Origin of the sequence: Aequorivita xiaoshiensis, assembly GCF_022008395.1 — a bacterium.
GTDB classification, from domain to species: domain Bacteria; phylum Bacteroidota; class Bacteroidia; order Flavobacteriales; family Flavobacteriaceae; genus Aequorivita; species Aequorivita xiaoshiensis.
The window spans coordinates 115,343-173,013 of sequence record NZ_JAIRBB010000004.1; the positions used below are offsets into that span (position 1 = coordinate 115,343).

Consider the following 57,671-nt stretch of genomic DNA (forward strand, 5'->3'; position numbering starts at 1 on the left):
AATTATAGCTCTGGTAATTGTTATCGGACTAAGCTTATTGGCCAATGTTTTTATTGAACATCCAACTATTCGTGGAGGAGTAATTATTTCATTAATTATTTTATTGCTTCTCATCCTGCAATTCTTCAGAAATCCTAAGAGAAACTTCGCTCTAAACGCTAACCAAGTTTTATCCTCAGTAGATGGAAAAGTTGTGGTTATTGAAGAAGTATTCGAAAAAGAATACTTTAAGGACAAACGTATACAGGTTTCGGTATTTATGAGCCCAATAAATGTTCACGTAACGCGCTATCCTGTGGGAGGAACAGTTACATATAGCAAATATCATCCAGGAAAATATTTGGTTGCTTGGCACCCTAAAGCTTCTGAAGAAAATGAACGTACAACTGTTGTTGTAAAAAATGATGTAATCGGTGAAGTTCTATTCCGACAAATTGCAGGAGCATTAGCTAAAAGAATAGTAAATTACGCCGAAGAAGGAAAAGAAGTAGAACAAGCAACAGATAGCGGTTTTATTAAATTTGGTTCAAGAGTAGATATTTTTCTTCCGCTTGATGCCAAAATAAAAGTAGAATTAAACCAAAAAGTAAAAGGTGGAATTTCAATAATTGCTGAAAAATAATGACATCCGAAGAGTTAGATATCGCCTTTACAAATGCAGTAAAAAGCATTAATGAACATAAAGACCCATTTCCTGCCGATGTTTTATTACGATTATACGCATACTACAAACGCGCTACAAATGACGACCACCCACCAAGTGGACGAAAGGCACATATTTCGGCTTTTAAAACAAATGCGCTATTCCAAACTCGTGGCTTAACACCTGATGAAGCTAAAGAGCTATACATTAAAGCTGTAAAGCAGTACTTTCTGTATAGGAAGTAAACTATGACTGCTGAGCTTTATTGAATTTTATTTCATAGGTCTCAATTGCTGAGCGAATTTTATCTACATTATCCGATGCCATTTGATGTGCTAACTCCATAGCCTTTTCTAATTCGTTATCTGGGTGTTGAAACAAATCGGTAATAACATGATTTATTTTATCGAGAATACTTTCTTGACTGTTCTTAATGTCCTCTAATTTTTGAAGCATTGCTTTCATTTCTTCATACTTAGCCTGATCCATAATTACTTATTTTACAACAAGATACAAATTAATTCCGGTCAAATTCAAGAAATTAACCGCGATTTAAAACTAAATATGACAATGCTATAAAACATTAATTCTAAAAGACTCACATATTTTAAGGTATAAATTCTATAAAAAAACGACCCCAAATGGGGTCGCGTAATTTACATATTTATGGTTTTCAGGAATTTAAACCTATAAGTTTCGTGTCTAATTTATTTTAAACCAGCTAGACTGGCTTTCAAGGTTTCAATCTTTGCAAGAGCATCAGCTTCTTTTTGCTTTTCTAAGGCAACTACCTTTTCAGGAGCGCCATTTACAAAGCGTTCATTCTTCAGTTTCCCTTGAACACTTTTTAAGAAACCCTCGGTATATTTTAATTCCTCAGATAGTTTTGCTATCTCTTCTTCAACATTAATAGCGCCTGCTATCGGAATGAAGTACTCATTACTCTTTGCACGGAAAGTTAGTGCTCCGTCAAGCTTTTCTGTAATGTAATTAAGTTCGGAAATATTTCCTAGTTTAGAAATTACAGCGTCAAAATCTTTTGAAGCGTTATCGTTATTTAAAACTGACAGCTCAATTGTATCTTTAAAAGAAATATTCTTTTCTTTACGAATTGTTCTTATACCTGAAATTACCTCCGAAGCAAAATCGAAATCTTTAATAGTCTTTTCGTCAAAAGGCTGAGCTTTTGGCCATTCTGAAACTATCAAAGCTTCAGAAGTATCACGCTTCGTTATATGTTGCCAAATTTCCTCTGAAATAAAAGGAACAAATGGGTGTAGAATTTTTAAATTATCTTCTAGTACTGAAATTACTTCCTCATAAGTTTTCTTAGCAATTTTCTCACCGTAAGGTGGTTTTACCATTTCTAAGAACCAAGAACAGAAATCATCCCAAACCAACTTATATGTAGCCATTAAAGCATCACTTATACGATATTTCCCGTAGTGATCCTCAATCTCCGCAAGTGTTTTTTGAAATTTACTCTTATACCAGTTTAATGCTATAGCATCACTTTGCGACTGTTCCTTTTCTGGGCAAACCTCCCAACCGTCGATTAATCTATAGGCATTCCATATTTTATTAACGAAACCACTCCCCTGTTTACACAAGTCTTCATCAAACATCAAGTCATTTCCTGCAGGAGAACTTAAGAGCATTCCCACACGTACGCCATCTGCACCATAAGTCTCCATTAAAGCTATAGGGTCTGGGGAATTACCTAAAGATTTACTCATCTTTCTACGCTGTTTATCCCGAACGATTCCAGTTAGGTATACGTTTGTAAAAGGCTTTTCATTTCTATATTCGTAACCAGCAATAATCATTCTTGCCACCCAGAAAAATAAAATTTCAGGAGCAGTTACTAAATCGTTTGTTGGATAATAATAGTTGATTTCTTTATTGTCCGGCTCTAAAATTCCGTTAAAAACACTTATTGGCCACAACCAAGAAGAGAACCAAGTATCTAATGCATCTGGATCTTGAGTTAAATCGGAAATCTTTAATGCGCTATTATTTGTTTTGTCTTGAGCAAGTTTTAAAGCTTCCTCAATATTTTCAGCAACTACAAAGTCTTCTTTTCCATCGCCGTAGAAATACGCTGGAATTTGTTGTCCCCACCACAATTGTCTTGAGATATTCCAATCGCGTACGTTTTCCATCCAATGACGGTAGGTATTTATAAACTTCTCAGGAACTAGGTTTACATCTTTTTCAAGAACTGCATCTAAAGCAGGTTGAGCAAGCTCCTTCATTTTTAAAAACCATTGATCACTCAATTTTGGTTCTATAACTGCACCGGTGCGTTCGCTTGTACCAACTTTATGCATATGGGATTCAATTTTTGAAACCACTCCCATCTCTTCAAGCTCTTTTACAATTTCTTTGCGAACTACAAAACGATCTTTGCCTTCATAATGCAATCCAAAACTATTTAGAGTTCCATCGTCATTAAGAATATCTACAATCTCAAGATTGTGTTTATCGCCAAGGGCTTTATCGTTTTCATCGTGAGCAGGTGTTACTTTTAAACATCCAGTACCAAACTCTACATCTACATATTCATCTTCAATAATAGGAATTACACGGTTGCAAACGGGAACAATAGCTTTTTTACCTCGTAAGTGGGCAAAGCGTTCATCGTTTGGGTTAATACAAATAGCGGTATCTCCTAAAATTGTTTCAGGACGCGTGGTGGCAATAGTTAAAGTATCATCACTGCCTTCAACCTTATAGTTTAAGTAATAGAGATTCCCTTGTTTTTCCTCATAAATAACCTCTTCATCAGAAAGTGTAGTTTTGGCTTCTGGATCCCAATTTACCATTCGATAACCGCGATAGATATTTCCTTTTCTATACAAGTCTACAAATACTTTTATAACAGAAGCAGACATTTCTGGATCCATCGTGAATTTGGTACGTTCCCAATCGCAAGATGCACCAAGTTTTTTAAGTTGTTCAAGGATAATACCTCCGTGTTTGTGAGTCCACTCCCAAGCGTGCTCTAAAAACTCTTCTCTCGAAAGGTTTGCTTTATCTATTCCTTCTGCTTTAAGTTTAGCCACCACCTTTGCTTCAGTTGCAATGGAAGCGTGGTCTGTTCCTGGCACCCAACATGCGTTAAAACCTTGTAATCTTGCACGACGAATTAATACATCTTGCAAGGTATTATTAAGCATATGCCCCATATGTAGAACTCCAGTAACGTTTGGAGGTGGAATAACAATAGTATATGGCGTTCTTTCATCTACCTCAGAATGGAAGTAATTATTCTCCATCCAGTAGTTATACCACTTATTTTCAATCTGTTTCGCGTTATATTTTGCTTCTAATGCCATACTTTGGTCTAGTATTTGTACTATGAATTGCAAAAGTAAATATATCTGTAGGATAATAAAAGGATTAAGTTATTTTGCAGAATCTTTAAAAGTTCGATACTTTTACCAATATTAAAAACCAAAAATCATGAAAAAATTAGCTCTAATGGCACTTGTTGCCTTTATCGGTTTTACCGCGCAAGCACAACAAGCAAAAATTACTTTCAATGAAGACACTGTAGATTACGGAACTATTGAAAAAGGTAGTGACGGTTTACGTGTATTTGAATTCACGAACACTGGTGATGCCCCACTTATTATTAGTGATGTAAAATCTAGTTGTGGTTGTACTGTACCAAAAAAACCTGAAGGACCAATTGCTCCAGGTGCAAGCAGCAGTATTCAAGTGAAGTACGACACTAATCGTGTTGGACCTATTAGAAAAACTATTACTGTATATTCTAACGCAAGCGAGCCTATGGTAGCCTTAAAAATAAAAGGTACTGTAAAACCAGAAGCGGCAAGTGTACTTGAAAAAAGTTAAATAAAATAGACTTGAAAAAAACATTATCCGGCTGAAGACAACTTCTTCAGCCGGATTTTTTTTAGAACAAACTTTTGAGTTTAAAAGCTACTTTTTGAATTTCACCATCTCTTTTTATTTGCAAAGAAATTCGCTTGTCTTCTTCACTAGAAAACAAAGAAATTAATTGGTATAGTTTATATCTATACGCTGGCTTGCCGTTAACGTTAACTATCTCATCATTTTCGACTATTCCGGCTAAGGCTGCAGGCGAACCTTCTCTTACATTTACAACCATATAAATTGGTACAAGTGTAAAATCAAACTCTGTGGTTATAGAAATACTATTTCTAGTTAAGGCCTCACTCCTACTATCACTATTTGTGTTTATAGCAGCTTGGCGTTCCTCTTTCACTAACTCCATTCCTCCGTGCTCTAAAGTCAATCCACTCATATTATAATGAAAAGGTTTATTGAAGTTTCGGTTTTTCTTAAAACGAACAATGCTACCTCCATAATCGAAAGTTATCGTAAATCTACTTAAAAATCCACCTCCTATAGTTCCGTCTCGATCTTCGTAGAAACGAGCTTTTAAAACAGCAACTTCTTCAGGAAACGAGGTATTTACATCATTTAATAAGTAATCACCCAATATTAATTCTGGTACTCGCGCACGCTTACCAAAAATATTTCCACTTAGGCCCAGCCCTAAAAAATCATTGAAATAGTTTTTAGGATTTTCATTTATAAATCCCAACTCATCAAACAACCACAAAACATCGCTAGAACCAGAGTCTATCAATAAGGTTACTTCTTCTTGTACAGTTTCTGAGGCTACTTGTAGGTTGATATATGGCTTGCCATTTACAAAATTGAGGGCAAGATCTTCACACTTTTTGCACTTTTTTAAAGTATGTTTTTGAGGATCGTAGATGGTTATTACCTCGGATGCATAATTAATTTTTACTACGAAATTTTTAAAAAATTCATTTCCCAATATACCGTGAATTGGCACTCCCATTCTGGGAGAGAAATTTAGAGAACTATCGAATATCACGTAAAGCGCGTGACTTTTATCAACAGCTTCCCCTACTTTTATATTATTGTTTAAGCTCTTTAATGCTTCAACCATTCCCCCTGCTCCTAGACCTTGTAATTGAACTGGCGATGTATTTTTTAACTGAACACTATCTGCAGCTTCTAAACTAAAAAGTATGGTTGACTTTACCCCAGTATCGAGAATGAAAGACAATGGCGTACCATTAATTTCGATTTCGATTACCGCTAGGTTATTTACTATTTTAAATGGAATTCGGTCTTTTTTAGCCTTGTTTTCCAAAATAAATCCCGCCTGCGCCATCATTGAAGAAAAGCATAGCAACAAGATTATAAACAATGGCTTATACAAATTGATAAGGGTATTAATGAATATCTCTTGAAGATATAAAAAAAAAGGCGAATGTTAATCGTCTCAGATTAGTTTTATAAAATATATTTTGCAACTTTGCTACTAAAATTTTTATTATGCCATCAGTATCAACAAAAGGGAAAAACATGCCGGAATCTCCAATCCGCAAACTAGTTCCTTTCGCCGAAAAAGCTTATAAAGCTAATAAAACGGTTTACCACTTAAACATTGGTCAACCTGACATTAAGTCGCCGGAAATAGCAATGAAAGCAGTTTCCGAACACAATCTAGAAATTCTTGCTTACACTCGTTCTGAAGGATCGGAAGAGTATCGCAAAAAGATTTCTGCATACTATCACAGAAACAATATTCCAGCTGAAGCTAATGATATAATTGTAACTACGGGAGGTAGTGAAGCTTTGCTTTTCGCTATGGGTAGCATTGCAGACGTTGGAGACGAAATAATTATTCCTGAACCATTTTATGCAAATTACAATGGTTTTGCTACGGCATCTGGTATTTCAATTGTTCCTGTAATTTCAAAAATTGAGGACAACTTTGCTTTGCCTCCAATTTCAGAATTTGAGAAGCTTATAACTCCAAAAACTAAAGCTATTCTTATCTGTAACCCAGGAAATCCAACAGGTTATCTTTATTCTAAAGAAGAAATCCAAACGTTAGCAGAAATCGTAAAAAAACACGATTTATTTTTAGTCGCAGATGAAGTTTATAGGGAATTTACATACGATGGATCTAAGCACTATTCAATACTAGAGGAAGAAAGCTTAGCACAAAACGGAATTATTATTGATTCGGTTTCAAAAAGATACAGCATGTGCGGTGCTCGTATTGGCTGTATGGTTTCAAGAAACAAAGAAGTTATTACTACAGCATTAAAGTTTGCTCAAGCTAGATTGAGTCCTCCTACCTTTGCTCAAATTGCTAGTGAAGCTGCCTTAGAAACTCCACAGCGCTATTTTGACAATGTTATTACGGAATATCAAGATAGACGTAATACTCTTGTTAATGCTTTAAAAGCTATTCCTGGGGTGACTGTAGGTGAACCAAAAGGTGCTTTTTATTGCATCGCGCAATTACCTGTAAAAAACAGTGATGCTTTTGCACAATGGTTGCTCGAAGAATTTGACGATAATGGTGAAACCATCATGGTTGCTCCTGCCGCTGGTTTTTACTCTACTCAGGGCGTAGGATTAAATCAAGTGCGTATCGCATATGTGCTAAATAAAGAAAGCTTAATTAGAGCAGTTGAAATTCTGAAAATTGCTTTAGAGAAATACAAGGATTAATGCGAATTGAAGAGAACAAATCGCTTAAACATTACAACACCTTTGGTATCGATTGTACGGCTCGCTACTTTGTTTCGGTTGAAACAGTAAAAGAGTTAAAAGAAGTACTATCCCAAAAAATATCAGACGAAATATTCATTCTTGGTGGGGGTAGCAATATGCTACTTCCCGCCAAATTGAATTCGTTTGTTATACATTTAAACTTAAAAGGAATTGAGGTTTTAGATCAAACCCAAAGTGAAGTAAGAATAAAAGTAATGGCCGGTGAAAACTGGCATGAATTCGTTCAATACTGCATAGCTAACGATTTTGGCGGGTTAGAGAACTTGTCATTAATTCCCGGAAATGTAGGTACAGCACCTATTCAAAATATTGGCGCTTATGGCGTAGAATTGAAAGATACTTTCGAAAGTTGTACCGTCCTTGATATTGAAAATTTAAATGAAAAAGAGTTCTCAAATGAAGAGTGTAAATTCGGCTATAGAAATTCAATTTTCAAAAATGAGGTTAAAGGAAAATATATTATTACATCTGTAACTTTTAAGCTCACAAAAAAGGACCATAAACTAAGCATTTCATACGGAGATATTCAGAAAGTATTAGCGGAAAAAAATATTCTGAACCCTAGTATTAAAGATGTTTCTGATGCAGTTATTGCTATTCGACAATCAAAACTTCCCGACCCTAAAGTATTAGGTAATAGCGGTTCTTTTTTCAAAAACCCAATAGTAGACAAAGATACTTTTGAAGAATTTCGAAAAAAATATCCTGAAGCACCATTTTATGAAATTTCACCTAAAGAATATAAAATACCTGCAGGCTGGCTAATAGAAAAATCCGGTTTCAAGGGAAAACGTTTTGGGGATGCTGGGGTTCACAAAAAGCAAGCGTTAGTATTGGTTAATTATGGCGAAGCAACAGGAAAAGAAATCTGGCAACTTGCAATGGACATTCAGAAAAAAGTAAAAGACTTATCTGGTATTACAATAGAACCCGAAGTAAATATCTTTTAATCGGCTGTAAGCACTCCATTAATAACGTAGCTTGTACCGTTTGAGCCTTTTTCCCCTCCTTTTAAAACTTTAATGTTCATTCCTTTAGTATCGGAGATAATAATCTTATCATCTACTTTGGTTAATATTAAACTTGTTCCTGCTATAGTTTTTAAATTGAGTTTACCTGATTTACTAATACTTTCTGATAAAGACGCTTTAGAATATTCCCCTTCTACGATGTGGGACCTTAAATGGTCTTTTAACTTATGGTGATTTTCTTGTTTTGAATAAAACTTATTGTTTTTATTGGCCAAGGAATCTATAGCTGTATTGGAAGGCCCAAATACCGTATAAGTCCCACCATCTTTAGTAAGTTGAGTAGCCATTTCTGCGGTAACAATTAAACTAGCAAATCTTTTTAAATCTCTTTCATTCATAATTTGAGACATTACACTTTTTGATATCGCTATATCCTCTGGAGTTAAGGCTTTCTTAGAAGCTCTATTTACTTCAGGCTTCCGAACAACTTCGTTCGTCGTATTAACAGATTCCAAACTATTAATTTCTTGGACCTCATTTTTGCAAGACGTTGCAAGAAAAATGAATAGAAAAACAAATATTAATAAGAGTAATTTTTGCATTGTGAAATGTTTATATGAAACTTAAAAATACTTAAAATCTGAGTGAAACTATTAGAAAGGTTGTATTTTTGCAGTCAAATATATTGTCATGAAACTATTACTTATAACATTAGTATTATTACTATTAGGTGTTGCAGGAATTGCAATAAAAATCTGGGCTAAAAAAGACGGAAAATTTGCAGGAACATGTGCTAGTCAGAATCCGTTTTTGAATAAAGAAGGAGAGTCTTGTGGGTTTTGTGGTAAAACTCCAGATCAATTTGCAAACTGCTCCGAGGACACACACAAATTGGAAGCTTCTAATAAATAAGCAATTTAGAAACAAAACTCTTTAACCAACATTCTTAATCGCTGCAACAGCTTTAGGGGTTTCAATCGGATAAATTTATGGTGCTACTTTACGTTTTCGGCGCTGTTGCGTTGATTAACTGTGCTTATTATCTTCTTTTTTCAAAATTTTCATTCTTAAAACCTACCGAAAAGGTTGTTTCGGTTAAAGATCCCGTCTCTCTTATAGTTTGCGCAAAAAACGAAGCTGAAAATCTTAAAAAGCATATTCCGCTATGGCAACAACAAGATTATCCTGAATATCAAATCATACTTATTAATGATGCTTCTATAGATGATACTTTAGAAGTAATGGAATCGTTTGCTGAAAATGACCCTCGAATTCAAATTGTAAACGTAAGAAACAACGAAGCTTTTTGGGGCAATAAAAAATACGCACTTACCTTAGGGTTAAAGCGCTCTGTAAATACTCGCTTAATCTTTACTGATGCAGATTGCTACCCTGCTTCAAATAAATGGCTAGAGAAAATGGCGACGAAATTTACTGACCAAAAGCAGCTGCTTCTTGGATACGGAGCCTATGAAAAACAACCCGGTTTATTAAATAAATTAATACGGTTTGAAACATTGATGACCGCTGTTCAGTATTTTTCTTATGCCGAAGCCGGAATACCGTATATGGGGGTAGGCCGCAATCTAGCCTACACTAGTACGCTTTATTACGAAAATAATGGGTTTATGAGTCATATTAAAGTTCCTTCAGGAGATGACGACCTTTTTGTTAATGAAGCAGCTACAAAAGACAATGTAGAGTTATGTGTAGAACCAGAAGCGTTTACATATTCTATTCCGAAGAAAAAATTTAGCAGTTGGATAAAACAAAAAAAGAGACACTACTCCACAGCCAAGCTCTATAAGATTAAACATCGATTTCTACTAGGAGCTTATTACATTTTTAATCTCCTTTTCTGGTTATTAGGTGCTGCAACTTTGTTTACTGAGTTTTGGATTCTTGGATTGGTAATTATGTTTATCAGAGTTGCATTTCAATATCTTATTATCGGCTATGCAGCTAAGAAACTTAAGGCAAAGGATTTAATACCGTTCATCCTGTTTTTTGAATTGTTTTTAATCTTCACTCAATTAAGTATCTTTATTTCCAACAGAGGAGAAAAAACCCCCAGATGGAAATAACTTCAGCAGAAATAACACAACAAATACAAAGTGCGAAAAATGGAAAGCAAGGAGCTTTTAAATTCTTGCTAGATTTTTATTGGAATGACGTTTATGGATTTCAACTTAAAAGAGTACGTAATGAATATGAAGCTGAAGACATCACCATCGAAACTTTTGCTAAGGCATTTGATAAAATTGATAGCTTTAATGAGAATTACACTTTTTCAACTTGGTTGATTACTATTTCAAAAAACATTCAAATAGACAAATCAAGAAAAAAGAACGCTTCTATAAGTTCACAAACTACCGATACATTTAACGATCACGCCCATAAAATTGTTGACCACTCTCCTACTCCGGAAGATAATTTAATTCGCGAACAAAATCTTGCGGAATTGTTGCGTTATATTAAACTGCTAAAACCTCATTATCAAGACGTGATTAACCTTAGGTATTTTCAGGAAATGAGTTATAATGAAATTTCTGAAACCCTTGAAGAACCTCTTAATAATGTAAAAGTACGGTTGCTTAGGGCCAGGAAACTCTTAGCAGAAATCATTACCCAAAAACAATAGGCGAATTTCATAGTTTTTTAAGTTTTCTTCTTTATTCTTAACCTCTAATTAGTATTTCATTTTCGTACTTTTGTTAGCTATATGAAAACAAAGACAACTATCGGCATTAATGGTTTTGGGCGTATTGGCCGAAACCTATTTAGATTATTAATTAATCATCCAACTATTGATGTTGTTGCTGTAAACGACTTAGCAGATTCTAAAACGTTAAGTCATCTTTTAAAATACGACAGCATTCACGGTGTATTAAAAGAACCTATTTCATTTACTAAAAATGAAATTATTGTAGCTGGCAAAAAAGTAAAGTTTACTTCAGAAAAAAACATCGAAGCTCTCTCCTGGGCTGGTATTGATGTTGTGATTGAATGTACAGGGAAATTTAAAAAAAAGAATCAACTAGCGAATCATTTAAGGAATGGGGCAAAAAAAGTGATTCTTTCCGTACCTCCACTTGAAGATGATATTAAAACTGTTGTACTTGGCGTAAACGATTCTATATTAAATGATAACGATATCATTATTTCAAATGCTTCTTGCACAACAAATAATGCAGCCCCAATGCTAAAGGTTATTGATGAACTTTGTGGAATTGAGCAGGCATACATCACTACCGTTCATTCATATACTACAGACCAAAGCTTACACGATCAGCCGCATCGTGATTTACGTCGGGCAAGAGCTGCAGGGCAATCTATTGTTCCAACAACAACTGGTGCCGCTAAAGCCTTGACTAAAATTTTTCCAAATCTAGCCGATGTAATTGGTGGTTGTGGAATTAGAGTTCCAGTTCCAAATGGATCTTTAACCGATATCACCCTTAATGTAAAAAAAGAAGTTACAATTGAGGAAATAAATAACGCATTCAAAGCTGCTTCAAAAAACTCCATGAAAGGGATTCTTCAATACACCGACGATCCTATTGTTTCAATCGACATTGTTGGCAATACCCACTCGTGTATTTTTGACGCTGAAATGACTTCGGTTATAGGCAAAATGGTGAAAATTATTGGGTGGTACGATAATGAAATTGGCTACTCTTCAAGAATCATCAATTTGATTGAAAAAATTTCAGCTAAATAGATATACATTTATTCCACACAAAAGTCGAAAAGATTTAGTGAAATTTACGTAAACTCTTATTGATTCTGTTTTTGAAATTTGCATCTTCTCCATTTATAATTACCGTTTGAATTGGTAAATAATAAATCTCTGTAACATCTTTTAAAGACGCTAATCGCATAAAGTCTTTTTCAGTGGTTAAGATTAGTTTGTGAGTTTTAAGACTATTAATTTCTGAAGGTGTAAAATTATGATGATCTGGGAATGATTTTTCCTCAAACGTTAAACCTCGCTGTTTTAAATAAGAAATTAATGGCTTAGGATTGGCAATACCTGTTACCAATAAGAACTTTTTATCGTTCAAATACTCGATGGGCTTGGATTGATTTGCAGCTTTTATTTCTGACCCATATCCAATTTTTGAAAAATAAACCTCTTGATTTGATCTAGGGTTTAACTTGCGTTTTATGTTTTCGATATTCGATGCGGAGATATTATCAGGACATTTAGTAACTACTATAAGCTGCGCTCTTTTAGCACCGCTTCGTGGCTCTCGAAGGTTTCCTGCGGGTAAGACATAATCATCGGCATACAAACTGTCGTACGGCGTAAGTAAAATATTCAAAGACGCTTTTACTTTTCTATGTTGAAACGCATCATCTAATAAAACCAGTTCTGATGTAGATTGCAACTTTTCGATACCTGCCTGCCTGTCTTCACAAACGGCTACCGTAATGTCTGGGAATTTCTTTTTAAACTGGAGGGGTTCATCTCCAACTTCTTCAACTTTGCTATTCACTAAAACCTCACGATATCCTGATGTTTTTCTTTTATATCCTCTACTTAAAACCGCAAGCTTATAATTTTCTTTTAGATATGACACTAACAATTCAATCATCGGTGTTTTTCCAGTGCCTCCAGTAGAAAGGTTTCCAACACAAATAACAGGAAGATTATAAGCTTTACTTTTTAGCCAACCTTTATTGTATAAGAAATTACGACCTGCAGTAATACCACCGTACAAAATTGAAAATGGGAATAATAATTTCCGAATTAATTTCATTCAACGAAAATACTAATTTCGAAGTAAGTGCAAATCTGAAAATTCAATATTTAAGAATTAGGTGTCTTTTTGTATTTTCAATAATCCGTTATCTTTACAGAAAATAATAAAAATGAAGGTAAAAGAAGTTATTGGTTTGCTGGAAGAGCTATCTCCCCTAGCATATTCTGAAGGTTTTGACAATACCGGCTTACTTGTAGGCGATGAAAATGCAGACGTTTCAGGAATTCTAGTAACATTAGATACACTGGAAGCTGTTGTAGATGAAGCAATCGAGAACAATTGTAATCTCATCGTAAGCTTTCACCCAATTATCTTTTCAGGGTTAAAAAAGATTACGGGAAAAACCTATGTTGAGCGTGTAGTTCAGAAAGCAATTAAAAACGATATTGCCATATTTTCAAATCACACAGCGCTAGACAATTCATGGAATGGTGTAAATACCATCATTTGTGAAAAATTAGGTTTAAAAAATCGCAAAGTCTTAATCCCACAAAATGAAACTATAAAAAAACTAATCACTTTTGTACCTAATGAAAGTGCTGAAAAAGTTAGAAATGCGTTATTTGAAGTTGGTGGTGGAAGTATAGGAAATTACGACAATTGCAGTTTTAATATAAATGGAATTGGCACTTTTAAAGGTAATAACGATTCAAATCCTGTACTTGGTTTAAAAGGAGAACTTCGTTTTGAAGAGGAAGTACAAATAGGAATCACTTTTGCTAAGCATTTACAAAATAAAGTTTTAAAGGCCCTTTTTGAAGTGCATCCTTATGAAGAAATTCCCTATGAAATTATCACTCTAGAAAATCATAACCAACAGATAGGGATGGGAATGATTGGAGAGTTTGAAACAAAAATGTCTGAAACCGAATTTTTAAAATTTCTTAAAACAACGATGAAAACTGACTGTGTACGTCATTCAAAATTGTTAAACAAACATATTAAAAAGGTTGCAGTACTTGGAGGCAGTGGAAGTTTTGCTATTGACGCTGCAAAAAAAGTTGGAGCAGATGCATTTGTATCGGCAGATTTTAAATATCACGACTTTTTTAGGGCTGAAAACGCCATAGTTTTGGCGGATATTGGTCATTATGAGAGCGAACAGTACACAAAAGACCTTTTACATTCTTTCCTTAAGAAAAAAATCACTAATTTTGCACCCTCCTTGTCGACAGGCAAGATTCTTATATCGCAAATAAATACCAATCCAATTAGTTATTTATAATTTATGGCAACAAAAACTGAAGTTACGGTTGAAGAGAAGTTGAGAACACTTTATGATCTACAACTTATTGATTCAAGAATTGATGAAATCAGGAATGTTCGTGGAGAGCTTCCTTTAGAAGTGGAAGATCTTGAAGACGAAGTAGCTGGAATGAACACTCGTTTAGAAAAGCTGCAGGCCGATCTTGAAGTAATTGAAGACCAGATTAAAGAAAAGAAGAATAATATTGAAGAGTCTAAAACTCTTATCAAAAAATATTCGACGCAACAAGATAATGTTCGTAATAATAGAGAATACAACTCGTTGAGCAAAGAGATTGAATACCAAGAATTGGAAATTCAGCTTTCTGAAAAGAACATTAAGGAATTCCGTGCTCAAATAGAGCAAAAAAATCAAGTTATCGAGGAGACCCAGAATCGCTATAACGAGCGTTCTGAGCACTTAAAGCACAAACAAGCAGAACTTAATGAAATCTTGAAAGAAACTGAAAAAGAGGAACAAACTCTTATTAAGGAATCTGAAAAGTATGAAGCTAAAATTGAACCTAGACTTTTTAAAGCTTACAAGAGAATTAGAAGTAATGTAAGAAACGGACTAGCAATTGTTGCAGTTGAAAGAGGTGCTTCTGGAGGTTCTTTCTTTACTATCCCGCCACAAGTTCAAGTAGAAATTGCAGGACGTAAAAAAATTATTACAGACGAACACAGTGGTCGTATTTTAGTTGATCCAGATTTAGCTAACGAAGAGCGCGAAAAAATGGAGGCAATGTTTGCCAAACTGAAATAAGCGAATTCATTAAATATAACAAAGCCTTCACATAAAGTGAAGGCTTTTTTTGTACCTTCAATCTAAATTTTTGATAATATATCAAATTCACTTGTGAAAATGTTTACTATGAAAAGATTATCGATTTTAATTATAGGCATCCTTTTTTTCTCATTACAAGGAGCTTGTAAACCTACTAATAAAGAAAACAAAGAAATTGAATCTATAGCTCAAAAAGAACAATCCCCCGTTCAAACTGAATCAATTAACGGCCTTAAAAAAGCTTATTTCGCCAGTGGCTGCTTTTGGTGCGTAGAAGCAATTTACCAAAGTGTGATTGGAGTTAAAGATGCCATTTCAGGTTATAGCGGTGGAACTGTTGATAACCCTACCTATCAAAACCATAAAGACCACGCAGAGGCAGTTGAAGTTATTTACGACCCTGAATTGGTAAGTTATAGCCAACTTGTTGATGTTTATTTTGGCTCGCAGAATATCACCCAAATAAACGGCCAAGGTCCAGACCGCGGTTCGTCATATCGGTCTATTATATTTTATCAAAACGAAGATGAAAAGAAAATCATTGATGATAAGATATCTCAACTCAACAAAGCTTTAGACGGAGAAAAAGTTGCAGCTCAAGTATTACCTTTTCAAAAATTCTGGAAAGCCGAAGAATACCATCAAAATTACGAACGCAATAATCCTGGTAATCCATATATCCAGAATGTTTCTATTCCAAGGTTAAACAAATTCAAGAAACAATACCCTGAATTGCTTAAGGAAGGGCAGGTCCACTAATAGCAAAACTTTATACTGTAATTTTTATTAAGAGTTAAACTTTCTTTACCGCCTTAATCTCAAAAATAAGGGGATACAATTTGTTAGGAAGCTCGAATAATCCGTTTGAATTTTTAATCAATTCCGGAAAAACATTATAAGGAGTTGCATCGTGCTCTTTTAAGTATTCAATATGTAAGCCTGCTTCTGCTAGTGAAGTAATCACTTCACCTAAGCCGTGATTCCAGCCGTATTCCTTACTAAGGATATCAGAATTTGGATTGGCGTAAGTACCTTTGTATTCTTCGTATATAGATTCTTTTTGTTGATAGCCGTACCTCATTGCAGGTGGCGAAACTGTATAATCGAACATCCAGCCAATTGGATGAAATTCTACAATGTAAAAGAACCCTCTTAATTTCAGCCGTTCCGAAATCATTTCGGCCCAAGGTTTTAAATCTGGCAACCACCCGATAGTTCCGTAGCTCGTGAACACTATATCAAACTTTTCTGAAATATAATCTGAAGTTTCTAATACATTACAGCATATAAAATCTGCGTTAAGATCCAATTGTTTATTCAATTTCATTGCTAGCTTAATACCTTCATCTGAGATATCAATACCAGTACAATTTGCTCCCATTCGTGCTAGGCTTAGGGTATCTTGCCCAAAATGGCATTGAAGGTGAAGAATACTCTTACCTGAAACATTACCTAGTGTACTTACTTCATATTTGTTAAGAGAAGATTTTCCGGAAATGAAATCTTTCATATTATAAAAGTCACTGCTTGCGTGAACCTCTACTTTCTTATTCCAAGTTTCCCTATTAATATCAAATTCTTTTTTAAACTTCACAGCATTACTTTTTATAATTACAAAGAAAAACAAAAAATGCAAATTGATAACTTTTTAAGTTATTTTTTAATATTTTCGTTAAAAAGGGGTTAAAAATACTATGAAGCAATATTTTATATTGTAGTTTTATGACACTAACTTAAAAACTAATTGTTATGGGAGACATTATTTGGCTTGTTGTTGTCCTCTTAATCTTAGGATGGCTCGTGGGTTATTTCGGCTTCGGAGAAGCTGTAGGAAGTTTAATTCACATTTTATTGGTTTTAGCAGTTATCGGTATATTATATCGTTTAGCTACAGGCCGAAAACCTTAATATATATCAATTCAAATCTCAATTATTAATTTTTAAACCAACAATCAATTATGAAGAAAGTTTTTTTAATTTTATTTGCCGCAGGTTTAATGAGCACTAGCTTTGTTAGTTGCAGAGAAAATGAAACTGTCGCGGACGACATAGAAGACGTCGCAGATGATGTAGGTGACGCAGTAGATTAATCAACCCTTAAAAATAAAGAAAGCCCTTTTAATGTACATTAAAAGGGCTTTCTTTATTTAAGCGACAATTTCATTCCACTGAGGATGCTTGTCAATATACTTTTTTGTGAAAGGACATAAAGGCTTCACTTTCAACCCACGTTCTTCAACATGTTTTAATACTGCCTCAGTTAATTTACTACCTACACCCTGACCTGCCAAAGCCTTAGGCACTTCAGTATGAGTTATAGATATAACCTCATCTTTTAGGCTGTATTCAACAATTGCCAATTCTCCTTTTACATTTGCCTCAAACCTATTCTTTTCTTTATTGTCAATCACTTCCATATTAAAACTTATTTTAAATAATTCAACGCTCTAAAATAACCATTTAAAATCCAAATCCAAGTCCAAAAGCAACTCGAGCTCCATCTTTACTATTAAAGACACCTATATTTGCCGATATTAATTCTGCTCCATTAACAAAAAATCCTCCACCATACGTATTATGCCATTTTTCAGAATAGTCGAAGTTTGGCATCCAAACTCTTCCGTAATCAAAGCTACCGTAAACCCCTAATTTAATTGGCGCAAGCGGTGTTTTTAATTCTCCAAAAGAATAGCGCAAATCGGTGTTTTGATAGTAAGCAGATTTTCCTGTAAACCGTTGGTTTCTATATCCCCTCAAACCATCTGTTCCCCCTATAGAAGCAGCGTGATAAAATTCGTAATCGTCCCCAATATTCAGGTAACCCTTAAGGGATGTTGCTAATACTAACTTCCCAGATGAAATTAACTTGTGTGTTATTCCCCATTTTGAAGTTACATAACCAAATGTCTTATCTTCATCGAGATTACTCTTAACTCCAGCTTCTAATCTGAATGACATTCCTAATGTCGGATATGCTCTACTATCTGAGTTTGCAAATTCATAAAGAAGACTTGTACCTACAAATTGTACATCATCAAAAATATAATTGGGTAAATTAGGGGTAATTGTAACAAAGCGATTTTGAGTTTTATGAACTTCTATGTTCTCGAAGTACCCCATTAAAGTGATCCTTCTTCCACCATGAGATTTCCACGTTAATCCGGGAGCAAAAGAGAAACCTCTAATCTTTACTCGATTGTAATCCTTCCCAAATTTATCTTGAAGATTGCTGGTTTCGTTACCGTATCCAAAAAAATTCTGGGTGAAATTAGGGCTTTGAAATTGTATGTCTAAGAGAAAGTTTAGCTTTTTTATCACATTGGCAAATTCCCCTCGATAATTTAATTCATAACCGTTTGTTTCAAAGTAATATGCTCCTAAAATTTTATGTTGACTTGTAAATGGGTTACGCTCAAACCCGTAGGTAGTATAGATATTAGACAAGCCTAGTTTTATTCCATCGTCGGGGTTTGCTCCTATGGTAGGTAGAATTTGATTAGTATTGTTTTTTAGTTTTTTATAATCATAAACATTAGTTTTATAATCATCTGTAAGTTTGATTCTAGCCTTACTTGCCTCTGAAATGTCATTAGGCATTGATTTATGATCGTAAATATTTACTTTACCACCATCTTTCACAAGATAATTATCATTGTTTTGCCCTCCAATTAATCTAATTTTAATTTTTTTACTTTTACCTATAACTTCAAATGTATCGTCGTCATCCAATCCGTAAACCCAAATTTCTCTTGTTGTATTTGGTGAAAATGTTCTAGCGTGAAAACGATCTTTAATGGTATCATCTTTTTTACGGAAAATTTCGACCATCACTTCATTATTCTCTGAGGCTTTTATTCTTATATAGTCATCTTTATTTGTACCTGTTAACACTCCATATTTTGATGTCAGCTTATAATACCTATCTGCAATACCCTGAAGATTTTTCCTTCGTTGTTTTAGGTTAAATTTAATTTTATCAAGACTTTCATCTTGAACTTCTTTTGGCATTTTTGAAAAAGCTAACTCGATTACCTCATCAGTGATATTGTTAGTGATGAATTGCACTTCTGAATCCCAATCTTTTTTATCCACATCTACTAGTAGAGCCATATCTAATGGGTAAGGTTCTAAATTCATACCCTTTACATCTTTAATATTGGGACCGTATTTTTGAATCATTCTTGCACCAGGTATAAGAGCTATAGCAGTAGATAATAAAAAACCTTCAGACATTACAGAAAATACTTGATCCCGATCTCTTGGAAGTGGTTTATAGATAGTTTTTCCTTTTTCCTTAAATTCCATCCAACGCCATTGATCCTGATGCCTATCCCAGTCTCCAATTAACATATCGAATAACCTTGCTCTTAAATAACTTTTTTGATCAATCACTACATCTTCGTCAGAGTAGAGATCATCCATCATATCTAAAGTACTTATAATTTCCCCTGTGAATTTCTCACCTGCCAAATGCATATGTCCTTCGGAAGCGTGTTCTTCAAGTAGATATAATTCATTCCCGAATTCTTCATTAAACTCTTTTAGGGAGTTTTGTTTTGGAATATAAAACAATTGCGGGTTTAAATGATAAATACCAGCAGCGTCTGAAAGCGTTCCCACTACTAATGCTGCAAATGGATGAGAACCTGTAAATGCATCTTTTACGAGTTTTTCAGAAAATGTATTTTCAAACTGCCCTCCTACGTAATTATCTTTAAATGCAACGGCTTGTATATATTGAGTAGCACTCTTTTCTACAGCACGCATCACAAATTGCCTACCGTCTTTGGCTTCTAATCGCAAGGATCTAGATTGACTTCCACCACCTTTTCTCACTGGCTTTAATCCTCCGAATAAAGTATCTAAATTCACCACTTGCGCTTTTACTTCTTGGCCAAAATACTTTCGATATCGCTCACCCAACAGAAACCTATGAAACCCTGACTTCTCAGTATCTTCCTTTTTATAAACTGAAGCAGAAATTGAATCTTTAAAAGTATTTTGGTATTCTGGAAATTCAAATTTCGTGGGTATATTGATAGTTTTTCTAAAAATTACTTTATTCGACTTGGCATCAACAAACTGAACGTTTGAAGACATATCAGCTTTAATATTTAAAACTGCATAACCATTTCCTGCAAATCCAAAATCACCCTTTTTTCGCACTCTAACTGCGTTGGTTTTTATTCCAGAACCACTGATTATTTGCGTGAGGTTATTTGAATTTATTAACTGTAAATTATGGTCATGTCCTGAAAGAAATACAACATTATCATTTTGTTGCGCCGCAGCAATCAAATTTTTAGATAATTCGAAGTAGAATTTATTGGAGATATCCGCATTGGAAATACCACTTGTGCTTCTTATTAAATTTTTCAAATTTCCCAAAAGTGGCAGGGGCTTAATAAAGTCGATAAAACTATATTGTCCACCGTGTGATCCATTTGTGAAAGCAGAGTGATGTATGGCTACTAAAGTGGTTTTTCCACGTGCTTTTTTAATCTCATCTCTAAACTCTTCCAAAAAAAGAGATCGTGTTTTAATCTCACAATTGTCGTTAATTTTAGGATGTCTATTCCAATTTGTAATATACCAGTGTGAATCTACTATTAATAATATTGTATCATCATCTAATTTCACTTTCTCAATAGGGCAGCCATTTTCAGGTAAAAAAGTATTTTTCCCTAGAGCCTTTTCAACAAATTTTTCTTGTTTTTTCAACCCTTTAATTCCACTATACCAATCGTGATTTCCTGGAATAAAGATTACCCTCCCTGGAAAAGTTTTAGCTACATCGGTTTGAGATTGAATTATTTCCTTTGCTTTCTGCTCTTTAACTCTGTTTTTAGTTGGAAACCCTTTTGGATAAATATTATCTCCTAGAAATAATAAAACATCTTCTTCACTTGCATGTTTAAAGTTCTCTTGCATTGCTCGTAACGCCAATGAACTAGATCCATCTTTTTCGAAACCCCCAGCGTCTCCAATTAAAAAAACATTTCGAGTTTCAGAATTAATACCTCGTAATTCTGTGTCTAACCCATATTCAGGAGTGAATTTAAAGGTAGCGCAAGAGCTTAAAGTAATAACAAGTAAAATAAGTAGTGTTTTCTTCATATAAACTAGAAAATTTCTAAGATATCAAGATGTTCTTTCGAAATCTTTTGTGGTAAATAAATCTTCGGCTTTCTCCAAATCTTGATTCAAATCTGCTCTAATTGCCTTTATCCCAGAGGCACCTTGAAGCTCTTCAATTTCAACTATTTCTATAGTGTCACTAATATAGTTTTTAGCTTTTAAAAATTCGAAATACTTTAAGTATTCCTTCTCAATAGCAGTACTTGAATATACAACGCATAATTTATGTGGCTGCGTTAAACGTTCATTTGTGTTTTTAATATGAGCTTTATCAATTCGCTTTTTTATAATCTCATATCGCACATTATACGCTCCATCTACATCAAATTGCTTTTCATCCATCCTATAACGAATGTCTAAGGGAACATCGTGAGCAAGAATTAAAGAGGCTACTTGCAATTTTAAAGGAAAGTCCTTTTGAGCTTTATAAAACATAGCTTCCATTTCACACGCTACTTGTAATTGCCAAACACGAATATTGTATAAATCTGTGAGGTGGAATGTTTTATCTTGAGTAATAGACTGCCCTATATAAATATTGTGCTCTACCCCGTCTGTTTTAAATTTCTCAAAGAAATGAGGGAAAATATTTTGAGCCTTCCGTTGCTGCTTATCGATAAAACTAGATAATTCTTTATTAATCTTGTCGATTGTATTATCATAGTTCTTACGTGCTCTGTAAAATGACCTTAAATTTTCATCTAAACAATCGTAGAACCTCTTAATATCATCAACATCCTCATTCGCTTCAAGGAGATGATCAAACAGTGGAAATATTTGTGACGAATAAAAGTTGTTAATCTCCTGTTCGGTACTGGTATGAAGGTTTAACTTAAGTTCGAATAAAAAATTATCGATTTGATATACTAACTGTTCGTAAAAAGGAAGTTTCTTTTCTTCAATACGCTTTTCTAACAGTCGTTTTGTTTGGCTTAACTGTTCTTTGTAATCTTTTTGAACCGCCTCATTTCTTGCATTAGACGAACCTACAATATCAATTTGGCCATATAGCGGAATAACGTTCTCGAAAACTATTTCCTTGAACACAGCATTCTCACCATTGTTTCTATTATGAATGTATTTGTTTGCCTCTTCTTCAAAACGCCACTGAACTGATGGGTGAATAGACGTACACTCTTGTTGTATTACAGCACTAATCTCATTTTTAAACTCAGTTATGGTTCTAGCCGAATAACTTAAAATAAATGGCATTAAAGTCTCTAACTTCACCATATTTATAGCGTTAAGCTGATTGGATTTGTAAGTAGCGAGTTCTAAAATAAACATCATTTCCCCTTCAATCACAATTGGCATTAGCACCGCACTCTTTAGGCCCTGATTGATTAAGGATTTACTTAGGCTATTTCCTCCAGTTGACTCATTGTAACGTTCAACATTAGAAATAACAACAGTTTTATGCTCTTTAAACAAGCGATTATAAACATCATTACAAGCGTATTCCTTACAATTTATAGAATCATTTGACGCTATTGTCAACATTTTAAAGTTTAAATCATAAGGAGGTCGAAGTTGGTTTCTGTCTAGAATATAACTGCCAAGCTGCAAATCGGGAATACCAAAAATCTTTCGAATGTCTTCAACTAAAAATTTATAGCTTTCATTATTCGGACGAATCATGTGAGTTTTAAAACCGTCGATAGCGTTATCTAAAGTAGTATCAATCATATTTATGATACCGAATCCCTCCATAGTCCAAGAACCTTCAGGGAAATATTTCATCCAAACATTTTTGTCTTCCGCATTAGCTAGCAATTCGTCAACTACTTCTTGCGTAATTTCAACAGCACTTTCGTTTGGGTAGATCTCTACGTAATCGGCATTAAAAGTTACTCGGTAGTTTTTCTCTTCGCCATTTTTCAGTTGAATTTTCAAGTTTTTCGGCCTGTCAAAGTCAATATTAAATTGATAATATGAATTTAAGATAATGGCATAAGGAATAAAGTCGTACCCTTCAATATGGTCGCGAAAAACCTCTTTTAAAACATTGTGATTTTGACGATTTGAATTTTCTAGTATTTTTGCTAACCTTTTACTTTTATAAAAACTAAAATTAGATAATGGATCAATTGCCGCTTTAATTTCGTTATTACTTAAGGCTGGAGGAAACAAATACCCCATAAGCTGATCTATCACCTCTTGATACTGTTCATATTCTTCATAAGAAGTTATTCCTTCTGTAAGAATAGGATTTTCTTTAAAGTGAATTAAAGCTTGATTTGCTTGAAATTGTTCTATTGGGTTATCAGACTTTAGTAAGTCTAAACACTTGTCTCTAAGAAACCTAAAAGACAACCTAGACACAAAAGGTCCTGAAGTTAATACTTTACTCATACTAAATCTTTTAAAGGTTTCATAAAATTGTAATAGCTAATAATAAATGCTAAAGCCGAGATAATAATACCAAACATAAATACAGTATAGGTAATTCTTAAAAGTCTGTATTTACGCTCTAAAACTAAGCCTAGATAATATAAGTCTTTGGTAAGTGAATTGTAAAGAACATCTTGATTTTCCATTAAATAATCTATTCCCCATTCAAAATCTTTTAATCCCATTTTATGGAAGTTTCCAAAAAATAAAATATTAGTTTGCTTATTCATAATCATCTCCTTTGTTACATTAACATTAGAAATATTTGGTCGTGTTGAAAGCACAGACAAAACAACCGAAGTAACGCTAAACAACATTAAAATCAAAGTAGGCCATACCAAGAAAGCATTCGATAAATTGTCTAGCTTTGGAACAAGATTTGAAAGTGCCACCGAAATTATAATGGCATTTACAGAAAGTAAAATGTTTGCTTTAGTATCTGCTATAGCACTTAACTCAATGTGATTTTTCAAGGTTACACGAAACATTGTCTCTACGCCTCTACCAAATTTATTCGAGCTTTTTTTTGAAGCTTGTTTTGCTTTTATTTTATCAATTTTGGCATTTAATTCGCGAAGGTTCAATGCCTTTAAAGGCTGCCACTTTAATTTTGCCGAATCTGAATAAAACTTATGCCATTCAAAAAATTCTTTATTTCCTTCAAGCCACTCCAAATCGGTAAAAGAAGTGTCTAGTTTTAAAGCATTTTCTTTTCTTAAAAGATTAGAAATTTCAAAATAACTTTCGGAAGCTACGTGACTACAATCGGCATCTTTTATCAATTTCTGAAGATTTGTTTTAGGCTTTAAATCTTTTATCGAAACAAGAATTAAGTCTGTAACAAGGTCTATAACATCTTTAGAAACCTGATTAGAATGCAAAAACTCCTGAGCAAATTTTACACTTACCTCTTCGTGACCTTTGTCTACTTCTACAAAGCCGGTGTCGTGAAACCAAGCAGCCAACTTTAAAATTTTCGTCTCCTCCTCAGAACATCCCTCCCATTCAGCGAGTTGAGAAATATCTTCAACTACTCGCCTAGTGTGATTTATATTGTGATAAAAATTTACTGTTGACAATCTAGTTTCAAATAAATTTGAAACAAATTGTTCGGCTTTTTCAATTATATCTTCCACTCAATTTTATTTAAATTATTGAAGTCTTTTCTAATTATAGTTATTAGCAAGTTAAGGTATTTTGTCTTTTAATAGCCTTAAAACTTACGCAAACTATATTCAAATAATAAAAGATAAGTATTAAACTAAAGTTTAATTTTATATTTCAAAACAACTTCTTCCTCGATCCCAAGACTATTTAAGAATAAATTAAAGCACATATCAGATAAGCGTCTCTTGTTTTGCTATTTTTACAAGAAATAACACACCATGAAAAATACACTTTTACTTCTCTTATTTACAGTCTCTTTAACATCCTGCAAAAATAACAATAAGTCAACTGAAATCATTAATCAAAACCGGTCTATTTCTATTGAAAACCTAAGCACTGCAGAAAAAATTGCAAATGCAAGCGGCTATAAAAACTGGAAAGACGTTTCGGAAATAGCTTTTACTTTCAATGTAAATCGCGGCAATAATCATTTTTACCGAGCTTGGACTTGGAATCCAAAATCCGGAGATGTTACCATGACCTCAGCAAATGATACAATTAGCTATAACCGTTCGCAATTAGACAGCTTAAATTTTGAAACCGATGCTGCATTTATAAACGATAAATATTGGTTGCTTACCCCATTTCAACTTAAATGGGATGAAAATATCACCATTTCTGAAAAGAAAAACATTGTTGCGCCAATTTCAAAAGACACATTAAATCAAATTTCAATTGTTTACGGAAGTGAAGGAGGATACACTCCTGGTGATGCTTATGATTTTTTCTATGACGAAGATTTTAAAATTAGAGAATGGAACTACAGAAAAGGAAATGCCGAAATTCCTTCTCTTAGCACTACTTGGGAGGATTACGAAAATTTCAATGGTATAGAAATAGCTAAAACATACAAAGACTCAACAGACGGTTTTAAGTTGTATTTTACGGATATATCGGTGAAAAAATAAAATCACCACTACTAAATCACTAAGTTACAAAACCTTAAAAAAGCAGCTGTTAATGCTAAAACATATGACAAAATAAACGGATATAAATTCCTATTTTTGTGAAAAGCCGAAAATTTTAACTCATATAAATGTTTCAAAACACTTTAGAATACGCAAAACAACAGGACTCCCAAGACCCTTTAGCATCTTTCAAAAAAAAATTTCACATACCTAAAAATGCTTCAGGGGAAGATTTAATCTATCTATGTGGAAACTCCCTTGGGTTACAACCAGTACTTACTTCAGAATACATCAAAGAAGAATTACAGGATTGGGCCAATCTTGGTGTAGAAGGTCATGTACAAGGGAAACACCCTTGGTTACCTTATCATGAATTTCTAACTAAAAACATGGCTAAGATTGTAGGAGCAAAACCTTCAGAAGTAGTCGTGATGAATACCCTTACAACAAACCTTCACTTAATGATGGTTTCGTTTTACCAACCTACTAAAACAAAGTATAAAATTGTAATAGAAAGTGATGCTTTTCCTTCAGATAAATACGCTATGGAAAGCCAATTAAAGTATCACGGGGTTGACCCTAAAGATGGATTAATCCTTTGGAAGCCTAGAGAAGGTGAGGAACTTTGTCGTTTCGAAGATTTGGAAGAAATCATGTCAGAAAATGGCGATGAAATTGCATTATTAATGATAGGCAGCACCAATTATTACACAGGTCAGTCTTTTCCTTTGAAAAAAATTACCGACTTAGGACATAAATACAACTGCAAGGTTGGTTTTGATTTAGCCCATGGAGCTGGAAACATCCAACCAGATTTACACGATTCGGGTGCAGATTTTGCTGTTTGGTGTACTTATAAATATTTAAACAGCGGTCCTGGAAGTTTAGGAGGATGTTTTGTACACGAAAGACACGCCAATAATAAAGATTTAAATCGTTTTGCAGGTTGGTGGGGACACAATAAGGACACCCGTTTTAACATGCGAAAAGATTTTGATGCACTTCCCGGAGCCGAAGGATGGCAGTTAAGTAATCCGCCTATTTTATCGATGGCAGCAATTAGAGCTTCATTAGACACCTTTGCCGAAGCCGGCTTTGAAAACCTACGTAAAAAATCTATAAAGCTTACTGGTTATTTAGAGTTTTTACTAGATGAAATGAAAAACGATGCTATAAATGTAATTACGCCTAGAAATCCAGAAGAACGCGGTTGTCAGCTTTCTATTCAAGTGAAAAATGCAGACAGAAACTTACATAACAAATTAACAGATGCAGGAGTAATTAGTGATTGGCGTGAACCTGATGTAATACGAATCGCTCCTACTCCTCTTTACAATAGCTTTGAGGATGTATATAAGTTTTCAGAGAAATTAACGCAAGTATTAAAAAAATAAAAAGAATTCCTCCCGAGCGCAGTCGAGGGGATAAATCTTTAGCAGAATATTGAATAACTAGGTCTCGACTGCGCTCGGCCAGACAATTTTTATAATGAGCAAAAACCATAATATCTTAGTAATAGGCGCTGGTCTCTGCGGAAGCCTTTTAGCTTTACGTTTAGCGCAACACGGTTTCAATATAACCTTAGTAGAAAAAAGACCTGATTTACGAAAAGTAACTCTTGATGCTGGTCGCTCTATAAATTTAGCCTTAAGTGATCGCGGATTACGCGGTTTGCGATTGGCAGGTGTTGAAGAAGCTGCCAAAGAACTATTAATCCCAATGACGGGAAGAATGATTCACGAGAAATCTGGTAAAACATTTTTAAGCCCTTATAGCGGTAGAGATGATGAATATATTAATTCAGTTTCTCGCCCAGGTTTGAATAAACTTTTACTAAATGAAGCTGAAAAAATGCCAAACCTGAAAATAATCTTCAATCAATCCTGCGTGGAGGTAGACCATGAGACTCCTTCTGCAACTTTTGAAGATTTTGAAACAGGTGAATTAACTACATATACCGCAGATGTAATTTTTGGAACCGATGGCGCTGGATCTGTTGTAAGATCTAGCATGGTAAACGACAAGGAATTCCTTTTAAACATCTCACAACAATGGCTGGGACACGGATATAAAGAACTCGAAATACCTGCTGCTGAAAACAATGGTTATAGAACTTATAAAAACGCACTTCATATTTGGCCACGTGGTGAAGATATGCTTATTGCACTACCAAATTTAGATGGAAGTTTTACTGTTACCTTGTTTCTTCCGTATAAAAACAGCGATTATTGCTTTGAAAACCTTACTACTCCTGAAAAAGTAGAGGAATATTTCCAAAAGGAATTTCCTGATGTGTTAGCATTAATTCCTAACCTTACTGAAATCTTCTTTACCAATCCAACAGGTTCTATGGGAACTGTAAGATGTGATCCTTGGCAGCGCGAAGGGAAAATTTTATTGATGGGAGATGCAGCACACGCAATGGTTCCTTTTTACGGCCAAGGAATGAATGCTAGTTTTGAAGATGTTGCAGTTTTTGATGAAATTTTAACTCAATATAAAGATGGTTTATCTTCAGGAGAATCATCTTGGGAAACCATTTTCAATGAATATGAAAAAGTCCGTAAAAAAGATGCTGATGCTATTGGCGAACTGGCAGTTGACAATTTCGATGAAATGAAAGCTCATACAGGAATGGAAATATTTCAAAAGAAAAGAAAACTTGAAACGGCATTCGAAAATGAATTTCCGGGAGAGTATTACAGCAAGTATTCTTTAGTTACCTTTAATGAAGATATTACCTATTCAGAAGCTAAAAAATTAGGAAGAGCACAAGACAATGCTATCTTAGGACTAATTCACGAAGGGAAACTTCCAGAAACGATGTCGTTAAAAGAAAAGCTTGAAATAGTAAGAAAACAAACACAAGTTATTCTCAACACAAAAGAGAAAGCTGATTATTTAAAATATTAGAAACATCATTATTTGATGTCAAAGAAACAATTCAATAAAAAAATTAACAATGGGAAACAGCAGCAAATTAGTTGAAGGAAAAGCAACCCCGAGAGGTGCATATCCACACGTTAAACGCGTAGGCGACTTTATTTTTATTAGTGGCACAAGCTCACGTTTGCCAGACAATACTTTTGCAGGCGTAAATAAAATTGACGAAATGGGAACAATGCATTTCGACATTAAAGAACAAACTCGTGCAGTATTAGAAAATATAAAAGATTATTTAGCAACAGAAGGTGCAACAATGGCCGACGTGGTTGATATCACTACTTTTTTGGTAAACATGAATGACTTTGGCGGTTATAATCAAGTATATTCAGAATATTTCAACAAAGAAACCGGACCAACGCGTACAACTGTCGCAGTACATCAATTACCGCACCCACATTTAGTGATTGAGATTAAGGCGATGGCATATAAGCCAGTTAAAAGCTAAATAAAGAATTACTATATGTATTCGCAAACCTCCATATAGGCTAAAAGAAGATTGCTTTGTTTCTTTTCAAAGTTAAATTGAGGGAACAGGATTAAATTAAAATAAAGTTACATTGAAAATTCTAAACTATATAAACGGCGAATATGTTGAGCCACTCTCACAAAAATGGTTGGATAATTATAATCCTTCCAATGGAGAAGTGTATTCTCAAATTGCAAACTCCAATCAGGACGATATAGAAAATGCATATCAAGCCGCTAAAGAAGCTTTTCCTAAATGGAGCAATACAACTATCGACGAACGCAGTCGTATCCTTCTAAAAATTGCAGATTTAATTGAAGAAAACTTAGTTGAATTAGCCGAAGCTGAAGCAAAAGACAACGGGAAACCTCTAAGTTTAGCTTTGTCTGTAGATATCCCAAGAGCATCATCAAATTTAAGGTTTTTTGGAAATGCTATCACGCAATTTTCAAGTGAAGCTCACGAAAGTGTAGGGATGAATACTATGAATTTCACCCTTCGCCAACCTCTAGGAGTTGTAGGATGCATTTCACCATGGAATTTACCTTTATACTTGTTTACTTGGAAAGTTGCCCCTGCAATTGCTGCAGGAAATACAGTAGTTGCAAAGCCTAGTGAAGTAACTCCGATGACCGCTTTTCTATTAGGAAAAATTTGTACTGAAGCAGGTTTACCAAAAGGTGTTTTAAACATTGTTCACGGTTTAGGCCCTTCTGCGGGTGAAGCAATAGTAACCCATAAAAACATAAAAGCAATCTCCTTTACTGGCGGTACCAAAACAGGCGAACATATTGCTCGTACTGCTGCTCCAATGTTTAAGAAATTGTCCTTAGAATTAGGAGGGAAAAACCCAAACCTCATCTTTGCCGATTGCGATTATGAGAAAATGCTAGAAGTTACTGTACGATCATCTTTTGCTAATCAAGGTCAAATTTGTTTATGTGGTAGTAGGATATTTGTTGAAAAACCAATTTTTGAAAAATTTAAAAAAGACTTTGTTGAAAAGGTGAAACAATTAAAAGTTGGAAATCCTTTTGAAGCTGAAACAAACATAGGAGCTCTGGTCTCCAAATCTCACTTAGAAAAAGTTGAATCTTATATTAAACTTGCCAAAGAAGAAGGTGGAAAGATACTTTTCGGTGGAAATCGAGTTAATGTGAAAGATTTTGAAAACGGATATTATTTAGAACCTACAGTCATTGAGGTTTTCGACAATAATTGTCGTGTGAACCAAGAAGAAATTTTTGGGCCTGTGGTAACCATTATGCCCTTTGATACTGAAGAAGAAGTGTTAAATATGGCAAATTCAATTAAATATGGCTTATCTTCTACTTTATGGACTTCAGATATAAATCGAACCATGCGAATTTCTAAACAGATTGAAGCGGGAATAGTTTGGGTTAATACATGGCTTAACCGCGATTTACGAACTCCATTTGGTGGTGTAAAAGACAGCGGTGTCGGACGTGAAGGCGGCTTTGAAGCTTTGAGGTTTTTCACTGAAGCAAAAAATGTGTGTATTAGATACGAATGAAGTTGAAAACGAAATAAATATTGAACTTAATAAATTAAAATAAATTTTTATCGAGCGCAGTCAAGGTGCCTCGTACAAGTTGAAAAACTATTGGAATGGTTACGACTGCACTCGCTTTGATAACTAGATATGAATATAGACTTAACAAATAAAAACGCATTAGTCTGCGGAAGTACTGCAGGCATAGGGAGGGCAACAGCAATACAATTGGCTAAACTTGGCGCTACTGTTACATTGGTTGCAAGAAATCAAGTTAAATTAAAAGAAACTTTAATTGAACTTCCACACGATAAAGGTCAGAAGCATAATTATTTTGTAGCAGATTTTACAAATCCACAGCAATTAAAAGACAAGGTAGAAGTTGCCGTTTCAAACAAAATTTTTCACATCTTGGTGAATAATACAGGAGGACCAAAAGGCGGCCCTATATTTTCAGCAGAACCTGATGAATTTGAAAAAGCATTTTCAATGCATGTAATATGCAATCAGATTTTAGCTCAGGCCGTAGTTCCCGGAATGAAAGAAGCGGATTATGGTAGAATAATAAACATTATTTCAACTTCCGTAAAACAACCTATTGATAATTTGGGCGTAAGTAATACCATTCGCGGAGCTGTAGCAAGCTGGAGTAAAACCATGGCAAATGAGGTAGGACAATTCGGAATAACTGTAAACAACGTTCTCCCAGGATTTACTGCTACAGATAGACTAGATGATATAGTTGCAAATGCAGCTAAAAGAATGAATAAAACAGATAAAGAAGCTGCCGAGGCTATGAAAAACCTTGTACCAGCAAGACGTTTTGCACAACCTGGCGAAATTGCAAATGCAGTAGCTTTTTTATCAAGTGAAGCCGCTAGCTACATTAATGGGATTAACCTTCCAGTAGATGGTGGAAGAACCAAAAGTTTGTAATTTTAACTTTAAAATAATTATTACTCTTCAACTTAGTGAAATGATATGAAACGAAAACTCCGCATTAATGGCCATTCTCACCTTCTACCCTATCCAGAAGAAATTCCACAATTTATGCAGGATAAGGGAATATTTTGGGTAGATAAAGACAGAAAGTATATGCTTCAAAAAGATTGGAGTCGCCCTGTTACAGACTCTAGTTTCTTTTTAAATGAAAAGCTAGAATGGATGGAGCGTTTTAAGATAGACCACGCTGTGGTTTTAAATCTTTCACAGCTTTATGGAAATGGTTTACGCGTTGAAGAAATGAAAAAAGCACTTCGTTTTCAAAACGATTTCAACGCTAAAGTGCAACACAACAATCCTTCAAAATTCACTTGTGGGTTTGTAGTTCACCCTGGATTCGTAAGAGGTGCCTTGTGGGAGATAGAGCGTTGTGTTGAAGAGTTAGGGATGCAACTTTTATGTTTACCTACCCACTATATGGATACTATTGGTACATGGCGCTGTATTTTTGACGAGGAAAATGAACCGATATTTGAGCTTGCTTCAAAATATAATTTAGCTGTAGAAATCCATCCTTATGATGGTGAAAAATTTATAAAATTAGAAAATACAGCTTGGCGTTTTCACCTTATCTGGATGTTGGCACAATGCGCCGATGCTTATCACTTTTTAACTCTTAATGGCTATGCCGATAAATATCCTGGAATGCGCACTTGTTTTGCACACGGAGGGCAATTAGCGCAAATAAATCTAGGTAGAAGGATACAAGGTTTTGACGGTCGCCCAGACTTATTTAAAGGAAAAACACACCCTAGAAAATCTGTAGGACACAAAAATATCTTCTTCGATACACTTGTACACGACACAGGTTCATTAGAGTTGGTAGTTAAAAACCAAGGCGCAAAACAAGTTTTAGTAGGACTTGACGACCCATATCCGTTAGGAGAAATGGAAAGCGCTCCACAATCATCATATCCTGGAAAAATATTAGATCTTGCCTTAGATCGTAAGATTATTACCCAAACAGAGGCCGATGCTATGTGGGAAGATAATGTAATTCAGTGGTTATGCGGTGATGATAAAGCTGCTAAAGAAAAACTTGTTAAACGAATTCTTGGCGAATAAATAAACTTTTTGAATAAATTCTTACAATTATAAAAAATGGATTTCCTTCCTGAAAAAATAAACGATTACATTGAAAGCCATTCACAACCTGAACCTGAGTTACTACAAAAGTTAAGTCGTGAAACTTGGCAAAAAGTACTTGCACCAAGGATGCTAAGCGGGCACTTACAAGGTCGAGTATTAAGCATGTTATCAAAATTGATTCAGCCAAAGAATATTCTTGAAATTGGGACTTACACAGGATATTCTGCATTGTGCTTAGCAGAAGGAATGCAAGAGGACGGGGAACTTCATACCATAGATATTAATGAAGAATTATTGGATTTTCAACGTAAGTATTTTGACGAATCTGCTTTTGGTAATCAAATAGTGCAGCATTTAGGAAATGCTTTGGAGATTATTCCTAAACTCGATAAAACTTTCGACCTAGTGTTTATTGATGCCGATAAAAGCAATTATCCAAACTATCTTGAAATTATTCTTCCAAAACTAAAAAAAGGTTCTGTAATTTTAAGCGACAATGTACTTTGGAGTGGAAAAGTAGTTGAACAAGTAAAGAAGGACGATGTCGATACACAGGCGCTTCTAAAATACAACCAAGCTTTAAACACACATTCTAGGTTAGAAACTGTGTTACTTCCAATTCGAGATGGATTGACAATATCACGAGTGAAGAACTAAAGATTCTTTATCTATTATTTTTTTACACAAATTGTAAAAAATAAAAGCGAAAACAATTCCTACTAAGGCTCCAACAAAGATGTCGCTGGGATAGTGAACACCGACAAATATCCGACTCGACACAAAAATTATCGGCCATATATAAGCTAAATAAATCCATTTTGTGTAGTTGCGTAACATTAATACAACAAAGGTTGTTATTGCAAAGCTTGAGGAAGCGTGACCCGAGAAAAAACTATAGCTGTTGGGTTTTTGAAGAATTCGAATAAGTTCGGCAAAGGCTTCTACATTGTTAGGTCGTAAACGTCCTACATACTCTTTTACAAGTAAGGTGAATAAGTAAGTGGCCACAAATGTTAATACTAAAAAAGTTAAAACCACTAAAGCCTTTCGACCTTTGTAATAATAAAAGATTAAGAATCCAAAGAAAATAAAAAGTGGTATCCAGATTTCAATTCGTGTGGTAAAAAGCCAAAACGAATCAAAAGATTCACCTCCGAGACTGTTTAAAAAAACAAAAAGATCCCTATCCCATTGCTTAAGGCTTTCAAACATTTAGAACTTTCGTTTAATTGGGCCTGTTATTTCATCGACCTCATCTTTTACTTTATCAATTTCTTTGCGAACGTCCTTAGTGATATCAATATCGACACCTTGCTTTTCGGCACTTTTGGTGATTTCAGATTTTATATCATTTGTAGCATCCTTAACTTGACGCATAGCCTTCCCTAATCCCCTTGCAATTTCTGGTACTTTGTCTGCACCAAAAACCAAAAGAATGATGAATAGAATAAAACCTATTTCGGCACCACTAATGAAAAGAAAATAAGCCTGTAAAATCATGCTGCAAATATACTAATGAGTTATGAGTTAATTGTGATGAATAGGTAGTTTTTATAAAATGATTGCACAAAAAATCCCTTCTACATTTTATAACGCAGAAGGGATACTCCTTAAAAATCTTAAGGTTACTACTTTCTAGAATTATTTTTAAATTCTTCGAAAGCACCAAGCTCTTTTTGTCTTGGCCAAATATTGTTTGTAGTATCTATATCTGCAGTTTCTTCCTCTGAATCTACTTCAACTCTTACAATTTCTTTTTCGGAAGCAATAACTTTACTTACATAGTCATCATTCTTTCTCCAAATTTGAGCTGGATATGTAATTCGCTCAGAAGTTCCATCGCTATAAGTGTACTTAGCTAATATAGGCATTGGAATACCGCCTGGCTTTTCAAAAGTAATTTCATGAAAGTACTTCGGGTTTTTTAGATATGCCCTTTCTTCTATTGGAATATTTTCTTCAATATAATCTTTTAAAGATTGTACATCCATAAGGTTAGTAGTTTTCATACTTTCTTCGTAATCCTCGCTATCTTCAGTAACCATATACACCATTGCGGGAATTTCGGTTTCAAGAATTCCTCGTTCAGCGATAATTTCTTTTACCTCCTTAGTCATTTTAGAAGTGACGTGATACTTTTTTACATCTTTTACTCCTATGTCTACATAGTTGGTTGTGTAAAACCATTCTCTCCAATACCAATCTAAATCTACAGCCGAAGCATCTTCCATTGTTCTAAAGAAATCTTCTGGGGTAGGGTGCTTAAACATCCATCGATTAGCATAGGTTTTAAATGCAAAATCAAAAAGCTCACGCCCCATAACAGTTTCTCGAAGAATATTTAATGCTGTAGCTGGCTTTCCATATGCATTGGCTCCAAAGCTATAAACATTTAATCCTTTGGTCATTATTGGTGCTAACTGACTTTGATCACCAGCCATATAATCTACGATGTTTTTTGCAGGCCCACGACGCGACGGATACTTTTTATGTGGTGCTATAGCATCTGGGTATGTTTCTCCAAAATCTTGCTCGGCAACGTATTGTGTAAATGTATTTAAACCTTCGTCCATCCAAGTCCACTGACGTTCATCGCTATTTACAATCATCGGGAAATAGTTATGTCCAACCTCGTGAATAATTACGCTTATCATTCCAAACTTAACGCGCTCTCTTATTGTGCCGTCTTTTTCAGGTCTTCCATAATTCCAACATATCATTGGGTATTCCATCCCTTGATTTTCAGCACTTACTGAAATTGCTTTTGGATACGGATAATCAAAAGTCATTCGTGAAAAAGTTTTTAGAGTACTAGCAACCGCACGCGTTGACCAATCGCCCCAAAGCGGATTAGATTCTGGTGGGTATAACGAAACTGCCATAACAGAACCTGTTCCCATTTTTACCGCCATCATATCCCACATATATTTTCTTGAAGTTGCAAAAGCATAATCCCGTACATTTTCAGCTTTAAACTTCCAAGTTTTCTTTGCTTTAGAAAATCCTTTTGAAGCTGCCTCAGCTTCTTCTTGTGTTACAACCAAAACCGGTTTATCGAAAGACTTTTGAGCTTCTTCATAACGCTTAAACATATCTTTTGTGAACACTTCTTTTCTATTCTGAAGGTTCCCTGTTGCATCCAAAATATGATCTGCAGGAACAGTAATATTCACCTCAAAATTTCCAAATGGCAATGCAAACTCATCTCTTCCCCAAAACTGACTATTTTGCCATCCTTCTACATCGTTATATACAGCCATTCTTGGATAAAACTGAGCGATTACATACCCGCTATTTCCATCTTCAAATGTTTCGTAACCACTACGCCCACCAACAATCATATAATCGTTAACGTTATACCACCACTTAATAGAAAATTTAAACTTTTCTCCTGGTTTTAAAGCTTGAGGCATATCAATACGCATCATTGTACGATTAATAGTATAATTCAATGCATTTCCTTTTGCGTCTTTTACTTCCAATATATTAAACCCACCATCAAAAGCTTCAGTCATATAATTGTCAACAAAAGTCGAAGGCATATTTGCAGGAGAAACCTCTGAAGGCTCAATTAAAGGTGATTTCGAGTCTTTTGCTCTCACATTTTGATCGAGTTGTACCCACAAATACTCCAAAACGTCAGGGGAATTATTACTGTAAGTAATCGTTTCAAACCCACTAATCCTCTTGTTCTCATCATCAAGCTCAATATCCATAATATAGTCTGCTTGCTGTTGATAATAATGCGGACCAGGGGCACCACTAGCAGTTCTAAACATATTTGGGGTGGCAAACTCTTCATTGAGCTGCTTAAATCGATTGGTATTGTAATGGCCTTGTTCTCTTTTAACAGGTTCTGCTTCGTTTTGTGCAAATGCATAACCAGAGAAAAAAAATAATACGGTGAGGATTAGAATGTTGGTTGATTTCATTCGGAAGATTTAAAAGTTTAATAAGCCACTTGGTTCATCCCTATCAAGAATTAAACTTCGCCGGCTTTTAGGTGTTTTTAAATGAATAATATTCTGCTGATCTGAAAAAATTTCAGTCAGAACTTTATTTTCAATTTCAATTGTCTTTAATTCTATTATGTCTTTTACTTCAATATAGGAAACAACCATATCTACATCATATTCTTTACCAATATATTCAAGCTTCACTGGTTTCCCGTTTACTTTAATATTTATTTTTTGAAACAGGTAGTTTTCTAGAAGCTCATCCACTGTAGGCGATTCATTTTTTCCACCTAATAAAATTGAAGAGTCATGCCGTTGTTGTAGTGCATCTTCAAGATCATCTGTGAAGATTTTGGCTATTATCTGAAGAGAATTTTTCTGCTTTGCATATTCAATTTTTGTAATACTTACATAAAATTTATGAGCCGGAGCACCAGACATCAAAGGAAGAACAATTAATAAAATAAGGATTTTGAAGTATTTCATATAAAAATCAAAAGACAAACTATCTGTAGATTACTACCTAAAGGAGTACAATACTAATTATTTTTTTTATCTTTTTAAGACAAAATTAGGCTTAGAAAACAGACATTTATGAAGAAAATTGTTTTCAAATTTTATTTTTCACATAAAATTTCAGGAAATTACTCACCTCGCTTTTTATACTCCTTGCTTTTATCAAAAAGGAAGTCCATTAATTGCATTTCGTTTTCAGGATTTAATAAATCCTTTTCCAGACCATTTTCTTGTGCATAAAACAAAAAGTCTACAGCTTTTTCTTGAGGAATATTGAAGTTATCTTCTATAAATTCCTTACTAAAACGCTGTTGTATATTATTACTTATAAGATTTTCGTTTTCTTGTTTTTCAACAACTGACACCTTTTTTCCATTCGGAAATAGTAATTGCCCAACTCCACCTAAAATAGCTAGAACATCTGCACCATTTTTAAGGGCATAGCTGTTAAGTGCTTCTTCGGCTGCATTTCCAGAAATAGCCGTTTTATCGTCTGGCTTAAAATTGTATCCATACTCCAAGGCTTTATAGCTCAAATCCCAGTCTTTGGCCACATTATACGTAGGGATTTTGATTACGTCTACATTGATATTCCCTGATAAATCATAAGGCCTTACTACAACCTCCTCCAATTGATTTACTGCAGGATTGAGAAAAATATTCATAATTTTCCTATCCACAACTCCTTTATCTATTACAACTGTAAATTCTTGATATTGCAGCGCAGTAATCTGCACTCTATCGTTTTCTGCTATTGCAATTTCAAAAGTTCCATCAGCATTAGTGATAGTCCCATTTTGAGCAGAAATATTATACACTGAAATTCCTTCGGCATCTTCACCCTTGGGAACGTGAAGTTTACCAGAAACTTTAACACGGTCAATTTCTTGTGCTAATATTGCGGGACTTACTATTATGAAAAGTAGAAGAAGTAGTTTTTTTGTCATCTATTAAAGATACGGATTTGTTTTGACTATGAAAACTAAAAGTTTCCATACGCATTGGTTAAATTTACATACTTTAAAAGTCAACATTTTTATTTTATTAAAACTGACAAGAAAAATCATTCAAAATGAAAAACCTTTTAGTAGTTAGTACAAGCACTGTTTACGGTGGTGAATATTTAGATTATATAACAGATGAAATGGCCGAATTATTTAAGGACACTGAAGAAGTTATTTTTATCCCATACGCTCGACCTGGCGGGATTAGCCACGATAGTTATACTGAAAAGGCTGCTAAAGCATTCGATAAAATAGGTAAAAAGATAATCGGACTCCACACCTTTGAAGATCCTATAGCTGCAATTAAAGACGCAAAAGGAGTTTTCACTGGTGGCGGAAATACATTTGTATTAGTTAACGCACTATATAAGTTTGAAGTAATACAACCGCTTCGAGAAGCTATTTTCAACGGAATGCCATATATGGGAACTAGTGCTGGAAGTAACATTTGTGGAGTGTCTATGCAAACCACTAACGATATGCCAATTGTATATCCACCCTCTTTTAAGACATTAGGAGTAATCCCTTTTAATTTAAATCCTCATTATTTAGACCCAGATCCTACTAGCAAACATATGGGAGAAACACGAGAAACGAGAATTGCAGAGTTTCACACTCAAAACACTATTCCCGTGGTCGGACTTCGTGAAGGAAGTTGGTTACGTGTAAAAGGAGATGATATTATTTTAAAAGGTGATTTAGATGCACGCCTGTTTAAACAAGGACAGAAGCCGTATGAAATTTCAAGCGGCAAGGCTCTTAACTCTGAGCTAGTTTAACTCTTTTACAAAATGATAGCCTTTGGCAACAAAGCCTTGGTTATAAAAAAACTTATGCGAAGGAAAATTTTGCACATAACTATTCAGTTCTATCCAGTTGCATGATTTTTTCTTTGCATAATCTGTAACAAAATTGGTTAGCATCTCCCCTATGCCTTTTCCTCTATAATCATCGTCGATAATAACGTGATCCATTTCTACATTTTTACCAGCATAATGCCGAGTTTGGAACCACAAACCGCAAGTGCCTATTAAAACTTCATCGTCAAATATACCTAGGCACTCATAATTTTGTGTAACCATTTCAAGCAAACGTTCTTTTATAAGGTCCTCGGGAACAGCGTAGTTTCCGAGTTTCTGTAATAGCGGAACAATATTTAAAATATCTTTAGATTCAATAATGCGGATTGAAATAACGTTATCTTTCAAAATAATGGTAATTTTAAAACTTCATAATTTACTATAATGAAGCGTAACGAATTTATTAAAATTTCTGGTCTTGCAGGTCTGAGCTTAGCTATTTTTCCGCATTTTTCTTTTAGTACTTTTTCTAAAGAATTTACCCGAAACCAACTTATTGGTAAAGGTAATCCTGATATTATAGGCGAAAGCTATACTTCCAAGATGCACAAAACCACCAAAGAAGCGTTCAACAAAATGAAAGCAGCGGCTGCAAAGGATAATTTTAATATAGAAGTTGTTTCTTCATACCGAAGTTTTCAACGTCAAAAGGAAATTTTCGAAAGAAAGTATAGAAGTTTTACTTCTAAGGGACTTTCTCCTATGGAGGCTATTGAAAAAATTATTGAGTATTCCACAATCCCTGGAACTTCTCGCCATCATTGGGGTACCGACTTAGATATTATTGATGCTAATGCCTCTCGGCCATCAAGTGTTTTACAACCTGAAAATTTTCATGGAAATGGGCCGTATTGCGACTTTAAAGTTTGGCTAAATGAAAACGCCGAAAAGTATGATTTCAATGAGGTTTATACCGACAATGGAAATCGAAAAGGTTTTAAATACGAACCTTGGCATTTTAGTTATGCTCCAGTATCTGTTCCTATGTTAAAAGAATACAAAGAAAAGATTGACGTAAAGAAAATGCTTGCGGAAGAGAAACTTTTAGGAAGCGAGCACTTTTCTGATGATTTTATCAAAAGATACTACACTGATAACATCTTAGATATAAATCCAAAATTACTCCCTCAGGGAAGCTTATAAACATTTATACGGTCACAGTATTTAAACTATTATTAAAACAAAAAATCTTAAAATGAATAAAAAAGTCCTTTTAATGATTCTTGACGGTTGGGGCATTTCGCAGAATCCAGAGGTATCTGCTATAGCTCAAGCCAACACACCATTTATAGATTCTCTTTACCACAAGTATCCAAACGCACAGCTTCTTACTCATGGAATGAATGTTGGTCTTCCTGACGGACAAATGGGTAATAGTGAAGTAGGACACATGAATCTAGGAGCTGGACGAATTGTATATCAAGACCTAGCCAAAATAAACATGGCTGTTGAACAACAAAAGTTAAATCAAGAACCTGAGCTTCAAAAAGCATTTGAGTACGCAAAAAAGAATAATAGAAATTTACACTTCATAGGCTTAGTTTCTAATGGTGGCGTTCATTCACATATTGGACACTTAAAAGGCTTACTGTCAGCAGCACAAAAAGAGGGAGTAAAAAACATGTATGTTCACGCTTTTACCGATGGACGGGATGTTGATCCACATTCAGGAAAAGGATTTATTAAAGAATTGGAAAACCACTTAGACCAAACTGGAGGAAAATTAGCCTCAGTCATCGGTCGTTATTTTGCAATGGACCGTGACAAACGTTGGGAACGTGTAAAAAAAGCTTACGATTTGTTGTGTTTCGGCAAAGGTAAACCTTCAAATAATGCAGTAGCAAGTATTGAAGAAAGTTATGCGGAAGGAATTACAGACGAATTCCTTGAGCCCATTACAATGACGACTCCTGAAAGTAAACCAGTTGCTACAATACAAGCAAACGACGTTGTGATTTTCTTCAATTTTAGAACTGATAGAGGAAGACAACTCACTGAAGTTTTAACTCAGAAGGACCACGATAACTTTGAAATGAAAACCCTTCCATTGTATTTTGTAACGCTTACAAATTACGACGATTCCTTCGGAAACATAAAAGTTGTTTATAACAAAGAAAACTTAACCGATACTTTAGGTGAAGTATTGGAGAACGCCGGTAAAAAGCAAATCCGAATTGCAGAGACTGAAAAGTATCCACACGTAACATTTTTCTTTTCAGGAGGAAGAGAAGTTCCTTTTGAAGGTGAAAAACGTATTCTTTGTCCTTCTCCAATGGTGGCTACTTACGACTTAAAGCCTGAGATGAGTGCTTATGAAATTCGCGACAAGATTTTACCAGAAATAGAAAATGAAACCGCAGAGTTTATTTGTTTAAATTTCGCCAACCCAGATATGGTTGGACATACAGGTGTTTTTGAAGCAGCTATTAAAGCTTGTGAAACTGTAGACAATTGTGTAAAAGCTATTGTAAACCAAGCTTTAAAAAGTCATTACACTACCATAATTATTGCCGACCATGGAAATAGTGAAACAATGCAAAACCTTGACGGCTCACCAAACACAGCACACACAATTAACCCTGTGCCCATCATTATTGTTGACGAGGATATAAAATCGGTTAAAAATGGAATTTTAGGTGATATAGCTCCAACAATTTTAGATATTATGGGGGTAGCTCAACCTGAAATAATGACACAGAATTCTTTAGTTTAAAATATTTAATATAAAAATCATCATCAAACTTAACTATGAAAAAAGTAATTTTAATTCTCTCTGCTACCTTTTTAGTAGCCTGTACTTCTTCAAAAGACAAAAAAAAATCACTTGAAAACAGTGCAATTGAAATGACAACAGAAAATAGTAATAAAAAAATTAACGACACTGTTGCCTATGAAGACACAGTTATGCTTTTAGGAGAATCTAACAGACAAGGATTACTAATGGAGCCTTTTAAAGAATGGTACAACTTAGGTTATAGTCATTACAGAACAGCTCCAGAAGTTGCAAATGAGTTAAAGCCACTTCTTGAAGATGTATCTATTTCCGTTTTTATGGGTACTTGGTGTGAAGACAGTCAGCGTGATGTTCCACATTTGTATAAAATACTAGACGATACCGGTTTTAACGAATCTAACCTTAGCTTAGTAAATGTTAACGACGAAAAAGCTACACCTCAAGGATTAGAACATGGAAAGGATATCATTAACGTACCCACCATAATATTTTATAATGATGGAGTTGAATTAGGTCGAATTGTAGAGTACCCCATTGAGACAATTGAAAAGGATATGCTTAAAATTTTGAGTGGAAAAGATTACAAGCACGCTTACGCCGAATAAAACTTTAGCATCGGTATAATTCTTTGTAATTTTGCAGCTTGAAAAAAATTGAAAATGATTGGAGAAACAATAACTATTGCTGTAGATTTTGATGGAACCATCGTAGAGGACAAGTACCCTCGTATTGGCAAACCTATCATCTTTGCTTTTGAAACATTAAAGAAACTGCAGGATAAAGGTCATCGACTTATTTTATGGACGTACAGAAAAGGTCCGGAATTGGAAGAGGCAGTACAGTTTTGCAAGGACAATGGTATTGTTTTCTACGCAGTCAACAACAGCTTTCCTGAAGAGGAATTCAACCTTTCTCACAGTCGCAAAATAAACGCAGATATTTTTATTGACGACAGAAATGTTGGCGGCCTTATGAGTTGGGGAGAAATTTACCAAGAATTAGTTGGAGAAAAACCTATTTCTAATAAATATACTACTAAAAAGAAAGGGTGGTTTTCCTTTTTGAAATAAAGATATGATTATACCAAAAACGAGAGAAGAAATTGAATTAATGCGCGAAAGTGCATTGGTAGTATCCCGTACTTTAGGAATGCTTGCAAAGGAGGTAAAACCAGGGGTTACAACTAATCAGCTAAATAAAATGGCTGAAGAATACATCCGTAGCCAAGATGCGATCCCAGGATTTTTAGGGCTTTATGACTGTCCCTCAACTTTACTTACTAGTGTAAACGAAGCAGTAGTTCATGGACTTCCTACTGATATACCTTTAAAAGAAGGAGATATTGTAGCGATTGATTGCGGAGCGATAAAAAATGGATTTTACGGTGACCACGCTTATACTTTTGAAGTAGGTGACGTTTCACCAGAAATCAAAAAACTTTTGAAAATTACTAAGGAATCTCTTTATATAGGTATTCGCGAATTTAAAAAAGGAAATCGTGTTGGAGATGTAGGATACGCAATCCAAAAATACTGTGAGGCACATGGTTATGGCGTAGTTCGTGAACTTGTAGGTCACGGAATTGGTCGTAAAATGCACGAAGATCCGGAAATGCCAAATTACGGACGTCGTGGCCGCGGAAAGAAATTTATAGAAGGAATGACAATTGCGCTAGAACCTATGATTAATATGGGAACTCACAGAGTGAAGCAATTAAGTGATGGTTGGACTATTGTAACTTTAGACGGACAACCAAGCGCTCACTTTGAACACGATATTGCTCTTGTAGATGGAAAACCTGAATTACTATCTACCTTTGATTATATTTATGAAGCGCTAGGTATTACTAGCGATGAAGAAAAAGAATTCAGAAACTTATAAATTTTAAGGCCTTTGCACCTATGCGTTTAATATTTAATCGCAAGGTGCAAAAATTTAAGAGTTTAAGCCCTACACTTTGTTCAAGAAAATCCTAAATACCATTCCTCGTCCTTTGCTTATCAGGCTGAGTATTATCGGACGTCCGATTCTTGCTTTTTTCTTGAGAGGCAATAAATTCACTGATCCAATAGACGGGAAATCTTATCGAAAGTTTCTTCCGTATGGATATGAAGTTATTCGTGAAAATGCACTTTCTCCTGGAACTCTCTCCTTAGAAAGACATAGGTTGTTTTGGCTTTATTTAAAAAATGAAACCGGTTTTTTCACGGATAACATAAAAGTTCTTCATTTTGCTCCAGAACAAGCTTTCTATAAAAAATTCAGGAAAATGAAAAACCTGGATTATACAACAACAGATTTAAATTCTCCGATTGCTGATGTAAAGGCTGATATTTGCAATTTACCTTTTAAGGATAATGAATTTGATTTTATAATTTGCAACCACGTTTTAGAGCATATCCCCGACGATACTAAAGCGATGATGGAATTATACCGTATTCTAGCTCCTGGCGGCACTGCAATTCTTCAGGTACCTTATAAAGCCGATTTGGATACTACTTTTGAAGACGACAGTATTACAGACCCAAAGGAACGCGCAGAAATATTTGGACAGTATGATCATGTTCGTGTTTATGGGATGGATTACTTTACAAAACTAGCAAGCATAGGGTTTAATGTAGAAGCTGTAGATTACACAAGTACTTTAACTTCTGAGGAGGTTGAAAAGTACAAACTTCCGAAAGGCGAATTAATTCCAGTTTGCCGAAAACTAATTTCCTAATTGTCTTTTAAAACCTTTGGTAATAAAAACCTGATGGTTGTTTACTGAATCATTAAAAGTTAGATATGCCTCTACACCTGGAAGATTTTCAAGTAAATTTTTAGACTTTTCAAGACCTAAAGCCATAAATGAAGTTGCATAAGCATCCGCCATAGCACAAGTTTCGGCAAGTACGGTTGCGCTAGTTACATCACTCTTTTCTGCAGAACCTGTTAAGGGGTTTAAGGTGTGTACATATCTTTTACCAGTTGCTGAATCTATTCTAAACTTACGGTAATTTCCTGAAGACGCCATTGCAATATTTTTAAGCTTAACAGTAGCTTCATAAGAGCGATCAGTTAATTCGGAGTCTACGGTTTCAATACCTACTATCCAATCTTGCTGACTTTTTAAGTTCTGCCCCTTAGCAAGTATCTCACCGCCTAATTCAATAAGATAATTACTAATTCCTTTAGACTCTAAATAGCGGCCAATACAATCAATTCCGAAGCCTTTAGCTACTGCATTAAAATCGAAGTAAATTTGAGGATATTCTTTAGAAACTGTTCCGTTTGCTTTTAGTTTTACTTTGTGAAATCCAACATAGTTCATAAGAGAATCTAAGGTTGTACTATCTATAACATTCAAATGTTTTACATCACCAAAGCCATAAGCATTCCGCAATACTCCAATTGTTGGATCGAAATAACCATTAGTTTTCCTATTCACATCTTCCGAAATTTCAAATACTTCTTTGAAAATAGCATCCACAACTAATGTAGAATCGCCACGATTAATTTTTGAAATATCACTTTCGGGAATATACGTACTTACAGAATAATTTACGGCATCGATAACGGAGTCTATTGCCTTTTTAAAATTTAAATCTTTTTCTGAGTACAATTGAATATTATAAGTAGTACCAAAAGCTTCACCCTGAAGGTGGATAGGAGTGTTTTTATTCTTATCACAAGAAGTTAATACTAGTAAAAAAGATAATGCAAGGTATTTCATAAATTGAAACATATGATAAGTGTATAGTATTGAACTAGATTAAATTATTTCTTGTAACCCTTTATAGACAAGCGTGTAATCTTCGTTTTTTAAAACAGGCTTACCGTAATCACTTCCATGTCCTAAACCTACACCAGCATAATAAGTTTTTGCATCAAATTTAGATGCGTGTTCTTTTATGGTTTGCATAAAAACAGGGTCGTATGCAGTAGCATCTTGAGGATAAGATATAGCTCTTACAATAATAAAATGAAGTTCCTTGTTTTTTAAAGCAACAAACTGCGGATCCTTTTTAAGTTTTGAATTAACCCCTAAAAATTCAAATCCATCTTCTTTCAATTGTTTCCCAACAATATTCATTGCAAGGTTATGTAATTCTTGTTTTGTAAGTTCTTCTGCCATAATTAGTTCAAAATTAAGGAAAATAGGACTAGGTTATACAAAAAAACCGTTTCAAAATTGAAACGGTTTTTAAATATTTAAGCTGTTTTTTATCCTCCGAAGTCATCGAAACGGATGTTCTCATCTGGGATTCCGAAGTCTTCACCCATTTTTTGAACAGCTTGGTTCATCAATGGAGGACCACAGAAATACAATTCGATATCTTCTGGAGTATCGTGGTGGTTTAGGTAGTTATCAATAACTACTTGGTGAATAAACCCTACGAAACCGTCTCCTTCTTCATCGTGAATGTCCTTTTTCACTTTCCAGTTATCTTCTTCTAATGGTTCAGAAAGTGCTAAGTAAAACTTAAAGTTCGGAAATTCGTTTTCTAGTTCCTTAAAGTGATCTAAGTAGAAAAGCTCTCTCTTAGAACGTCCACCGTACCAATATGTAACTTTACGTCCAGTTTTAAGTGTTTTGAATAAGTGGTATAAGTGAGATCTCATTGGTGCCATTCCTGCTCCACCGCCAACATAAAGCATTTCCGCTTCTGAAGGGTTGATAAAGAATTCACCGAAAGGACCAGAAATAACAACTTTATCTCCTTCTTTACAGTTAAAAATATAAGATGAAGCGATACCTGGATTAACATCCATCCATCCGCCTTTTGCACGGTCGAATGGCGGAGTTGCAATACGAACGTTAAGCATAATCTCACGTCCTTCTGCAGGATAAGAAGCCATTGAGTAGGCTCTTTCTGTAACTTCGGTATTCTTCATCACAAGTGGCCAAAGTTTAAATTTATCCCACTCCTCTTGAAATTTGTCTGGTCTATCGTGCTCCTCTGGGTGAGCCGTAATATCCATTTCTGAAAATTTAACCTCACATGGCGGTATTTCAATTTGAATATACCCTCCAGCTTTATAGTTCATATCCTCAGGGATTTCAACTACAAATTCTTTAATAAAAGATGCAACGTTGTAGTTTCTAACAACAGTAGCCTCCCATTTTTTAATTCCAAAAATTTCTTCTGGAATTGAAATATTCATATCCTGCTTAACTTTAACTTGGCAAGAAAGACGTGCACCTTCTTGTAACTCTTTACGAGTAAAGTGAGGAGTTTCTGTAGGCAATGCTTCACCACCACCCGATAATACGTGGCATTCACATTGAATACATGTTCCACCTCCACCACAAGCAGATGGTAAGAATATTTTTTCGTTACTTAAAGTAGTTAGAAGTGAGCCACCACTTTCTACTTCAATCACCTTTTCGTCGTTGATAGTAATCTTTACAGGCCCCGACGGTGATAATTTTTGTTTGGTAAAGAGTAATAGTGAAACCAATAACAAGGTTAGCACTAGAAAGGCTACAACTGTTACTATAATTACTCCGAGTGTACTTACTGCTAAAAACATACTATTGCTTCGTTATAGTTGAAACTTCAACCGCTTTCACGGCCTCTGTATTTTCATTTTGAATTTGTTCAGTTTGAATTCCTAAGTTTTCAGGGTTTCCTTCTAATGAAGATGTGTCCTCATCACCACCGGTTAACATACCTCCGAAACTCATAAATCCAATCGCCATTAAACCAGTAATAATAAAAGTAATCCCCAATCCTCTTAATGGTGCTGGAACATTTGAGTAACGGATTTTTTCACGAATGGCTGCAATAGCAAGAATAGCTAAAAACCAACCAATTCCTGAGCTTATTCCGTAGTTTAATGCCAAGCCTAAAGTTTCGATTTCTCTAGATTGCATAAATAATGATCCTCCTAAAATCGCACAGTTTACAGCGATAAGTGGTAAGAAAATACCTAAGGAGTTATATAGAGAAGGTGAAAACTTCTCAACAACAATCTCTACCAGCTGAACCATAGTTGCAATGGTTGCAATAAAAAGAATAAATGATAAGAAACTCAGGTCATAAGAAGCATATTCTTCACCTAACCAAATTAAAGCTCCATCCTTTAATATATATTGATCTAAAAGCCAGTTTATAGGTACGGTAACTGCTAGTACAAAAATAACTGCAGCACCAAGACCAACAGCAGTTGATACTTTTTTAGACACCGCGAGGTAAGAACACATTCCAAGGAACGTGGCGAATACCATGTTGTCTATAAATATCGATTTAAAAAATAACTCTACGTGTTCCATTTGTTCAGTAATTGAATTTGCAGCTTTAGTTAAAAAATAGGAATACCTACTACAACCATCATCTGCCTAGTTTGTTATTCCTCTATTAAGTCTTTATTTCTTGCGCGTTGTACCCAAATGATTAATCCTACGATAATCAAAGCCATTGGAGACAATAGCATAAATCCATTGTTTTCATACCCTATAGCATAAAGCCCAGTTTTCGTAATTGGATCTCCAAGCACTTGATATCCTAAAAGTGTTCCAGAACCAAGTAATTCTCTAAAGAAACCAACGATTACAAGTATAAGACCATAACCAGCAGCATTTCCAATACCATCTAAGAATGATCTCCAAGGACCATTAGCCAATGCAAATGCCTCAAAACGCCCCATGATAATACAGTTAGTAATAATCAAACCAATAAATACAGAAAGTTCTTTACTTAACGAGTAAGCAAAAGCCTTCAATACTTGATCTACAACAATTACCAAGGAGGCCACTACTACCAACTGAACGATAATTCTAATTTTTGAAGGTATTACATTACGCATTAACGATATTACCACGTTTCCAATCCCCATAACTGCAAGTACCGAAATGGCCATTACAATTGAAGCTTTAAGTTGGGCTGTAATAGCTAATGCAGAGCAAATTCCTAAAACCTGAATTGTAATAGGGTTATTATCCGCTAGAGGATCTAGAATAAGCTTACTGTCTTTTTTTGATAGCAATCCCATAATTTATTGATTTAAAGATTTTAAATAAGGAAGGTACATTCTCATATCCTTTTTAATCATTGCTGTTACTCCATCACCAGTGATAGTTGCTCCAGCAATAGCATCAACCTTATTGTCGGTTTTATTTTCGTTAACAGGGTCGTTATTACCTTTTGCTACGGTTATTCCTTTAAAAGTATCGCCATCTAAGATGTGCTCACCAGTAAAGTCGTCCATAAAATAGCGTTGCTTAATCTCAGCTCCTAGACCTGGAGTTTCCCCCGCATGGTCAAAGAATACACCTTGTACCACTAACGATTGGTCAACAGCTACAAAGCCCCAAATTGCATCCCAAAGACCTTTACCTCTCATAGGAATTACATAAAGAGTTTTACCATCCTTCTCTCCTACAAATAAAGGAAGTCTACGCTTGTAGTTTGGGTCTTTCGCTTTGGCTTCTTCTTGTTTAATATCTATTAAATACGCTTCCGAATCTTCTGTTACTTCTTCACCTTGAATTACTAATTGCTTAGTAATGTATTTTGAAAAAGCTTCTTCAACTTTATCGGTAGAGATAAATGAGATATCACCATCACCTTCATTATCATTAACACCCATAGCGTAAAGAATGTTTTGCATCTTTTCGAAACGCTCATTTAGTGTTATTTTACTTTTTAACCCTTGTGCAACACCGGCTAAAAGTGATCCCACTACAATTACCATAATCACTGCAAAGATTATAGTATATGAGTTTTTATCTGTTTTCTTTGACATGATTACGCTGTTTTAGCTTTTAAACGTTTCATTCTCTTCTTAATATTTCCTTGTACCACGTAATGGTCAATTGTTGGTGCAAATACGTTCATCAACAATATTGCAAGCATCACACCTTCTGGGTAAGCCGGGTTAAACACTCGTATTAGCACCGAAATAAACCCTATAAAGAAACCGTAATACCATTTACCCATATTGGTTTGCGAACCTGTAACTGGATCTGTTGCCATATAAACAATCCCGAACGCTAAACCACCAATCACTAAGTGATGCCAGAATGTTTCGCTCATTAATCCGTAGAAAGTATTTCCTTCTTGAATCCAACCAGCATTTACAACACCGTTAAAGATAAGCCCCATCGCTAAAGCACCAATAACCGCTGAAAGCATAATTCTCCAGCTTCCAATTTTTGTGTAAATTAAAAATGCTGCACCTAGTAGTATTAAGAAAGTAGAAGTTTCTCCTACCGATCCAGGTATAAAGCCCCAGAAACTATCCCATATACTATAAATAGGTTCTTGGTTTTGAGCTAGGCTACCTAATATTGTTTCTCCAGAAATTGCATCAGGTTGTCCCGTCATTTCTTTAGCACCGTGTACCCAAACTTTATCTCCACTCATCCAAGTTGGATAAGCAAAAAACAAGAAAGCACGAATAGTAAGCGCCGGGTTAAGGATATTCATTCCAGTTCCACCAAAAACTTCTTTACCAATTACAACACCAAAAATTACCGCTACAGTAAGCATCCAAAGTGGAATATCAATAGGAACAATAAGCGGCACAAGCATACCCGTTACCAAGTACCCTTCTTCAACTTCGTGTTTGTTGATAATTGCAAAAATAAATTCTATTAATAGACCAACCCCATATGAAATTATAACCAAAGGCAATACCTTCAAAGCACCTAGAGCAAAATTGTCCCAAGTAAAAAAGTTAGCTAAAGGATCTAATCGCAACGTTCCATCTATAGCAGCATAATGCTGATATCCAGCATTAAAAATTCCGAAAATTAAACAAGGAACAAGTGCCATAATTACCGTATTCATTGTTCGCTTTAAATCGTCCACTACTCGAACGTGCGAACCAGAATGTGTGGTTTCATTTGGCATATACAAGAAGGTATGCAACGCATTAAATGCAGGAGCCATTTTCGTACCTCTGTACTTTTCCTTTAGCTTATGTAAATTCTGTTTCAATCCCATATACTACGTATTTTTCATTTCTTCAAAATGAACAATTATCCAATTTCTTTATACATTATATCAAGACCGTTTCTAATGATCTGTTGGTGTGGTTGCTTACTTACGCAAACAAATTCTGTAAGCGCAAAATCTTCTGGTGCCACCTCATACATTCCCATAGCTTCCATTTGATCTAGATCTTTTACCATACAAGCTTTAAGCATTTGTAAAGGATACATATCTAATGGAAAAACTTCTTCATAGATACCAGTCATCACGAAAGCTCTATGCTCTCCGTTGGTGTTTGTATCTAGATCGTATACTTTGCTTGGCATCAACCAAGAGAATGTTAACGCTCTTGAAGTAGATATTTTATCAAAAACAGGCTTATTCCAACCAAATAATTCGTAGTCATCACCTTCTGGAATTACAGTTACGGTGTTACTGTAATATCCTAAATGACCTTTTGGTGAAATTTTAGCTCCAGTAAGAACATCACCACTAATAACGCGTACATTCTCACTGTTCAGCCCAGAATCATACAAGAAAGTAGAAACCTCTGAACCTATTTTAGTTTTATAATATTTTGGAGCTTTCACTTCTGAGCCTGAAAGAGCAACAGTTCTTTCAGCATTAAACTTACCAGTTAGCAATAACTCACCAATAATTACAAGATCTTGTGGCGCAACAGTCCAAACAACCTCACCCTTATTAACAGGCTGAACCTTGTTTATTAGCGTACCAACATTACCTGCTGGATGTGGTCCTGATACAGTGTGCAGCGTAATATCTTTTAAACCTTTAAAAGGAGAGCTTCCGCTTTTACCAATACCAACATGCAACTGTCCTTTAGTAAGTTTACTAAGAGCAGTTACCGCAGCTTGAAGTTCTTTTTCTTTACCATTTAAAGAAAAGTCAACATCGTTGGCTAATGGCGCAGTAGTATTTGCTGAAACATAGATAGCTTTTGGCTCTTGCTCAGTATTGGCAATAACCGCATATGGTCGTTGCATTATAAATGGCCAGCAACCAGATTCAAGCAATCTAGCCTTAATAGCATCAGCACTTGAAGATTCTGGGTTTAAAACACCAAAATCCTTATAAGTATCCTGCGTATCCGCTTCGATTAAAAGATTAGTAATTACACGTTTTGCACCGCGCTCTATTTTAGCAAGAGTACCACTTACAGGTGAAACAAATTTTATAGATTCGTCACTCTTTGAGTAGAAAATGGTGTCACCAGCTTGAAACTTATCGCCTTCTCTAAGCACCATTTTCGGGATGATAAGATGAAAATCCGACGGTTTTATAGAAAAAGTTCTAGATCTTGGTGCGCTAGAAATTGTCTTTTCCGCTTCACCCTTCAGCTTAATAGTGAGACCTTTTTTAATTTTAATGTCTTTGGACATAATACAGATATTAATAATGCCTTTATATCACCTTAATAAACCCAAAATAATATATGCTCTGAGTTTAAGGGCGTGCAAATTTATAAATTAAAACCACCATTGCACAACAAATGGGTATAATTTTATTTCATAAAAATAAGATTAGGCAAATTAAAAAGGGTTTGAAAGATTGTATGGCTTAAAAATTGCCTATTTCACATCAAAAAATAAACTTATCACAAGTTTCTTTATTCTATCTTTTGATTAAAAAATTATTAACTTCCATCTAATATCTTCAACTTCAACCACAAAAAATAATTACTATTGCGCTATAAATAAATACAGCAAAGTTCATTTTAATTGTTGTACTATAACCGGATGGAACTATATCAAAATAAGCAAACAGAAGTGAGAAAAGTTGAATATGAAAAAAATTACTGGACTGCTTGTAATGATTGTAAAGGCCGTGGAAAAAAACGTCAAAAACTTAGCATAAAAGCAAGAAAACGCTATCAAAATGAATTAGACGATTTTAAAAAATCAACTACCAGAACCAAGACCCCCACTCGGCCTGAAGCTCCTTCTAAACTTTGTACAACTTGTGAAGGAACAGGAATAATTCCATCAAAAAACCATCCAATTCCGGAAAGTGAAACAATGCCACATGTAGCAATTATTGGTGGCGGAATAGGTGGCGCAGCTCTTGCCGTAGCTTGTTTACATCGTGGCATCCCCTACACTCTTTATGAACGAGACGATAATTTCGACACTCGATCTCAGGGCTACGGACTCACTCTGCAACAAGCTAGTAAAGCCATTGCTGCATTAGGAATTCTCTCCTTAAAAGATGGCGTGATATCAAACAGACATCTAGTTCATACTGTAGAGGGAACTATTATTGGAGAATGGGGAATGAGAAAATGGATTAAATTTGATTCAAAAAAGATTTCAAAAAAAACTAATATTCATATTGCAAGGCAATCCCTACGATTAGCTTTACTTGAGCAATTAGATTCAAAAAACCCAATTCAGTGGGGCCACAAATTAATTGACCTTACCGAAAGAAAAGACAATAGTGTTGATTTAAAATTTTTAGAAAACGGAAAAACTAAAATAGCAAGAGCTGATCTAGTCGTAGGTGCAGACGGCATTAGAAGCTCAGTGAGGAGGCTCGTACTGGGTGAAAACACTTCTCCCTTACGGCATCTTGATTGTATTGTAATTCTGGGAATTTGCTCTTTAGAATCCTTAAAAAATACTGATAATTCACTTTTAGATTCTAAAACAGTATTTCAAACAGCAAATGGCAACGAACGCATATACGTCATGCCTTTCACTTCAGATACCGTTATGTGGCAACTTAGCTTCCCTATGTCGGAAACACATGCGAAATCATTAAGTAAGGAAGGAGCTAAAGCGTTAAAGGAAGAAGCAATCAAAAGAACACAATGGCATTCTCCTATTCCGCAAATTATTAGTACCACGAAAGAATCTCAAATTTCTGGATATCCAGTTTACGACCGAGAATTACTAGATCCAGAATTATTAAAGAAATGCGGCTCAATTACCTTAATTGGAGATGCTGCCCACCCAATGAGTCCTTTTAAAGGTCAAGGTGCCAATCAAGCACTGTTGGACGCACTTTCTCTGGCAAGAGAAATATCTAAAGGTTGTAATGCCTTATCCCAATGGAGAAAAACAGGAGTAAGGGAAAGCGTTTTAAATGATTTCGAAGCCGATATGATAAAGCGAAGTGCTTCAAAAGTAAAAGACTCTGCTGCAGCTGCAAAATTCCTTCATTCTAAAATTGCACTCCATAAAGGAAACGAACCCAGAGGACGAGTTTTAAAAAGAAAAAACAATCCAAACAACACTGAATAAACCGAACTCTTTGAATACACAGCCTTAGGGAGTTATAAAGAATTATGACTCTTTATTATTTTACATTGGGAAATTAATTATTTTAGCTATCAATCTAAACTTAGCTTAATCTTTACCGTTGAAAAATAAAATTTTCTTCACATTATTATTGATACTACTTATAGGTTTTTTAATTCCACAAAATTTAAAAATGCCTGTAAAAGGTGCCACTACGTCCGATTATAATGCTGATTCGTTTTGGTATTACCCGTGGGGGAAATCTGTTACACATAAAGGTGTAGATGTATTTGCAAAAAAACGAACTACAATATATTCGGCTACAAATGGATTTGTATTATTCTCAGGGGAAATGCCTATAGGAGGGAAAATAGTTTTAGTACTAGGACCAAAATGGCGGTTACATTATTACGCTCACCTCAATGATTTAAATACCTCTTTGTTGTCTTATGTAAGTAAAAAGTCTAAGATAGGAACAGTTGGAAACACTGGAAATGCTGCACGAAAAGCACCCCATCTCCACTACTCTATTGTTACAATTATTCCGTATTTTTGGAGAGTAGATTCCGACAAACAAGGTTGGAAAAAAATGTTTTATTTAAACCCTATTGCGTATTTTGAAAATTGATAAGTGGATAATTACAATTATCTTTTATAGCAATATAGTATCACTCTAAAATTAGCTTAGTATTTCTTTACTATTTTAATACTATAACCTGATAGTATATTTGCAATGTCATTCAATATGTAAAACCTCACTATAGGAGTGAAAGAAGGCGTCAATAGTGTGGGAGCCTATTAAATAATTTTAATACTATTTTAATGTCCGATAATAACGATCGAATAAATAAGAAAATGAAGCTTGCTGAAGGCCTTTTGTTAAGAGCAGACTTATTGAAGAAAATTGAACATCTTCAAAATAGAATTAGACCAGTTTTGGTAGTTTCAGACGATAAACTACCTCAAGAAGATCCTGACAAATTGATAGCTCAATTACGAAATGCTATTCAAGATTTAGAAACCTTAGTTATTCGAATTAATAAAACCAACAACGAAACTTTAGTTGAAGGTGAAGGAGTTCTTATGGAAGCACTAGCGAAAAGAGATTCTTTAAAAATGCTTTCTGAAAGACTAAGAAGAATAAGACTTGACGCACAATTTAACAACAGTGGCGACAGCAATTTAAAAAACACAATTAGCATCAAAAAGCTTCAAAAAGAAATGGATGAAACAGGAAGAGCATTTAGAAAAATTGACAGCAAGATTCAAGAAATAAATTGGCTCACCGAGCTTAAAGATTAAGCCGAAAGGCTAGAATGGTCGGGGCGAGTACCAGCCCCTTTTTGTGGTAGTTTTCGGGGCAAATTGAAAACACTACCAATACAGAAGCTGCTTGGGTTGCGGCAAAACGTACTGTTTAAGACCCATTACCGCTTACAACTTACAAGTGTATAATTTATAATTTACTACCAGGTATTGACCGATCATTCTTATTAATTAACTTCCAATAGCTAGAATTATAAAAATGGTAATAGCATTTTTTTCACTTTAATTTCATCCCATATCACCGTTCAGAATATAATTGGTGCTTGAAAGACAGCGAAAAAGCAATATTTTTTTTTGACTTAAGCCTATATCCCGTACGCTGAATTTTTTGGAAATCGGACGATTCAGACTCTCGATTAAGGTGAAATCTGAAGTTAACTTGGTAAATTTCGAAAAGCATTTCAAGATTATTACTTTAAATGAAATAATTTTATTTACCATCGAAATCAATTAAGCAACAGGCATAAAATTTGAGTATATTAGCTTCATAAATAATTATTATGCTAAAATCATTCACTTTCTCCCTTATCTTTTTTTTTATTGCGCCTCAAATTTCGGCTCAAATTACTGAAAAAGTAGAACCATCCTATATTCAAACTGTACAATTTAAAGGTGCTACAGAATTAAGTGAATTACCAATAATTAGATTAGGACAATCTCTAGAATTAACGTTCGATGCGTTAAATGGTGAAGAGGCAGATTACTTTTATAGAATCACTCACCACAATTTTGATTGGACCCCTTCAGACCTTTCAAAAAGTGAATATTTAGATGGGTTTGACGATGTTCGTATCACCGAATATCAAAACTCATTAAACACGCTTCAAATATACTCACACTACAAATTAACAATCCCCAACCGAGACACTCGAACAATAAAAAAAAGCGGGAATTATTTGCTAAGCATATTTAGTAGTAATGGAGATTTGATTTTCACTAGAAAATTCTTGGTCGTAGAGGATATTGCATCGGTTGGAGTTGAAATTAAGCGCGCAAGAGATCTAAATGTTATTGACGAAAAACAAGTAGTTCAATTTACTGTAAACTCACAAAGCTTATTGTTGAGAAACCCAAAGCAAAGTGTAAAAACCCTAGTACTTCAAAACAGCAACCTTAAAACGGCTATAACAGACCTTGTTCCTCAATACACTATGGGTAATGAGCTTATTTACAAATATGATAAAGAAGCTGCATTTGGAGGTGGAAATGAATTTTTAGCTTTCGATAACAAGGATGAGCGCTCAGCCTCAAACGGTATAAGATCAATCGCCGTTACCGATTTATACGAAAATTATTTATTCACAAATATCCCAAGATACAATAGACCATACACCTACAACCCCGATATTAACGGTAATTTTGTGGTAAGGAATATTGATGCTAGAGATCAAGATATTGAAGCTGAATACGTTCGAATGCATTTCAACTTACAGTATTATGAAGATTTAGGCGACAAAGAGATTCATGTTTACGGTAACTTCAACAACTGGACTATAGACGAGAGCACATACTTACGATATGACAGTGAAAGTGATTCTTATAGAAATACTAGACTTTTCAAACAAGGATTTTACAACTACAAATATGTAATAGTAAACAGAGATGGAAGTATAGATGAAGGCGCTATAAGCGGAGATTTCTGGCAAACAGAAAACGATTACACCGTGGTTGTATATTTTCGAGACCTTGGCGCTAGATATGATAGAATTATAGGAATTGGTCGTGCAAATTCAACCTCAATTACCAATAATTAATATATAAATTTTACTTAATGACCGAGTGATGAGCAAAAGTAAGCCAAAAGTTCACGGTGGAAGAAAATCAATGCGATACCGTGGAACTCGATGCTTGAACTGTAATCTACCACTCGATAAAAGCGATGTTTACTGTCCATATTGCTCCCAACTTAATAGTGACAAACAACTTTCTGCCAAAGATTTTTTGGCGGAATTCCTTAGTAGTATTCTAGTTTACGACTCTCGAATACGTAAAACATTCAAGGATTTACTGTTTAGGCCTGGTGTAATTACAAAGAACTATGTAAAAGGACAACGTCTTAAATACGCCAATCCCTTTCGCTTTTTTCTAAGTGTTTCTATTATTTATTTTCTTTTAGAAAGTTTTATAGGGTTTATACAAACCTCAGAAAAGCCTAGGTCATTCAATCTAAACAATGATGTGGAAAATGGCGTTTCGATGGATTCGCTAATTAATGAACAACCAGAGAACTTCGTTTTAAATAGTTCTCCTAATGAGGTTTTAAAAGCTAAAGAATTGGGTATATCACAATATTACTCAGATAAAACTTTAGATAGTTTATCATTTTTTGAGAGCTACAGTAAGCGCGGAAATATTTACTATTCTTATTATTTAAAAACTAAGATTGAAAACCCAATTGCAGCTCTTGATAGTTTAGGTCACATCAACACCTTTAAACACCGATGGCT

General features: G+C 34.8%; 57 protein-coding genes (2 of these 57 running past the window's edge). 33 read left to right on the top strand and 24 right to left on the bottom strand.

Annotation, left to right across the window (positions count from 1 at the left end):
• Both K8344_RS07120 and K8344_RS07125 read left to right on the top strand, forming a co-directional pair.
• Positions 1–622: the 3' portion of a phosphatidylserine decarboxylase family protein gene (locus tag K8344_RS07120; protein ID WP_237608050.1), read on the top strand. It extends 29 nt beyond the left edge of the window; the window shows 622 of its 651 coding nt (coding positions 30–651); its start codon lies beyond the left edge, outside the window; the stop codon is at positions 620–622.
• Positions 622–888: an acyl-CoA-binding protein gene (locus tag K8344_RS07125; RefSeq protein ID WP_237608051.1), complete on the top strand. Its 267-nt coding sequence runs from the start codon at positions 622–624 to the stop codon at positions 886–888. The genes K8344_RS07120 and K8344_RS07125 overlap by 1 nt, the downstream gene beginning before the upstream one ends.
• A gap of 1 nt (position 889) precedes the next feature.
• Here the strand turns inward: K8344_RS07125 and K8344_RS07130 are convergent, their stop codons facing one another.
• Together K8344_RS07130 and K8344_RS07135 are read right to left on the bottom strand one after the other, a co-directional pair.
• Positions 890–1,132: a hypothetical protein gene (locus K8344_RS07130; protein ID WP_237608052.1), complete on the bottom strand. Its 243-nt coding sequence runs from the start codon at positions 1,130–1,132 to the stop codon at positions 890–892.
• 218 nt (positions 1,133–1,350) lie between these two features.
• The gene (locus tag K8344_RS07135) at positions 1,351–3,981 is read right to left on the bottom strand and encodes a valine--tRNA ligase (protein WP_237608053.1); all 2,631 of its coding nucleotides are present in this window, start codon (positions 3,979–3,981) and stop codon (positions 1,351–1,353) included.
• Between the two features lie 127 nt (positions 3,982–4,108).
• Here K8344_RS07135 and K8344_RS07140 point away from each other — a divergent pair, with 127 nt between their 5' ends.
• Positions 4,109–4,504 (top strand): DUF1573 domain-containing protein, encoded by a 396-nt coding sequence (locus K8344_RS07140; RefSeq protein WP_165147106.1) that lies wholly within the window; start codon positions 4,109–4,111, stop codon positions 4,502–4,504.
• A gap of 61 nt (positions 4,505–4,565) precedes the next feature.
• Here the strand turns inward: K8344_RS07140 and K8344_RS07145 are convergent, their stop codons facing one another.
• The gene (locus tag K8344_RS07145; RefSeq protein WP_237608054.1) at positions 4,566–5,846 is read right to left on the bottom strand and encodes an aspartyl protease family protein; all 1,281 of its coding nucleotides are present in this window, start codon (positions 5,844–5,846) and stop codon (positions 4,566–4,568) included.
• Positions 5,847–6,007: 161 nt separating this feature from the next.
• Between K8344_RS07145 and K8344_RS07150 the strand changes: the two genes are divergently transcribed.
• Together K8344_RS07150 and murB are read left to right on the top strand one after the other, a co-directional pair.
• Positions 6,008–7,198, top strand: coding sequence for a pyridoxal phosphate-dependent aminotransferase (locus tag K8344_RS07150; protein ID WP_237608055.1), 1,191 nt, complete (start codon positions 6,008–6,010; stop codon positions 7,196–7,198).
• Positions 7,198–8,211, top strand: coding sequence for a UDP-N-acetylmuramate dehydrogenase (gene murB / locus K8344_RS07155; protein ID WP_237608056.1), 1,014 nt, complete (start codon positions 7,198–7,200; stop codon positions 8,209–8,211). The genes K8344_RS07150 and murB overlap by 1 nt, the downstream gene beginning before the upstream one ends.
• On the opposite strand, the gene K8344_RS07160 is transcribed toward murB, so the two are convergent.
• Complete coding sequence (locus tag K8344_RS07160) at positions 8,208–8,834, bottom strand: fasciclin domain-containing protein (RefSeq protein ID WP_237608057.1); 627 nt, start codon at positions 8,832–8,834, stop codon at positions 8,208–8,210. The genes murB and K8344_RS07160 overlap by 4 nt on opposite strands.
• An 88-nt stretch (positions 8,835–8,922) precedes the next feature.
• Here K8344_RS07160 and K8344_RS07165 point away from each other — a divergent pair, with 88 nt between their 5' ends.
• From K8344_RS07165 to gap, 4 genes are all read left to right on the top strand, one after another.
• Positions 8,923–9,144, top strand: coding sequence for a membrane or secreted protein (locus tag K8344_RS07165; protein ID WP_139855853.1), 222 nt, complete (start codon positions 8,923–8,925; stop codon positions 9,142–9,144).
• Positions 9,145–9,221: 77 nt separating this feature from the next.
• Positions 9,222–10,316 (top strand): glycosyltransferase, encoded by a 1,095-nt coding sequence (locus K8344_RS07170; RefSeq protein ID WP_237608058.1) that lies wholly within the window; start codon positions 9,222–9,224, stop codon positions 10,314–10,316.
• On the top strand, positions 10,307–10,873 hold the full coding sequence (locus K8344_RS07175; RefSeq protein WP_237608059.1) for an RNA polymerase sigma factor: 567 nt from the start codon (positions 10,307–10,309) through the stop codon (positions 10,871–10,873). Before K8344_RS07170 ends, K8344_RS07175 begins: the two co-directional genes overlap by 10 nt.
• An 81-nt stretch (positions 10,874–10,954) precedes the next feature.
• Positions 10,955–11,953: a type I glyceraldehyde-3-phosphate dehydrogenase gene (gap, locus tag K8344_RS07180; RefSeq protein ID WP_237608060.1), complete on the top strand. Its 999-nt coding sequence runs from the start codon at positions 10,955–10,957 to the stop codon at positions 11,951–11,953.
• Positions 11,954–11,987: 34 nt separating this feature from the next.
• Here gap and lpxK read toward each other — a convergent pair whose 3' ends face one another.
• Entirely contained in the window at positions 11,988–12,995 is a 1,008-nt protein-coding gene (lpxK, locus tag K8344_RS07185; protein ID WP_237608061.1) for a tetraacyldisaccharide 4'-kinase, read from the bottom strand.
• 112 nt (positions 12,996–13,107) lie between these two features.
• Between lpxK and K8344_RS07190 the strand changes: the two genes are divergently transcribed.
• The 3 genes from K8344_RS07190 to msrA all read left to right on the top strand — a co-directional run bounded on the left by K8344_RS07190 (position 13,108) and on the right by msrA (position 15,789).
• Positions 13,108–14,223 carry a Nif3-like dinuclear metal center hexameric protein gene (locus K8344_RS07190; RefSeq protein ID WP_237608062.1) on the top strand — a complete coding sequence of 372 codons (1,116 nt, stop codon included), beginning with the start codon at positions 13,108–13,110 and terminating at the stop codon, positions 14,221–14,223.
• Between the two features lie 3 nt (positions 14,224–14,226).
• Positions 14,227–15,009, top strand: a complete 783-nt coding sequence (locus K8344_RS07195; RefSeq protein WP_237608063.1) for a zinc ribbon domain-containing protein — start codon at positions 14,227–14,229, stop codon at positions 15,007–15,009.
• 108 nt (positions 15,010–15,117) lie between these two features.
• Positions 15,118–15,789: a peptide-methionine (S)-S-oxide reductase MsrA gene (msrA, locus tag K8344_RS07200; RefSeq protein WP_237608064.1), complete on the top strand. Its 672-nt coding sequence runs from the start codon at positions 15,118–15,120 to the stop codon at positions 15,787–15,789.
• A gap of 34 nt (positions 15,790–15,823) precedes the next feature.
• Here msrA and K8344_RS07205 read toward each other — a convergent pair whose 3' ends face one another.
• Positions 15,824–16,624: a class I SAM-dependent methyltransferase gene (locus K8344_RS07205; RefSeq protein WP_237608065.1), complete on the bottom strand. Its 801-nt coding sequence runs from the start codon at positions 16,622–16,624 to the stop codon at positions 15,824–15,826.
• Between the two features lie 155 nt (positions 16,625–16,779).
• Here K8344_RS07205 and K8344_RS07210 point away from each other — a divergent pair, with 155 nt between their 5' ends.
• A complete protein-coding gene (locus K8344_RS07210; protein ID WP_139855844.1) occupies positions 16,780–16,938 on the top strand; it encodes a lmo0937 family membrane protein in 159 nt (52 codons plus the stop codon).
• Positions 16,939–17,177: 239 nt separating this feature from the next.
• On the opposite strand, the gene K8344_RS07215 is transcribed toward K8344_RS07210, so the two are convergent.
• Genes K8344_RS07215 through K8344_RS07230 form a run of 4 tightly spaced genes read right to left on the bottom strand, consistent with a single transcriptional unit; the run spans position 17,178 to position 24,695 of the window.
• A complete protein-coding gene (locus tag K8344_RS07215) occupies positions 17,178–17,447 on the bottom strand; it encodes a GNAT family N-acetyltransferase (protein ID WP_237608066.1) in 270 nt (89 codons plus the stop codon).
• A gap of 43 nt (positions 17,448–17,490) precedes the next feature.
• Complete coding sequence (locus tag K8344_RS07220; RefSeq protein WP_237608067.1) at positions 17,491–21,147, bottom strand: metallophosphoesterase; 3,657 nt, start codon at positions 21,145–21,147, stop codon at positions 17,491–17,493.
• Positions 21,148–21,171: 24 nt separating this feature from the next.
• Positions 21,172–23,520: a hypothetical protein gene (locus K8344_RS07225; protein WP_237608068.1), complete on the bottom strand. Its 2,349-nt coding sequence runs from the start codon at positions 23,518–23,520 to the stop codon at positions 21,172–21,174.
• A complete protein-coding gene (locus tag K8344_RS07230; RefSeq protein ID WP_237608069.1) occupies positions 23,517–24,695 on the bottom strand; it encodes a Pycsar system effector family protein in 1,179 nt (392 codons plus the stop codon). Before K8344_RS07230 ends, K8344_RS07225 begins: the two co-directional genes overlap by 4 nt.
• Positions 24,696–24,944: 249 nt before the next feature.
• Here K8344_RS07230 and K8344_RS07235 point away from each other — a divergent pair, with 249 nt between their 5' ends.
• The 8 genes from K8344_RS07235 to K8344_RS07270 all read left to right on the top strand — a co-directional run bounded on the left by K8344_RS07235 (position 24,945) and on the right by K8344_RS07270 (position 33,307).
• The gene (locus tag K8344_RS07235; RefSeq protein WP_237608070.1) at positions 24,945–25,634 is read left to right on the top strand and encodes a hypothetical protein; all 690 of its coding nucleotides are present in this window, start codon (positions 24,945–24,947) and stop codon (positions 25,632–25,634) included.
• A gap of 128 nt (positions 25,635–25,762) precedes the next feature.
• A complete protein-coding gene (gene kynU, locus K8344_RS07240; protein WP_237608071.1) occupies positions 25,763–27,028 on the top strand; it encodes a kynureninase in 1,266 nt (421 codons plus the stop codon).
• A gap of 94 nt (positions 27,029–27,122) precedes the next feature.
• The gene (locus K8344_RS07245) at positions 27,123–28,547 is read left to right on the top strand and encodes an FAD-dependent oxidoreductase (RefSeq protein WP_237608072.1); all 1,425 of its coding nucleotides are present in this window, start codon (positions 27,123–27,125) and stop codon (positions 28,545–28,547) included.
• A gap of 49 nt (positions 28,548–28,596) precedes the next feature.
• On the top strand, positions 28,597–29,025 hold the full coding sequence (locus K8344_RS07250) for a RidA family protein (protein WP_139855836.1): 429 nt from the start codon (positions 28,597–28,599) through the stop codon (positions 29,023–29,025).
• 112 nt (positions 29,026–29,137) lie between these two features.
• Positions 29,138–30,580 carry an aldehyde dehydrogenase gene (locus tag K8344_RS07255; RefSeq protein ID WP_237608073.1) on the top strand — a complete coding sequence of 481 codons (1,443 nt, stop codon included), beginning with the start codon at positions 29,138–29,140 and terminating at the stop codon, positions 30,578–30,580.
• A 129-nt stretch (positions 30,581–30,709) separates the two neighbouring features.
• On the top strand, positions 30,710–31,495 hold the full coding sequence (locus K8344_RS07260; protein ID WP_237608074.1) for an SDR family oxidoreductase: 786 nt from the start codon (positions 30,710–30,712) through the stop codon (positions 31,493–31,495).
• 45 nt (positions 31,496–31,540) lie between these two features.
• Positions 31,541–32,626, top strand: a complete 1,086-nt coding sequence (locus K8344_RS07265) for an amidohydrolase family protein (protein WP_237608075.1) — start codon at positions 31,541–31,543, stop codon at positions 32,624–32,626.
• Between the two features lie 36 nt (positions 32,627–32,662).
• A complete protein-coding gene (locus K8344_RS07270) occupies positions 32,663–33,307 on the top strand; it encodes an O-methyltransferase (RefSeq protein WP_237608076.1) in 645 nt (214 codons plus the stop codon).
• On the opposite strand, the gene K8344_RS07275 is transcribed toward K8344_RS07270, so the two are convergent.
• From K8344_RS07275 to K8344_RS07295, 5 genes are all read right to left on the bottom strand, one after another.
• Positions 33,290–33,862: a phosphatase PAP2 family protein gene (locus K8344_RS07275; protein ID WP_237608077.1), complete on the bottom strand. Its 573-nt coding sequence runs from the start codon at positions 33,860–33,862 to the stop codon at positions 33,290–33,292. The genes K8344_RS07270 and K8344_RS07275 overlap by 18 nt on opposite strands.
• Complete coding sequence (locus K8344_RS07280; RefSeq protein ID WP_237608078.1) at positions 33,863–34,150, bottom strand: twin-arginine translocase TatA/TatE family subunit; 288 nt, start codon at positions 34,148–34,150, stop codon at positions 33,863–33,865.
• Between the two features lie 128 nt (positions 34,151–34,278).
• Positions 34,279–36,582, bottom strand: coding sequence for a M1 family metallopeptidase (locus K8344_RS07285; protein WP_237608079.1), 2,304 nt, complete (start codon positions 36,580–36,582; stop codon positions 34,279–34,281).
• A 9-nt stretch (positions 36,583–36,591) separates the two neighbouring features.
• Positions 36,592–37,092, bottom strand: a complete 501-nt coding sequence (locus K8344_RS07290) for a DUF6702 family protein (protein ID WP_237608080.1) — start codon at positions 37,090–37,092, stop codon at positions 36,592–36,594.
• Positions 37,093–37,250: 158 nt separating this feature from the next.
• A complete protein-coding gene (locus tag K8344_RS07295; RefSeq protein ID WP_237608081.1) occupies positions 37,251–38,069 on the bottom strand; it encodes a carboxypeptidase-like regulatory domain-containing protein in 819 nt (272 codons plus the stop codon).
• 125 nt (positions 38,070–38,194) lie between these two features.
• On the opposite strand from K8344_RS07295, the gene pepE reads away from it, so the two are divergent.
• On the top strand, positions 38,195–38,905 hold the full coding sequence (gene pepE / locus K8344_RS07300; RefSeq protein WP_237608082.1) for a dipeptidase PepE: 711 nt from the start codon (positions 38,195–38,197) through the stop codon (positions 38,903–38,905).
• On the opposite strand, the gene K8344_RS07305 is transcribed toward pepE, so the two are convergent.
• Positions 38,897–39,334, bottom strand: coding sequence for a GNAT family N-acetyltransferase (locus K8344_RS07305; protein WP_262913407.1), 438 nt, complete (start codon positions 39,332–39,334; stop codon positions 38,897–38,899). The two genes, pepE and K8344_RS07305, sit on opposite strands and share 9 nt — an antisense overlap.
• Positions 39,335–39,370: 36 nt before the next feature.
• Between K8344_RS07305 and K8344_RS07310 the strand changes: the two genes are divergently transcribed.
• The 6 genes from K8344_RS07310 to K8344_RS07335 all read left to right on the top strand — a co-directional run bounded on the left by K8344_RS07310 (position 39,371) and on the right by K8344_RS07335 (position 44,442).
• Positions 39,371–40,129, top strand: a complete 759-nt coding sequence (locus K8344_RS07310) for a M15 family metallopeptidase (protein ID WP_237608083.1) — start codon at positions 39,371–39,373, stop codon at positions 40,127–40,129.
• 52 nt (positions 40,130–40,181) lie between these two features.
• Complete coding sequence (gene gpmI / locus K8344_RS07315) at positions 40,182–41,699, top strand: 2,3-bisphosphoglycerate-independent phosphoglycerate mutase (protein ID WP_237608084.1); 1,518 nt, start codon at positions 40,182–40,184, stop codon at positions 41,697–41,699.
• A gap of 35 nt (positions 41,700–41,734) precedes the next feature.
• On the top strand, positions 41,735–42,325 hold the full coding sequence (locus K8344_RS07320; protein ID WP_237608085.1) for a thioredoxin family protein: 591 nt from the start codon (positions 41,735–41,737) through the stop codon (positions 42,323–42,325).
• A 54-nt stretch (positions 42,326–42,379) separates the two neighbouring features.
• A complete protein-coding gene (locus tag K8344_RS07325) occupies positions 42,380–42,790 on the top strand; it encodes a BT0820 family HAD-type phosphatase (protein ID WP_237608086.1) in 411 nt (136 codons plus the stop codon).
• A gap of 4 nt (positions 42,791–42,794) precedes the next feature.
• Positions 42,795–43,601 carry a type I methionyl aminopeptidase gene (gene map / locus K8344_RS07330; RefSeq protein WP_237608087.1) on the top strand — a complete coding sequence of 269 codons (807 nt, stop codon included), beginning with the start codon at positions 42,795–42,797 and terminating at the stop codon, positions 43,599–43,601.
• 76 nt (positions 43,602–43,677) lie between these two features.
• Complete coding sequence (locus tag K8344_RS07335; protein WP_237608088.1) at positions 43,678–44,442, top strand: class I SAM-dependent methyltransferase; 765 nt, start codon at positions 43,678–43,680, stop codon at positions 44,440–44,442.
• Here K8344_RS07335 and K8344_RS07340 read toward each other — a convergent pair.
• The 8 genes from K8344_RS07340 to K8344_RS07375 form a co-directional block, all read right to left on the bottom strand.
• Entirely contained in the window at positions 44,431–45,435 is a 1,005-nt protein-coding gene (locus K8344_RS07340; RefSeq protein WP_237608089.1) for an FAD:protein FMN transferase, read from the bottom strand. The genes K8344_RS07335 and K8344_RS07340 overlap by 12 nt on opposite strands.
• Positions 45,436–45,474: 39 nt before the next feature.
• On the bottom strand, positions 45,475–45,837 hold the full coding sequence (locus K8344_RS07345) for a Na(+)-translocating NADH-quinone reductase subunit F (protein WP_165146992.1): 363 nt from the start codon (positions 45,835–45,837) through the stop codon (positions 45,475–45,477).
• Positions 45,838–45,926: 89 nt separating this feature from the next.
• On the bottom strand, positions 45,927–47,237 hold the full coding sequence (nqrF, locus tag K8344_RS07350) for an NADH:ubiquinone reductase (Na(+)-transporting) subunit F (protein WP_237608090.1): 1,311 nt from the start codon (positions 47,235–47,237) through the stop codon (positions 45,927–45,929).
• 1 nt (position 47,238) lies between these two features.
• Positions 47,239–47,979: an NADH:ubiquinone reductase (Na(+)-transporting) subunit E gene (nqrE, locus tag K8344_RS07355; RefSeq protein WP_237608091.1), complete on the bottom strand. Its 741-nt coding sequence runs from the start codon at positions 47,977–47,979 to the stop codon at positions 47,239–47,241.
• A 74-nt stretch (positions 47,980–48,053) separates the two neighbouring features.
• A complete protein-coding gene (locus tag K8344_RS07360; RefSeq protein WP_237608092.1) occupies positions 48,054–48,698 on the bottom strand; it encodes an NADH:ubiquinone reductase (Na(+)-transporting) subunit D in 645 nt (214 codons plus the stop codon).
• A 3-nt stretch (positions 48,699–48,701) separates the two neighbouring features.
• Positions 48,702–49,451 carry a Na(+)-translocating NADH-quinone reductase subunit C gene (locus K8344_RS07365; protein ID WP_237608093.1) on the bottom strand — a complete coding sequence of 250 codons (750 nt, stop codon included), beginning with the start codon at positions 49,449–49,451 and terminating at the stop codon, positions 48,702–48,704.
• A 2-nt stretch (positions 49,452–49,453) separates the two neighbouring features.
• A complete protein-coding gene (locus K8344_RS07370; RefSeq protein ID WP_237608094.1) occupies positions 49,454–50,653 on the bottom strand; it encodes an NADH:ubiquinone reductase (Na(+)-transporting) subunit B in 1,200 nt (399 codons plus the stop codon).
• 35 nt (positions 50,654–50,688) lie between these two features.
• On the bottom strand, positions 50,689–52,041 hold the full coding sequence (locus K8344_RS07375) for a Na(+)-translocating NADH-quinone reductase subunit A (RefSeq protein ID WP_237608095.1): 1,353 nt from the start codon (positions 52,039–52,041) through the stop codon (positions 50,689–50,691).
• Positions 52,042–52,398: 357 nt separating this feature from the next.
• Here K8344_RS07375 and K8344_RS07380 point away from each other — a divergent pair, with 357 nt between their 5' ends.
• From K8344_RS07380 to K8344_RS07400, 5 genes are all read left to right on the top strand, one after another.
• On the top strand, positions 52,399–53,901 hold the full coding sequence (locus K8344_RS07380; protein WP_237608096.1) for an FAD-dependent oxidoreductase: 1,503 nt from the start codon (positions 52,399–52,401) through the stop codon (positions 53,899–53,901).
• Between the two features lie 118 nt (positions 53,902–54,019).
• Positions 54,020–54,526, top strand: coding sequence for a M23 family metallopeptidase (locus K8344_RS07385; protein WP_237608097.1), 507 nt, complete (start codon positions 54,020–54,022; stop codon positions 54,524–54,526).
• 194 nt (positions 54,527–54,720) lie between these two features.
• Positions 54,721–55,200, top strand: coding sequence for a DIP1984 family protein (locus K8344_RS07390; protein WP_237608098.1), 480 nt, complete (start codon positions 54,721–54,723; stop codon positions 55,198–55,200).
• Between the two features lie 524 nt (positions 55,201–55,724).
• Positions 55,725–56,978, top strand: a complete 1,254-nt coding sequence (locus K8344_RS07395) for a type IX secretion system plug protein (protein WP_237608099.1) — start codon at positions 55,725–55,727, stop codon at positions 56,976–56,978.
• Between the two features lie 28 nt (positions 56,979–57,006).
• Positions 57,007–57,671: the 5' portion of a DUF3667 domain-containing protein gene (locus tag K8344_RS07400; RefSeq protein WP_237608100.1), read on the top strand. The gene runs 430 nt beyond the window's last position; only the first 665 of its 1,095 coding nucleotides appear in the window; it begins with the start codon at positions 57,007–57,009; its stop codon lies off the right edge, out of view.

What these genes read in the sequence shown, in the direction of transcription:
- K8344_RS07375 (WP_237608095.1), bottom strand. Translation starts at nt 52,041, where the DNA reads ATGTCCAAAGACATTAAAATTAAAAAAGGTCTCACTATTAAGCTGAAG.
- K8344_RS07295 (WP_237608081.1), bottom strand. Translation starts at nt 38,069, where the DNA reads ATGACAAAAAAACTACTTCTTCTACTTTTCATAATAGTAAGTCCCGCA.
- K8344_RS07280 (WP_237608078.1), bottom strand. Translation starts at nt 34,150, where the DNA reads ATGATTTTACAGGCTTATTTTCTTTTCATTAGTGGTGCCGAAATAGGT.
- lpxK (WP_237608061.1), bottom strand. Translation starts at nt 12,995, where the DNA reads ATGAAATTAATTCGGAAATTATTATTCCCATTTTCAATTTTGTACGGT.
- nqrE (WP_237608091.1), bottom strand. Translation starts at nt 47,979, where the DNA reads ATGGAACACGTAGAGTTATTTTTTAAATCGATATTTATAGACAACATG.
- K8344_RS07245 (WP_237608072.1), top strand. Translation starts at nt 27,123, where the DNA reads ATGAGCAAAAACCATAATATCTTAGTAATAGGCGCTGGTCTCTGCGGA.
- K8344_RS07285 (WP_237608079.1), bottom strand. Translation starts at nt 36,582, where the DNA reads ATGAAATCAACCAACATTCTAATCCTCACCGTATTATTTTTTTTCTCT.
- gpmI (WP_237608084.1), top strand. Translation starts at nt 40,182, where the DNA reads ATGAATAAAAAAGTCCTTTTAATGATTCTTGACGGTTGGGGCATTTCG.
- K8344_RS07175 (WP_237608059.1), top strand. Translation starts at nt 10,307, where the DNA reads ATGGAAATAACTTCAGCAGAAATAACACAACAAATACAAAGTGCGAAA.
- K8344_RS07170 (WP_237608058.1), top strand. Translation starts at nt 9,222, where the DNA reads ATGGTGCTACTTTACGTTTTCGGCGCTGTTGCGTTGATTAACTGTGCT.
- K8344_RS07130 (WP_237608052.1), bottom strand. Translation starts at nt 1,132, where the DNA reads ATGGATCAGGCTAAGTATGAAGAAATGAAAGCAATGCTTCAAAAATTA.
- K8344_RS07195 (WP_237608063.1), top strand. Translation starts at nt 14,227, where the DNA reads ATGGCAACAAAAACTGAAGTTACGGTTGAAGAGAAGTTGAGAACACTT.
- K8344_RS07320 (WP_237608085.1), top strand. Translation starts at nt 41,735, where the DNA reads ATGAAAAAAGTAATTTTAATTCTCTCTGCTACCTTTTTAGTAGCCTGT.
- K8344_RS07365 (WP_237608093.1), bottom strand. Translation starts at nt 49,451, where the DNA reads ATGTCAAAGAAAACAGATAAAAACTCATATACTATAATCTTTGCAGTG.
- K8344_RS07215 (WP_237608066.1), bottom strand. Translation starts at nt 17,447, where the DNA reads ATGGAAGTGATTGACAATAAAGAAAAGAATAGGTTTGAGGCAAATGTA.
- K8344_RS07220 (WP_237608067.1), bottom strand. Translation starts at nt 21,147, where the DNA reads ATGAAGAAAACACTACTTATTTTACTTGTTATTACTTTAAGCTCTTGC.
- K8344_RS07260 (WP_237608074.1), top strand. Translation starts at nt 30,710, where the DNA reads ATGAATATAGACTTAACAAATAAAAACGCATTAGTCTGCGGAAGTACT.
- K8344_RS07165 (WP_139855853.1), top strand. Translation starts at nt 8,923, where the DNA reads ATGAAACTATTACTTATAACATTAGTATTATTACTATTAGGTGTTGCA.
- K8344_RS07225 (WP_237608068.1), bottom strand. Translation starts at nt 23,520, where the DNA reads ATGAGTAAAGTATTAACTTCAGGACCTTTTGTGTCTAGGTTGTCTTTT.
- K8344_RS07340 (WP_237608089.1), bottom strand. Translation starts at nt 45,435, where the DNA reads ATGAAATACCTTGCATTATCTTTTTTACTAGTATTAACTTCTTGTGAT.
- K8344_RS07140 (WP_165147106.1), top strand. Translation starts at nt 4,109, where the DNA reads ATGAAAAAATTAGCTCTAATGGCACTTGTTGCCTTTATCGGTTTTACC.
- K8344_RS07270 (WP_237608076.1), top strand. Translation starts at nt 32,663, where the DNA reads ATGGATTTCCTTCCTGAAAAAATAAACGATTACATTGAAAGCCATTCA.
- K8344_RS07265 (WP_237608075.1), top strand. Translation starts at nt 31,541, where the DNA reads ATGAAACGAAAACTCCGCATTAATGGCCATTCTCACCTTCTACCCTAT.
- K8344_RS07135 (WP_237608053.1), bottom strand. Translation starts at nt 3,981, where the DNA reads ATGGCATTAGAAGCAAAATATAACGCGAAACAGATTGAAAATAAGTGG.
- K8344_RS07290 (WP_237608080.1), bottom strand. Translation starts at nt 37,092, where the DNA reads ATGAAATACTTCAAAATCCTTATTTTATTAATTGTTCTTCCTTTGATG.
- K8344_RS07125 (WP_237608051.1), top strand. Translation starts at nt 622, where the DNA reads ATGACATCCGAAGAGTTAGATATCGCCTTTACAAATGCAGTAAAAAGC.
- gap (WP_237608060.1), top strand. Translation starts at nt 10,955, where the DNA reads ATGAAAACAAAGACAACTATCGGCATTAATGGTTTTGGGCGTATTGGC.
- K8344_RS07325 (WP_237608086.1), top strand. Translation starts at nt 42,380, where the DNA reads ATGATTGGAGAAACAATAACTATTGCTGTAGATTTTGATGGAACCATC.
- K8344_RS07145 (WP_237608054.1), bottom strand. Translation starts at nt 5,846, where the DNA reads ATGATGGCGCAGGCGGGATTTATTTTGGAAAACAAGGCTAAAAAAGAC.
- kynU (WP_237608071.1), top strand. Translation starts at nt 25,763, where the DNA reads ATGTTTCAAAACACTTTAGAATACGCAAAACAACAGGACTCCCAAGAC.
- K8344_RS07160 (WP_237608057.1), bottom strand. Translation starts at nt 8,834, where the DNA reads ATGCAAAAATTACTCTTATTAATATTTGTTTTTCTATTCATTTTTCTT.
- K8344_RS07380 (WP_237608096.1), top strand. Translation starts at nt 52,399, where the DNA reads ATGGAACTATATCAAAATAAGCAAACAGAAGTGAGAAAAGTTGAATAT.
- K8344_RS07210 (WP_139855844.1), top strand. Translation starts at nt 16,780, where the DNA reads ATGGGAGACATTATTTGGCTTGTTGTTGTCCTCTTAATCTTAGGATGG.
- murB (WP_237608056.1), top strand. Translation starts at nt 7,198, where the DNA reads ATGCGAATTGAAGAGAACAAATCGCTTAAACATTACAACACCTTTGGT.
- K8344_RS07345 (WP_165146992.1), bottom strand. Translation starts at nt 45,837, where the DNA reads ATGGCAGAAGAACTTACAAAACAAGAATTACATAACCTTGCAATGAAT.
- map (WP_237608087.1), top strand. Translation starts at nt 42,795, where the DNA reads ATGATTATACCAAAAACGAGAGAAGAAATTGAATTAATGCGCGAAAGT.
- K8344_RS07395 (WP_237608099.1), top strand. Translation starts at nt 55,725, where the DNA reads ATGCTAAAATCATTCACTTTCTCCCTTATCTTTTTTTTTATTGCGCCT.
- K8344_RS07390 (WP_237608098.1), top strand. Translation starts at nt 54,721, where the DNA reads ATGTCCGATAATAACGATCGAATAAATAAGAAAATGAAGCTTGCTGAA.
- msrA (WP_237608064.1), top strand. Translation starts at nt 15,118, where the DNA reads ATGAAAAGATTATCGATTTTAATTATAGGCATCCTTTTTTTCTCATTA.
- K8344_RS07235 (WP_237608070.1), top strand. Translation starts at nt 24,945, where the DNA reads ATGAAAAATACACTTTTACTTCTCTTATTTACAGTCTCTTTAACATCC.
- K8344_RS07275 (WP_237608077.1), bottom strand. Translation starts at nt 33,862, where the DNA reads ATGTTTGAAAGCCTTAAGCAATGGGATAGGGATCTTTTTGTTTTTTTA.
- K8344_RS07370 (WP_237608094.1), bottom strand. Translation starts at nt 50,653, where the DNA reads ATGGGATTGAAACAGAATTTACATAAGCTAAAGGAAAAGTACAGAGGT.
- K8344_RS07360 (WP_237608092.1), bottom strand. Translation starts at nt 48,698, where the DNA reads ATGGGATTGCTATCAAAAAAAGACAGTAAGCTTATTCTAGATCCTCTA.
- K8344_RS07310 (WP_237608083.1), top strand. Translation starts at nt 39,371, where the DNA reads ATGAAGCGTAACGAATTTATTAAAATTTCTGGTCTTGCAGGTCTGAGC.
- pepE (WP_237608082.1), top strand. Translation starts at nt 38,195, where the DNA reads ATGAAAAACCTTTTAGTAGTTAGTACAAGCACTGTTTACGGTGGTGAA.
- K8344_RS07190 (WP_237608062.1), top strand. Translation starts at nt 13,108, where the DNA reads ATGAAGGTAAAAGAAGTTATTGGTTTGCTGGAAGAGCTATCTCCCCTA.
- K8344_RS07250 (WP_139855836.1), top strand. Translation starts at nt 28,597, where the DNA reads ATGGGAAACAGCAGCAAATTAGTTGAAGGAAAAGCAACCCCGAGAGGT.
- K8344_RS07150 (WP_237608055.1), top strand. Translation starts at nt 6,008, where the DNA reads ATGCCATCAGTATCAACAAAAGGGAAAAACATGCCGGAATCTCCAATC.
- nqrF (WP_237608090.1), bottom strand. Translation starts at nt 47,237, where the DNA reads ATGTTTTTAGCAGTAAGTACACTCGGAGTAATTATAGTAACAGTTGTA.